This is a genomic window from Nostoc sp. (assembly GCF_054880495.1).
The window spans coordinates 1-56,181 of the sequence record NZ_JBTYKD010000175.1 but is presented as its reverse complement, the minus strand read 5'-3'; the positions used below and the strand labels follow the sequence as shown (position 1 = coordinate 56,181).

Here is a 56,181-nt window from a genome sequence, read left to right as displayed (position 1 = left end):
GGAGCCTTCCAGCAGGCGGATAGCGCCCTTACCCAAGCTGGAACAGAGGTGATGACTGCGATCAATGGCATCTCTACGAATGCTGCTGGGCAAATTCAAACGTTCCTGGGACAGGCGCAAGGGCAGGTGACTCAGCAAGTCAGTACTATCTCTGGTCAGCTTGGCACGACGGTTAGTCAAGCGAATACTGCAAGCAGCGGTATGGTTAGCCAGGTAACTAGTAGCCTGGATGGGCAACTGGGACAGATTGATAGTGCTTTCGGACAAGGGCTAGAGCAATATCGAGGTGCTCTGAATGAGCACGTTACGTCTGCAGAGGGGCAAGCTCGTGAGCCAAGAGAAAGCTTGCCAGGGCGAGTTGAGCAAGGACAGCAAAAGGTTGAAGAAAGGGCAAAAAGATCCTGGATTGAAAACCAATGGAACGACCTTGTGGGAATGTTCAGTTGGGAGCTGTTGGCAGGTTTGGTCGTTGGATTATTAGTCGGTGTATTTATAATCGTGACATTTGGAACAGGCGCTGCTGTTTTGATAATAGCAGGAGCAATAGCTGGGGCTGTTGGGGCATTAGCAGCTACCGTCGTCGGAAATTATCGTGGAGGGAAGCAAGGTTGGGCACTTTTTGATGGTGCTCTTAACAATATCATTTGGGGAGCATTCGGTGGAGCCGTTGGTGCCGCTGCTCTTGTGTTTCTAGGAGGAGTTGCTGTAGGCATGGGACTTGGTGCAGGTGCAACGCTGGCTCTGCTTACAGTTGGTGCTTCTGTTGTGGCAGGAATTGTCACTGTCATAGATAACGTTGCTCACGATCGCCCTTGGGATAAGAACCTTGTTGCCAATATGCTCCTTGCCGGAGTTCTAACCTGGATTGGTGGCAAAATTGCAGGTCATGCTGGAGAGAAGCCACCGGGAACAGAACCACCGGGAACAGAACCACCGGGAACAGAACCGCCTGGAGAGGAACCCCCTGGTTGCTTCGTAGCAAGAACAAAAGTCCTTACGCCAAAAGGAGAAAAGAATATTGAATCCATTGTGGTAGGAGATGAAGTTTGGTCTTTAACGCCTTCATTAGAAGAGGAAAGGACTCAATTTGTTGAGTTTACCTTTATTCGTAGCGTAACTACTGTTGTAGATATTCAAATTGGTGAGACAACTATTACCTGTAGCCCAGAACATCCATTTTGGGTGCCTCAGCAAGGCTGGCTCAAAGCAAAAGAATTGCAAGTTGGCTCAACTTTGTTCTCATTGCGTCAGGGGAATGTAACAGTAGAGCATATTCAGATACGCACAGGTACATTCACTGTTTACAACATTGAAGTCAATGGTTTGCACAACTACTGCGTCTCGCCCCTTGGCATTCTTGTACATAACAAAGCAATGCGCTGGAATCTACAAGATCGTGCAGCGGCTCTCAGAGGAAAGGTAAACGAATTAATTGAGCAAGCGAGTAGCCTACCAGATGAGGCACCAGGCAAAGCAGACTTATTGCGTCAGGCACAAGAGCTTGAACCAGAAGCTAGTAGATTATCGCGTCTTGCAGAAGAATCAGGATCCCCAGAAGCTCTAGAGCCTTCTCGGAGCGCAATTGAAAATCTTGAAGAACGCATTGGCAACTTAGAGAATCAACTTGACATTCAAGGAATTCCTAATGAGGTTCCAGGACTGCAAGCTGAGGCTGACGCACTCCTAAGACGTGCTAAGAGCGAGATACCAATAGAAGTGCCTGAGCGATGGCTAATCATCCAGAAAATTGGTCAGCTACAACAGGATATCGCCGATCTACGGACACTCATTGATGAAGGACTTGCGGATAAATCTGTCGCTGATGAATATTGGCGCTTAAGGGGGGATCTGGCAGATCTGGAACGGAAAGTTGCTACACGGATTCCGGTTACACCTGCTGCCGATCTATGGCAGCAACGGTTAGATAATGCTGAATGGAGTCCTGCAGGTTACAAGCATATGGAAGCCCGCTCAGAAGCTCAAGCTCGTGAGATGACTACACCTACAGATAGAAAGTCAAATCCGGCTAGTCAATACTTGCCCAATGTTAACAATCAGGCTTTGGAGCTTGAAGCTCTTCGGAATGGAGAAGTGATTAAAGGTGACAAAACACAGCCGGAAGGTACAGTTCATGTGAGATACGATGCTGGGAGGGTTATTGGATATGATGGAGGAGAACCAGTTACTACAATGCGTGCAGAGATCTCAGGCAAAACATACCATGGTCATCCAAGAAATTTTTAATTATGACAAAGCCGCTACCTCCCCTTTACCCCCTGTGCATTCCTCCTGAGTGGGCTGTGCAAACTCACGAGCTAAGGACAATCTATCCGCAAACGTTAGCTACCAGCGACTCAGATTGGGAATTGCTTGGAGAGGATCTCTTACAGGTCAAGCACAAAGACACTGGGGTTATCCTGGATGTTGGTTGGTATCCTGAAGCATCGCCGACAGGTCATTTCAAGTTAGTGGTTATTAATGGAACAGATTGGGCTAATCCTCTAGTTCAATTTCGGTCTCGTTCACTTGATGAGATTGCAGCATGCATTGAGGAGAACCTTACAAACCCATCTCTGTTGGAGCATTTGCCAAGTATAGCTGAGCCAACCCTTGTTGACTTAGTTGCCGTTTTGGAACAAGATCCCGATGAAAACAGGGTAATACAGGCTATCAGATTACTTTTGGAGCAGGATCATAAAATTGTTGTTCCATTACTGATGGCACGACTTACGGATCCGCAAGCAAAAGTCCGCTATGCCCTGGTGGATGCATTGAGACGAATTGGTGATCCAGCTACTGGCGCAGAACTTTTTGAACGATTTCTCCTTCCTGAACCTGATCTAGATACTCGTCGGCTTCTTCTTCGCACTCTTGGTGCTGTTAAGCATAGGCCTGCAATTCCTATATTGATAGACTGGCTGAAAAACCCTGACCCTCAGCAGCGAGCTGCTGCCGCTTCATCTCTTAATATGTTGAATGCTATAGAGGCTCTACCTGCTGTCACTGATGCCTATGCCATTGAACGGAATCGTCAGGTACGGGATGAAATGCGTACAGTACTTTACAAGCTTGCACAATTAGTAACTATAACTAACGAGCGTAGTGATCGTAGAAATAATCCTGAAATAAATTCCTCATACTAAAGTATTAGCCACTATAGCAATATCTATTATCAAGCTAGATCTGTACTATAAATTTAGGACTATGAAAACTTCAGATCGATCTTCTCTTTGGCGTAATTCCGATCAAAGAAAATATTTCCTTATTCCTGACGATCAGGAGTTGGAAAATGGCAATTGTACGATTTGCCAACTGAAGGGAATTGAAAAACATGTTGATCCAGCAGCGATCGCCCCCTACGAAATTTCAGCCAAAGATGCTGAACCCTACATGCAGCAGGAAGTGACTCAGGCAATGGAGCAAATTTCTAGCCTGTTTTCCAACGTTGTGGCAATTGCACTGCAAAGCAGCAAAGGGAATACTGCGGATGCTGCAAAAACTGCTGATCCGAATCAACCTGCTGCCAGCTTATTGTCTAACCTGTTGGGTGTTTCATTAGAGGAGTTTTGTGGAAATCCTGAAGTTGCCCAAGAGGGTTTGCAAAGCTTCGTGACCGAAGTGGCAACAGCAATGCAGAGTGGTGTTAGTCAGAACCCCGATCGCACCCAAGTCATTCAAACGAGTATGGATGCAGTACTAGAAACGCTTCAGTCTCGTGGATTGAATATCCCTGACCTCAATACTAACGAACTGATCACAGAGTTTTCCAAACTTATTTCAGACCTCCCTAACGAACTCCGAAATGCATTCTCCAAAAACTCTGCTAATTTTGAAACTGCCACAACCCAATTGAAAGAAGCCGCTCTCCAGATTGATCAATCCTTCTCAACGCTTTCTCAAACCTTGGCCCAAAGCCTGACCAAATTACAAAATTTGGCAAGTAAGTCTGAGTAAGCCAAGTACGATCGCCCCCAATACTGTTCGGATAAGTTCTCATTAGCTTTGGGTGGCAAACTGAATAACGCATTCTTTCGTTAGATCGCGTGGGTTGGGTTGAGGTATAAAACCCAACGTCCACGGGCTTTGATAATGCGATCGCCAATTTTGTAGTGCGATCACTCATGTTGCTCAATGGTAGGGGTGGAGGGGCGATCGCTCTTTAACCTTTCAGGATCGCGACATTCAGAGGGCGATCGGTTACTTAATCCCTTCAATCAGAGCGATATCCTTTTTGAGCAAATCATTAATCATCTCAGTCAGGTCAACCCCTTTCATCTCTGCCTGTTTAGCAAAGTACTCCAATACTTCTTCGTCTAGATAGATTGGAATATTAAACTTTGCATTGGGATGATAAAACTTGCCGCGCTCTGCCTTAGAAAAATCGTATTCTGACTGCATCATCATTCCCCTTCATATTGACGAATCTCGTTTTTAGTGGCTTTTCGCGCCGAAATAATTCGTATGTCAACGCGATCGCCCTGCTGCACAAATGTGTGAATCACTACCAAATATTGACCATTCGGTAGCTGTCCCAAAGTTGTCCAACGCTCCTCATCTAAACTGTGTTCTTCATCAAAAAGAGTAAGTGCCATCGAATCTTTAAAGACTTGACTGGCTTGTTGAAAGCTCACACCATGCTTGGACTGATTACTCCGCGCTTTACTTGAGTCCCATTCAAAATTATACTTCACCTCTAAACACCCCAATTCAAGTAGCCATAGGCAAAGACCGACTACTGGCAATATCTATGCTATCTTCCCATGAACCCAGTGCGATCGCTCATGTTGCTCAACGGTAGGGATGGAAGGGGGTTAGCGCAGCTCTTTGAAGGAATCGCTGTGGTTCTAAATCCAACGGTTTCAGGTTTAAAGGGCAAGCTTCTTGAAAGGGCGATCGTTCTCTCATTTTGCTCGAATGATTGAGTTCAAAGCTCGCCGTAGGTTGGGTTGAGGCAACGAAACCCAACGAGCAACAACCCTCGCTAACTGCATGGGTTACGCTACCGCTAACCCATCCTATCCCTGCTATCTCAGCTCGCCCGTAGTGCGATCGCATTATGGTTTTGGAAGTGCGATCACTCAACATCTTGCAGTGCGATCGCCGATCTTGTAGGGTGCGTTCCTTTAGCCAAACGTCTTGATGGGAACGCACCATCCCAAGTGAACAACAGTGCGATCGCTCGTGGGGAGGGCAAATGCTGAGAAGGGGCAACTCTCCGATGGAGATGATATGCCAACACTTTATCATGAGTAATGGTCTAGCGATCGCGTAAACAGTGCGATCGCTCTAATCGAAACGCCTCATCCTCTAACCGACGCCAGTTAGATCAGCTTCACGTCCCATAGAATTCCTTAAATAAACAAGCTAGGTGATACTTTGAACATATCTCCCAACACCTTAGCCTGAGCCTTGCTAATCGATCGTTTACCATTCACAATTTCTGAAACCACTCCACTCGAACCGAGTTTGCCGACCAAATCGACCTGGCGCATCCCGCTAGATTCCATAATATGTTGTAAAACCTCATGGGGAGTAGAGATCGGCATGGCATAGTGTTGAGCTTCATAAGCTTCAATCAATATCACCAATAACTGATAGAGCGTGCGTTCTTCGGGAGTTTTGCTTTGATTGAACGTCAATCGCTCAACAATTGCTAATAGCCGATCATATTCTGCTTCCGTCTCGATCGCTTTAGGTGCGATTTCAGCCAGCAAGTTACTGTAAGTTACAGGGTTAAAATCAAAAGTAAGGGTCATTTTTCCACCTATCCTTGTCGTATTCTGTGTGAGTTAACAAGTACTTGAAGTAAACCGTTTGATCTTCATAGTCAATTCCCACAATTAGCCGATAATCATTGCCTTTGATGTTAAAAACAATAAAATTACCAACAGCATCAGCATCTCGATAAATCTGGCGGATATCCTGCTATATAAATCCTAGACAAGTCTAGACATTTACTTCTTACTTCACGGGGAGCATGGGAGCGGTTATCCCTCAGTAAGCTTTCACGATGAAGCCAACCGTGATAAATTAATTGCCGCGTTCAAATCCCTGTTTATCGAATGACCACAACTTCCACGCTTAACAGTTGGAACGCGAGCTTGTTCGTAAGCTCAACGTCATATTGGGTGAGATTGCTGACGCACAGCTTTAATTTCAGCCATGATGTTATCGTCTGTAATGTCATCAACAGGAGGTTGGGCATAAAGTTCTTGAATTACAGCCGTCAAATCTGAGCGTAAATCGACTTGAATCAAGGCTCTAGCAACCTGCGCCCGCTCGTCTGGTTGCAACTGTTGCACACCCATAATCAGTTGTTCCAGGGTGATAGGAATCGATACCATGTCAGTAGCCATCATTCAGTTTCTTAAATTGTAGTGCGCCAATCTTGTAGCGCGATGCCCAAGGCTTTGTCTAAAGCCTTATCGCTGGGGAGTTGTGGGAATGCTGCTGCGAAGTCTGTCTTTGACATTGTGGTTGAAAAGGGAGGAGGGCGATCGTATCCGATTCATAAGGTGCGATCGCACAGCTTAAGGGAGTTATGGCTTTTTGGGAAGTTGCGGGAGTGCGAAGCTTGCGCGAGGTAAGTCGTTCGCTTTTTACAGTTTAGGAAAGAAGTGCGATCGCACAGCTTAAGGCGAATTATTACCAATTCACAACTGTCAAACTTGTTACTTTTGTTAATTCCCAGTCAGATGTTACTAAACTAGCTCCAGCTTGAAGTGCAGTGGAAGCTTTACCCGATATTGCAAACGAATTTGAATAATCTGTTCGATTAATAAATTATTAGTGGCTAGCAAATTAATTACTTCCACACGTTTGAGGAATTCCTCAAATAGCTGGCGATCGTCTTCGTTCAAGCCAGAAAATGCCAAAAATTCAATTTGGCTAATGATGGAAATTCCTACCCAGTCGGCATTTTGTAATAATGTAACTAACTTTGTAGAACCTTTTAATAAGGCGACAATGGCATTTGTGTCAAGTAGATACCGTTTACCACTCATCCCGCAACATCCTCTGGGTAGCGACTGCATCACCCTCCCAGCTTAAACGTCCTGCCAAATCGGAAAAATCGTAGGATTTTGTCTGAGGTGTATCTGGGATGCTTGGGTTTAAGACAATAACTACATCAACAGCACCAGATGATAATTCTGTTGGTATATCAAGGTGTAAATTTCCTGACGCATCAATAATTGTTGCTAGCTTTAAAACTTTCATATTCTGAAATTTTGTTTATATTTATCCTAGATCATAAATTTTAAAATTTTTGCGATCGCTATTTTGTAATTTTGGGGTAGAGTGCGATCGACTGATATATTGATGCTGCTCGAAAATTAAGCATTCCCTCAGATTCATGTGGAATTCTGTAGATTGAAGCACAAAGTTATCATCGTGTTTTTGGGTTTTAAGAAGTAGCCAAAAATCAATCCACTTGAGTCATAATATAAGCAATCGTCATCATTCAAAGTTCTATGGATGTCACTAAAACGATTGCTACTCAAGTAGCACTGCCAATAGATTTGTATCAGGCGATCGTCCAACAGGCACAGGCACATGGGCATTCTGTAAGTACTGAGATTGTAGCACTGCTGGCTCCAATACTTGGGCACAATTCCACAGAACTAGCTCAAGATTTTGCTGATTGGGAAGCAGCAAGTGATGAAGATTGGCTAAATATGGAATTAACATTGGCATCTGGAGAGAATTAGATGGCAAGAGGGGATTAGTTTGCCCGATTCAGATAAGCGAGAAGAGAAGGGCAACCGTCCAGCGATCGCAGTGCAAACAGACATAGCAACTTCTCCTATGTTGATGATTATTCCGGTTACATCTTCCTTGGGGGCATTGCGGTTCCCTTTTGTAGTAAGGATTGAGCCATCAGAACACAATGGCTTGACCTTACCATCGGTAGCAATGATATTCCAAATGCGGGCAATTGACCCAAAGCGCGTTATTCAGAAAATTGGTGAGTTAGAACCGCTATATTTGACGCAAGTTGATGCAGAAATTTGGCGAATGTTGAAGCCACCAGAAGCCGAAGAGTAAGCCAATTTTGTAGCGACTGTCTTGGAAGTCAAGCGATGTTCTATAGGAGCCTCTACGCGATCGCTTTTTGGCATTTGGAGAGTGCGATCGTATCCGATTCATAAGGTGCGATCGCGCTCATTGACAAGTTGCGATAGGATTCAAAAATTATAGATATACAGCCTATGAGCGCGATCGCCTGATATTATGCAACAAGTAGATATTACCAACACATCCGTTACCATAAATCAACTGCTTAACCAAGTTAAAAATGGCGAAGAAATAGTGATTATTAGTCATGGTAAACCCGTCGCTCGGTTGTCATCAATCTCACATACCCCTCAACCTTTAGCATCTCGCCATAAACTGAGAGCTACCCAACCTCAAACATTAACTACTAATCTAGAAATCATCCAAAGTTTACGCCAAGAGGCAAGATATTGATCTACCTAGATACAAGCTTTCTCGCAGCCGAATTTATCCAGCAATGGGAAACTGGATTGAGAGCAGGAGATGCGCTACATTTAGCCATTGCTAGCAATCGTAGCGTAGAAAATCTTCTCTCACTTGATCGTGGACTTATTGATGCTGCTCGAAAATTAAGTATTACCTCAGATTCTGGTGGACTTCTGTAGATTGAAGCACAAAGTTATCATCGCGTTTTTGGGTTTTAAGAAGTCCGATTTTTAGGGATTTGGAGAGTGCGCTAGCCTAGCTGAACGGAGTTATCGCTTGTTGTGGTTGTGAGGATTATGTTAGCGCAGCTTACCGTAGGCATCGCCTTTGCTGTTATAAATAGCGATCGCTCATCGTTTGAGTTGAGGTACGATGCTGGGTGTTGTTGAAAGATGCGATCGCTAAAGCAACCTTTTCAATATAGAGTGCGATCGCCTTTGCTGTTCTAAATGGCGATCGCTCATCGTTTGAGTTCAGGTGGGTAGTTTACCGCCGCAGGCATCGCTGCCATTGTTGAGAGGGGCGATCACGGTGGGAAAGGGAGAAGGGCGATCGCTTTTTGGTGTTTTGGAGGAGTGGGATCGCGCTCATGCATCAATAATTGTTGCTAACTTTAAAACTTTCATATTCTGAAATTTTGTTTATATTTATCCTAGAACTCAAATTCAGGAGATGTTGGAACACTACGAAACACGAGGTGGTATAGAAGCAATAGAACATCACAACAAACTGCTTCAGAAGTATGGGTTACAGCGCACTGAAGAAATGCTGTGGAACTACAATATTTACCTTAAAGTCCATCACTTTTTATAGTTTTGCTGTTCGCGCAGCTTAGGAATAAGAATTAAATAACATGCAATTTATGTCTCTGGTTTACCTCACCCTCAATCCCTCTCCTTATAAAGGAGAGGGAAGCTAGAGACAGGATTAAGTTTTGCATCTTATTTAATCCACGTTCCTTAACGAAGTTATCGCTGTTTTTGGCGGTTTAGGGAAAAAGTGCGTTAGCGCAGCTTACCGTAGGTATCGCCTTTGCTGTTCGTAAATGGCGATCGCTCATCCTTGGAATTCAGGTGCGATTAGAGAGATTAGCGCAGGTGATCGCTTTTGAAAGGAAATATAGGACGATCGCTGATTGCATTTTGGCGTTTGGCGAGGAGTGCGATCATAATTTTTGGTAAATTTGTTTTATAACGCACTGGGCGATCGCGCTACGGTGTATCAGACGAAGTAAGTAGAGCGGCGTGAATAATTCAAGGTTTGTAGCAAGGACTTTAGTCCTAATTTGAGGGCTGTTGGCGTTGGCGTTGGCGTTGGCGTTGGCGTTGGCGTTGGCGTTGGCGAAGCCTCTCGTAGAGAAGCCTCTCGTAGAGAAGCCTCTCGTAGAGAAGCCTCTCGTAGAGAAGCGTTCCCGCAGGGTAGCCCTCTCTGCGAGACGCTACGCGAACACTACAAACACATCTCAATATTTTTTACATTACTTAATCTACTTTGATTTATTCTCACCTACTTACTTAGATTCTGATTCATGATTAGCTGATGACAGAAATTCCTATCTAGTCAGCGTTTTGGTGTTTTGAAATGGGGTAGGATTAGCTCCATTGGTAAGGCGATCGCGTATTTTCTCACCACTGTCCAGAAATATCTTCCTGTTGTAAACCAATAAACTGTCTCCGCTTCCAAGCATATTGCAAAATATTAATCCCTAACTCCTGTCCTGTGCGAATAGTTGTTCGGGGTAAACTGAAGCTGCTATCAAGTCCCCAAATAGATGCAATATCGCCAATTACTAAAATTATTCCACTACCTGTTAAAATTTGAATTGGTTGTTGATTAACCATTGGTAAGGCAGCAAATAAAAACGGTTTTGTTCTTAAAGGATGATCACGTCGCTGTTCTTCTAAGGGTCGTAAAGGTGATTCTAAATGCTGCGCTAAAGCGTTGATACTTTCAATGAGCGCATTTCCATCTAAAGGCGCATCAACTAATAAGACACCACCTAAATTTAAATAAGTTTTAATATTTTCAAATTCAGTGCTATTAAGAGTTAATGATTGCTTCCCTGTTAAATAAAGTAAGTCATATTCTTGGAGATTTTCGCTCAAGTTAACTTGGCCAACTTCTTCACCTCCCCGTAATGATGGATGTAAGGATTCTACAGATTGTAATAAGTAAGCAAGATTAAAAAAACTTCGAGCACATTCTTTATCGTCATTATTCACCTGTGCCATCCGAACAAGCGCTTGAGGTCGAGATTGTGCTTGAACTCGATAGCGTAAATCTATATTGTTATAACCAGGAAAAAAAACATCAACGGGTGGAGTAATTGTTACCTCTCCTGATTGTAATAGAATTCGACATAATTCAATTTCTGAACTGGTTGGTAAAGTGCTTTTTTCATCAATGCGGAATGTTTCTTGGACAACATCTTTTGGGGCAGAACGCCGCAATTCATCGGGGTCTACATAACTGGCAACTAAATACACCAGTACAGCATCTGAACCATGTAATTCTGTGGCAATATGAAAAGGAAAAGCTTCAGGAACAACAATTAAGTTCCCAAATAAATCTATCGCTATTCCTGGTTGAATTTGCACCCAACGATTATCCTGAAATTGAGCTTCTACTTTTTTGGGTGCCGATATGACTCGTATCCCTAAACCGCAAACAATCCCTGGTTGATTTAAAGATTGATAATGGGCATTTTGTCGCAAGCGATGATAGTCATGTGCTTTACGCCAGCGAATAGCATTTATTAATAGCCCGTCCGCAGCTTGCAGACGTTCAAAAGGTGTAATTGGTGGTGTGGGGAAAGGGTGAGACATAGGGATTTTAGATTTTATATTTCGGATTTTGGATTATTTTTTAATCCCCTATTTTCGATTTATTTAAGAAGCTGGTGAAGTAGATATCTAGTAATTATGAATTATTAATCAAGAGTTCATAAGTGCAGAATGCTGGTTTTTCCTGGTCAATAATACGTCTCACTAATTGCTCGTTAATAGTATTTATCTGGTCGGGACGCAAGCGAACTACAAAATGAAAAGCTTGTCCTCCTCCTAATACTACTTCTCCTATTTTTGCATCTCCAATCACAAAACTGTCACCAAAAGGTTCTGTAATACCAATATGTTTATCTGCTTCATTTGGTATATGTTCATCTAGAGGTAAACCTGTATATAAATGCAAATAAAGACGTAAACCTTTACGAGTACCTCGCCAACGATATATTTCTACGGCACGACGAATTAAACGCCGTTGTTGGCGTAAATTCCACACAGATTCTACAGGCCATGCTACCCAATGAGCTAAAAATGGTAGCAAAGCCCGTGGCGCTGTTAAAGGGTCGAGATTTGCCCACATCACACCATAGCTATCTATGACTGGTTGATAAGCCTGTTCAAATATCTTCATAAAGCGACCGATAAAGTCTACTTCCCGATACAAAACTGGCAGAAAATCCATGTATGCAGACCAGGGACGTATATATAAATTAAAATCTGCTTCTTTAATTTGTTCTTGTTCGCTATTTCTATCTGTATATGCAACTACTCGACAGTTAGTAAAATTGAGTCGCAACTGTTCTTGTTTTTCAGGGATGATTGCTGCTTGATTTTCAAAATATGTACTGGGAACTTGAAAGTAAAGTACGGCATCCATTTGCCCGCCTGGTCGAATTTCTCTACCTTCTGTACCACCTACCCAACACCATTCGCTAGGGAAATCCCCCTCAACCATCAATTCAAGTTGCAAGTTACGTTGGCTCAAGTTTTTGATTTGAACCATCAACTCGCTGGGTTCGCCAGGTTGTAAAAGTAAGCTAGTACCAGTAATTTCATCAATGTTTTCTTGGTTAGCGAATGAGAAACCTGCTGATGGAACTGCTTCAGGGATTCGCATCGGGGTTAATTGCAGGCTAATTGTAGGTGTAGTGCGAATTTGAACCATGATGGGAGTTAGTTTGAGGGGTATCCTGACCTGATAGAGAAGTTAGATAATATTAATTACATGGCTGGAACGGAGGCGATTATCGGACCAAGAGCAGATTAAACCCAAAGATCCAGGGTCTATAACTGGTTCTGGTGATGGTTGACGAGTCCACCTCCCGTCTTGCTTACGTAATGCAAATAACAAAACTGTTCCGAGATAATACACACCAGAGATTTTTTGCAGCAGGGCGATGATATCTGATGTGTAGACAGGTCTGCCAAAAGGCCAGCCTTTACCATCAATCCCACCAGTTAAGGGATTGAGATATCTATACAATGCGACTCGCAGATTCATTAAAATTTCTTGCCGAGCGAGGGGATTATTATATGCTGGCTCTAAAGCAACTTCTGCTTGGACGGAAACACCAACAAATTCTGCTTCTTGAAGTTGTAATTGCACTCCTAATATTCGCCTTTCGTCTAGGTAACTTAAAACGCGATCGCGTAGTGCTGGTTGTAGGGTAAATAAATCTGGGGAGATCCCATCACCTTGAGCGATCGCATCTGTATTCGCTTGGGGAACAAGGATTAAACGCACTGTTCCCGCACCACTCATGGAATTTGCGGGTAAGCAACGAACTCTAGCAATTGCACCTTCACCAGCTTTTTGTGCCAAAACCTCAAAGTCTTCGCTAGTAATGGCGCGATCGCGGGTGCGTAAAATCTGCGGTGCTTTCAACACAGCTTGTTCTAGGGATTGAGCATCTGCGCCATTTGTTGCAGCTTGATGATTAGTTACACGCTCAATGTATGGTACAGCTGCTTTGAGAAACCTCAGAGTATCTTTTTGGACATTGCCTTGGCGACCACCACCTGTACGATAAGCCAGCATCTTGATTTCAGCACCCCGTGGTGGAAGGCCTCCATATTGGTATTCTAGTCCTTGTAGCTCGGTGTCACGGATTTGCACCTGGGTATCTTCTGGCGTAGGTTGTTGAATTTTGCCACGGACGCGGGTTTTTGTGCGTAGTTGATCAGGCTCACGAATCAGGGGGCCAAATTGAACTATTCCAGTCAGGGAATCAATGGTGTAATGCAGGTCTTCTGGTTGGGAATCGGCAAAATCTGAAACTTCTTGCCAAGTTTGTGGTAAACCACCAGGGGGAGTCACAACAATATACTCATTTTCTCGTCTAGCTAGAATTGGAGTTCCTTGAATTTCAAAGGTTTGACCAGGTTTTCCATCACTAATTCCCAAGCGTTCGTTTTCCACAAGAGAACTTTGGCTGGCTCTGACTGTACCACCAAGCGATCGCACTCCTAACCCTGTAATGCGTGGAGAACTACCGAATGGTGATTGATTTCCTTCTGGAACAGTAAAAAAACAGCGCAACCAGCGACCGCTATACCTGGTGAAACTCTGGACGGGAAATCTTTCTGGTAAATGCAGAATCACCTCTGATCCTTGGGTTGGATTACCTCCTTGTTGAGCAATTTCATAAAAGCTAAAACCCCGCGTTGCATCATCTGTTGGTTGTAATAATACAGATTGCCATTGTTCTCCATCCCAAGCTTCCCAACGTCGCGGGGGATTATTTGGGTTAATTCCCGTTGGTGTTGCTGACGCACCTTGGAAAGAAATAGCTAAAACATTTCCATCTATTGGGTCTTCTGGTTCTAAAACAAGGTAGAAACAGTTCCTTGGTTGGGGAGTATCTTCAAAAAGTGCTTGTTCCCTACCTGACCACACACCTGTAGGACTACAAGTCCATTGGTTAGTAAAGCGATCGCGTAAAGCATTTGGTGAATCTTCTGCGGTCTGTGCGGTTAAAAAGTGACGCAGTTGAGGCTTACCAATAATTAAGGGGCGATCGGTACTAAAAACGATGGCTTCTGTAGTTTCGGTTCGTAAAGTCGCAACTTCCACCCCAGCTGCTATTCTGTAGGTTTCCGGTAAATCGGTGCTGAGATAAAAAGTTAAATCAGTTTGTGCTGGTGCTGGGGGTTGCAGACGAATACCCAACAACTCTAAGAATGCCACATAATTTTTGCGAGGAACTTGGTTAAACCGTAGTAGCATCTGGTCAGTTAACCAAGCAAATACCTCAATAAAAGTAATTCCAGGGTCGCTGAGATTGTGATCAGTCCACTCTGGACAGTAGCGGGGAATGCGTTGGATGCATTCTTCGACCAAATCATCAAAAGCGCGATCGTCCAGATTTGAATTAGGTAATTTTGTTAAAAAGTCAAATTCCACAGCAGTACCGATTTTAGATTTTAGATTGGGGCGTAGGGAATAGGGAAAATCAATAAATTCTTAACTCAATACTCAACACTCGTAACTTATTCCGGCGTTGCTGAAGCTAAATAATATGGATAAACAAAGCTGTGAATATCAGGTTGGTCTTTGAGACAATAATAAATAATGATATCCAGTCTGCCTTCTTCACCCTTCATGGAATATGAATTACTGACGCTTTTATCAATACCTTGTACGGGGTAGGGTTCAATTATGATCTTTTCGATAGTAATTCGCGGTTCCCAAACTTCTAATGCCTCTAAAACATAAAGACGAGTCAGCATAAGGGTTTCGCTATTCATTGGGGCAAAAGCTAGTTCTGCCAAACGCGAACCAAAATTTGGACGATACACCCGTTCACCAATTCCTGTACGTAGAATAATCCACATAGATTGCTCTACTTTTTGTACATCTGAAGATAGCTGTAAACCTCCTTGCAAACTCGATCGCATCGGGAAAGCCCAACCAGTTCCTAAATAGTCTCGTTCTTGACTATCAATTGCATCTGGCATTGTTACAGCCCTCATTTAAATTCAAAATTACAGTCTAGTGTAGGTACTTCACCTTATTTAAGATATCGAGACTGGAGATATAAAAATATTCGCCAAAGGTCTAATAATTTTAGATTAGTTCAGGCAATTGAGTTAGACGGGATGAAGAAGAGTGAAGCGGAGGATAGTTTTTCAAATCAGTCGAAATACAATCAACCTTTGGCTTCAAGGGCAATGCTGACGCGCAGCGCAATGCGATCGCATTTAGCAGTCATACCGATCGCTCTTTTCCCTTTCCAACCGCGATCGCCCTCCTTCCAAAAACCCAAAAGCGATCACACTCAGCAGTCATAATGCGCTCGCACCTCAAGCAGTTTTTCGTTGTGGAGAAGAGACAAAATCGCTTGAGAATTCCAGGTCATAAATAGCGATCGCCTCTTCAAGAGTGGAATAAAGGGAGGATCGTTGATCGGGAGATTCTTCGATGAAGAGTTCTAAAAATTGTTTGTCTAGTGCTTTGATCTGGTTTTCGTTCAGGGGAAGGTGGTAATAATCAGCACTTTGTACACAAAACTGTCCATTATTAAGGCGTTGGAAACAGCGATAACGGATAGCGGCTGCGTCATCTAGTCTTTTCCAAATGTCGATCGCTTTAAACATAGCTTGCTAGGAGATAGGTTTCCATCGACCTGACTCAATGCGCTTTTGGGTATTGGCTCTTGAGTTTTTGAACTGAGTAATTTGCTGGTTGGTTGCTGGATCAACGATGACCACTCGATCACTCTTTAGATATACATAATAACCAGTTTCAGCATCTTGGAATAGCCGACCTTCTCTGACAACTCGATTGACAGACATCGCCCACTTGCCGAGTCACCGTACCGTCTTGGGCTTCTTGCGACCTCTGCTCTGCATGGGGTGTTTTACCTTCAATTTCCTTGCGCTCCGTTGGACTCACACATTACGATCGCGCTCTAAATTTCTGCTCATTCTAGCAAGCGATCGCCCCTTCCACCCTAACCGAATCGCGATCGCATCGGCAACCTGTAACGCAATCGCCTCTCCCATCTATCCCACCCTACAAAATTGGCGATGGCGACGCCCGCCGTAGGCATCGCACTTTGGTAGAATAGAAGAGTTAAACACTCGCTAAATGGGGTTATGCCAGAGGTTGCACGGTTTTATGGAATTGTCATCAAGGTGTTCTTTGGTGATCGTCCGCCACCTCATTTTCATGCAATTTATGGTGAGTATAATGCGTTAATCAGCATTGAGTCACTTGAGATCATTGAGGGGGATTTACCAAGTCGGGCACAAAAATTAGTTCTGGAGTGGGCAACGTTATACCAGCAAGATTTGCTACAAATGTGGAATACCCAGGAGTTCCGTAAGCTACCTCCTTTGAAGTAAATTTAGGTTAGGAGCAGTATGAAGTATCCCCGAATTCATCAAGCTAAAGCGATCGACGATACGATTCTAGTGATTGAATTTACCAATCAAGAAATTAAAAAATACGACGTTCGTCATCTTCTAGAGACTCCTATGTTTGCTCCACTTCGACAGCCTACTTTTTTCAAGAATTTTAAGATTGAGCCAGGGGGCTACGGGATTGTCTGGAATTCAGATATCGATATTAGCGAGTATGAGCTATGGAAAAATGGTGTGTCGTTGACGGAGAGTGAAGCATTGGCAGGCGATCGCATCCCGCACTCATAGCGTGATCGCCCTCCAATGCTTCTCCATTGGAATCGCCCATCTTTCTGTTCACCCGCGATCGCCCAATACTTCCCATCAAAAGCGATCGCACTACAAGATCGACGATCGCCCTATCAAAGCCTAACCCAACTTACGCGATCAGCGATCGCACTCACACATGACGATCGCGCTCTAAATTTCTGCTCATTCTAGCAAGCGATCGCCCCTTCCCATCTGTCCCACAGTTTATCGCGTCAGCAATCCGTATACGATCGCTCCAGACCTAACAGTGATCGCTCCGAAGTGCGATCGCATTTTGGGCAAGATATAGAGATTGAGATCGCCCTCTTCCCCTTTTTAACCGAGATCGCGCTTCCAAAACCATAATGCGATGCACTGTGATTGCTTATTATGCCTGTAGATGTTGGGTTTCGTACCTCAACACAATCTACGCGATCAGCGATAGCACTGCCGATCGCCCCTTCTCAGCATTTGCCCCCCAAGCGATCGCACTACAAGAGCTTGCTCGGCAAGTATCAGTGAGCAATATCGTTTAAGAAGTAGAATCTTTCCAACCGACTCTAAGGGCCTCAATAAATCCAGATTCGGGGTAACGGCGAAAAATTTCAAACGCTATTTCACGATATTCAGGTTGTACTTTAAGAAACTGCTTCCACTCTGGATAACACCACTGCGTGCCAATTAGAATAGAGCCAACTAATTTTGATCGCTCTAGGCTGTCTCCTACTTCTCGGCCAAGGATTTCAGCTATGATTTCCCTGCACAGGAAAAAGCTCCTGGCATCTGTAAAATCAACCTGATTAAAAGTTGAACCAACAGTATTAGCCCATAGAAGATATGCTCTTTGGAAACTGGCTGTATTGATATTGGAGTATACTAACATTGCTTCAGAAAGATTGGCATCATTGAAGCAGGATGACTCTAAAGTTGAACCACGAAATACAGCCTTAGCTAAGTTAGTATGAGAGAAATTAGCACCCGTCAAGTTAACTTGCTCCCAACGGCTTTCAGAAGCTTGAATTCCTATGAATGAAGCTGATCCTGCATCTACTAACTCAAAGCGAGCTTGACTGAGGTTAGCATTCTTAAATGAGGCGTTTGTTAAATTAACCTGACGAAACTGGCAGCCCGTAAGATTAGCGTTATCAAGATTGGCGGCAGTTAAAGAGACCATTGAGAGGGAAAGCCCTGACAGATCTGCCCCTTGTAGATTGACTCCAAAAAAATCGCCATCGCAAGGAGATAATCGACGAGTTTCACGAAGTTTTTCAACTAATTCGGCTTGTGCAGTTTTGGTGGATTGTGTCACGGTTAACTAACTCTCCTAAATTGCTTATTTCCCTTCTATTGCCTGGTGATTTCTTCTTTGAGCTTCTGCTTCAACTGTCTCCCTTGCAACCGAAGCATATTGTTCAACATTTAGACCCAATTCTTTACAGCGCTTTTTAATTTCCTTCCCATAATTACTTTCGGCACCGTAAAAAACTCCGATTCTGCTAGCATTACCAACTAATTTATATCCGTACTGCTCTAACCATTCTTTCCAAAAACCTTTCTCAAACGTTTTGGAGGTTTCTGCCTGATCAACTGGGTTTAACTCTGCTGCTTTTTTACCCTCAACTACAACTGCTCCATTCATGGCTACAACCGGATCAAAATCCATCGCAAAATTTGGATCGTTGGTATTGGCGCTCTCTTGCCATTTCTCTAAAGTTTTTGTTGCAACTAAAAGTTCACTCTTTATCCTTAATGCGACTTGATTTTGCCATTGCAGTGGATCGGTTGGAAAAGCTGCCAAACCTGGGCTAGCTTGACCTGCAACACCTATTGCTTTTAATCCAGCCATAGCGGGCGATCGTCCCCCATATTTAGCCAGATCTTTGACTCCATCAATGATGAAGTCACTGCTAGCACATCGTTTAAGAGCTGCACCAATCTCACCACCAACACCACCTGGAAAGAAGGCTAGTGCAGCGCCGAGAATCAATTCTTGCTGTAATTTTTCGTCTTGAGCCTGTTTATCTAATCTATCCGTGTGGTTTTTCCAGGCATCACCATAGGCCAGAGCAACACTCAGTAACCAAGCTGTTGCCCCTCGATCAGCGGCATCAATAATTGTGTTGACTTGGCCACAGCGATTTAAGAAGTCTTGCTTTTTTGACAAAGCTCCTGGCCCGAATACAGTCTGTTGTTGCTGTGCAGAAGTGACCGTTGGATTCGTAGGCTCACGTTGAATAGTTCCTGTGTAAACAGCGGGTTTGGTCTGAACGGCAGTTGTCTGCTGCACCACATGGGTTAGCTCATGGGCAGTCAATACATCTTTACCAGGAGCCTTCCCCGCCCCAAAATAAACATCCTGCTTGTGGGTAAATGCCTGAGCATTCAAATCCCGGTTCATCTGAACAGATTCGCTGCCTGTATGCACCCGCACCTGGCTGAAATCAGCACCAAAGCGGGGTTCCATGAACGATCGCACCTCATCCGGTAGCGGGCTACCCCCACCTTTACTGCTATTGAGCCGACTTTCAATATTATTCCCTGCCTGTAAGCCACCATCAGTAGCCGTTTGTATGGATGGTTTAGTTTGTACTTTGTCTTCTTCCTCCTCACAAGCAGCACATTTGCGCTGCAAGGAATTTTGTACAAACTGTACGCTTTGAGCGTTAAGTTGATCTGGCACAACCATCCGCATCACCTGATTTGCCATCCAATCCGCTTCCTGCTCATACTTGTCCCCTGGTTCTCCCACCGTCAATTTCGCCTGGGGAGGACGCACCGCTATGCGACTAAGGTCGTGTCCAAAAGACGGTTGCTGAATCGCTGGTGATAACAAAGATTGCTCGTCAGTAGACTGCGCTGCTTGCTCAGATTCCGAACATTTTTGCTGGAGAAATCCATCATTTACGGAGGAGATAGCGATCGCCTTCCTCTGTACCGCTTCATCATCTTTAGATAACGCCTCTGGCTGCACAGGTGGAGCGGGATCAGGCATCCGCATCACCTGATTTGCCATCCAATCCGCTTCATCCGCTTCCTGCTCATACTTGTCCCCTGGTTCTCCCACCGTCAATTTCGCCTGGGGAGGACGCACCACTATGCGACTAAGGTCGTGTCCAAAAGACGGTTGCTCAAGAGCTTGTAATAACTTGGATTTCTCATCAGCCGCTTGCGCTGCTTGCTGGTTGGCTGATTCTACGGTTTGTGCTTGAACTATATTATTCGTTGGTAAACCAAAGCCGCGCTCTGGGTTTGCCAGGGTCGGCGTATGTGGTGAAACAAGGGACGGATTGGAAAAAGTTGATGTAGCTGCTTTCTTACGCTCAAACGTGCGATCGCTCATCTCACCCTTCCTTCATTAATGGGTACAGTCGTGATTATTGGTGCTAGGCATTTTTCTACGAAATAAATTTTACAATTTATCAAAATGCTTATGATATAGACTTAAATCTAATTTATCAGTGAGAGGTTAAGATAATTTTACTTTTGTCAATAAGCAATAGTATCCCTGCTTCAAAATACTTACCTAAACTTACTCAAACTTCAGAATAGAGATTTCTTCCCGCGTCAGCCAAGGTAGTCGGCTACTTCTTGTCAACGGGCGTAAATTCCGGTCAAGCCAACCGTATTTTATCAAAAGGTGCATTCATTAAATTTACAGATGCGTTCTCATCGCGGTCTTGAATATTGCCGCAATTGCCACAATTATAGACACGCTCACTCAATGTAATCGGCTGAATATGATGGCATTTACAGCACATCTTTGATGAAGGATACCATCTATCAACTAACTCAACTTTAGTCCCATAGTGAGCTTGCTTGTAAGTAAATTGGCGACGAATTTCGTAAAAACAATTATTACTTACAGCAGTTGCTAATTTCTGATTACTAATCATGCCTTGGATGTTTAAATCTTCAATCCGAATCACATAAGCTTTACGACTTATGTCAGTCGTCATTTTCTGAGTCGTATCTTGCCTGATATTAGCAATTCTTGAGTGATGTCTAGCAAGACAAGTGTAATATTTAAGCGCATTATTTGAAGCTTTAATTTTTAGCTTTCTGTTTCCAAAGACTTTATTACGATTATGCCACTGTAATTTACTCAGCTTGGTTTTCGCTGTTTTTGTAGTCATAGGCATATCGTACTTTGAGCCATCAGAACAAGTTGCTAAAACTTTGACACCTAGATCCACACCAATTTTTTCGATAGGGTGAATTATTGGTGGTATTTTCTCAGCATCTAAAATGAATGACACAAACCATTTATCAGCAGTTCTAGACACAGTAAACGTCTGCGAACTACAGATAAAGTCAATTCGCTCTTTTAACCTAAGTTCCTTTAACCCTGGTAACTTTATGAGAGAACGAGCATTGATTACAACTCGATTAGTAAAGGGCAGTGGTGGCTTGCCTTTTTCTGGGTAAATCCCAGCAGTTTTATATACAGTAAAAGAGTCTCCTTTTTTCTTGGATTTCTTTTTCGGGAATTGGGCTAAACCTTTGCGCCATCGCTCAAAAGCATTTTTTAAATCAATGAATACTGACTGATATACAGTGGAGGGATATTTTTTCATCCATGCATACTCAGGCTTCTGCATTGTGATTTGGGTAAATACTTTCTTAATGGCATTAATTCTTTTAAAGTCAGACGCTTTCACATTTTCAAGACTCCAAGAAGCAGTGAGCAAGTCCAACCCAAAGTTGTAGACAAATCGCTTAAACCCAGCATTTCCACGCATCAAGGAGGTTTCCACTTTATTCAGTTTTAATTCTCGCTTTATGGCCAACATAGACTTATGTTTTATACTTATACAAGTATACCAGTATTGATACTTTTAAGTAATGTCATTCAAAAAAAATCATGAGTTTTGGTTTATCCGAATAATTGTCAGCCGCTAGATACTAAACCATTAACTCTAAAACTGCGTGTGGGTATCCGGGATAAAATCAGGTCAATCCCTAATTGGCAGTCAGAGCTAAGAAATGCAATTGAAGCATGGTTGCAGGAGAAACTTGACCAAACTGATCAGGATTGAAGTATTTTAGACAAGAAAATGCTAATTAAATTTTGCTCTTCGGTCACTTTCCGAGTATTCTTAATAAAAGGATTAAAAGAAAAAACTCTGGAAGGTAAGCAGGACAATGGATGTAGAATTACAAATCCTGAAAAATTTGGCTAGAGAGGCCCACCCAACAGTTGCGATAGCGAAGCTAGGATTTTAAACTGGAATTTGGTTTGGGGAAAAGGTTAAAGGTTTTTTCTTTCCCTTTCCCCTTCCCCTTCCCCTTTTCCCCTTAACCGACAAGTATTAATTATCCGCCAATCATCACAGTAAATTCACCTGCGGCTATTTTGTTGATGCTTGTGGTTTCCTGAATAGTATCGCCCATGCGACAAGCTGGAAGACCATTAATCAAGACAGTTTGACTACCATCAATGACTACACCGACACCATCAGGAACCACAACTTTAACGATGGGACAAGTATGAATGTCTGTAGCGAAACTAGCCATCAATTTTGCCATGTTTTCCACTGCATCAGCAATTGTTTTGGCGAGATTTTTAGCAGCAGCGGGTGCAGCAGGTGTTCCACTAGCCGCAGTCATTTTTACTTGAGCTTTGCCAATATCTTCCATTCCTTTGGTGAAGGTTTGCGCTAACATTGCGGCTTGTGCTGCGGAAATACCTCGCCAAGCTAGTTTTTTACCAATTATTACGTTCATGCTACCCGGTCCAATCGACAACGGACTACCGTGAGCAGTTATATCTCCCACACGCGCAGCAGGTTTACCAGGCATTTTTTGCTCCTTTATTAATCATGAACTCCCTAGTACCGCTTCGCGTAATTCGTAATTCGTAATTCGTAATTCGTAATTCGTAATTACGTTTTAGCAAGGGTTTCAGAGATTACAAATGGGTGGCTTATTTACGCCGTGCTGTACTAGTACAACAAGGCAAAAGTAAAAAGTAAAAAGTAAAAAGAAAGAATACTTATACCGCAAGCTTTTTACCCATTCCAAATGGTAGGTTTATTTCCGCCGTGACGTACTAGTTTAGGTAAATCATGGCACCATTAACAGTAATGGTTCCGTTTGCTTTAATTTCGATATTGCCTTTTGCTTTTATTGATAAATTCCCTGTGGAATCTAGTGATATTGCTTTACCTTGGTCATCCATTTTAATTTTATGACCACCTTGGGTTTCAATATCAATGCAGGCTTCACTATCATTTAAATAAATTTTGTGACCTTTATTTGTTTGCAAGCGAACACCTGTTTTACTACCACCTTTATCTTCTTCGACGAATTGCAGTGTATGTCCAGTGCGGGTTTTAATAGTACGCAACCGCACTTTTCCACCTTGAATTGAATCTTCTACTTTTTCCGGTGGTGCGTCTTTACCATTCCATACACCACCAATAATGTAGGGACGGTGAATATCGCCATGTTCAAAACCTACTAATACCTCATCGTTGACTTCTGGTAAACAATCAAAACCCCTATTGTTAGCAGCACCTAATGCTACAACTCTAGCCCAATGGCTGGCGTGTTCTTCTGTGAGGGTGGGAAATTTCACTTTGACTCTACCCCAACCTTTGGGATCTTTATTATCTGTGACAATTCCTACCAGGAAAGTCTGACCTGGCTGTAAGTGGATTTGGGGTGAAATGGTTGTTAACAGGCTTCCTGATCGCAATCCCCGCACGCTGAACTCAGTAGAATAAACTCGTTGGTTATAAAAGTGGCGAGTTTCAGTTACGTAATATTCTCCACTAAAGCGATCGCCTATTTCTTTAAGCTTGATTAATTTTCCCGGTCGAATTTGAGGATTTCCCTCGGCTTTGGCATCAGCATATATATACTCACCTCCGAGTTCGTCACACAAAGCCTGTGCCATCGCTTCTGCCTGTTTAGCGCTGGATACAGGCTGGTCTACAACAGTCATTTTGGGGGGTTTATTATTGAGATTGTATTCGGTGCTGACGCTGCTTCCTCGATTATTTCCTGTTTTAGTGATAACTTTTTCTGAACTAGCAGTTGAGGTAATTAATTTTTTCTGGGTATAATCCCAACTACGTACTTCTACAGCACTAACCTGCTCCGCACTAGTAATGCGCGTACTAAAATGACTAATATTAACTAGCCATTTTAATTCTAAAGGTTTTTGACTTTGAGGTTTACAAAAATTTAGTTTATCTTCTGTAATAAAAAACTCAAAACCAATACGGGCAGCCCGCTCACGCAAAAACTCCATATTAGTTTGATTTTCTTGAAATACATATTCATGAGGTTCTCCACTTGGGTCTATTTTACCTGCTTTTATTCCTACCTCTTCTGCTATTTTCTTGACGATATCAGTATCAGTTTCATTTAAAAATGAACGATTATGACGACCTCTATGTAAGCGATGAGAAATATCATAACCGCGAACTATAATAGGAGCTTCAGATTTTTCATTAAAGTGCATTTCAATGCCTGTAATTTCACCTTCAATCATAAAATCTTTGTCGTCTTTTCCAAAATTACTATCTTGAGTTGTACTCGCAACAAAACCCAAGCGTATCTTCTTACCAATTGCAAAAATACTCTCATGACGTTGTGGTTTACGGTCTGTTTTATCGCTAGCAGGAAGATAACTATTATGCACGACTAAAGTAAACATTGCTGGTAAATGCAAGCTTTCTTCGATGGTTATTTGTAGCAAATCTTTGATTAATTCGCTATCAGCTTTTTCCCAAGCATTACCTTTAGAAAATTCTAGGAGCGGTTCAGATAAATAAAGACTTTCTTTTACTTCTGTAGGCATATTTATATACTGAAAATTATTACTATATTTTAGAATCCTAACTTCTTCCAGAAATCGGGTTTATTGGTTTTTATTTCTTACCTGTAGGATTATGAGAACTATTATCTCGATCTTTACCTTTACTAGCTGATTCCTTGGTTCCTGGAAGATTATTTTTATCAACTTCTTGCAAGCTAATATCTACCATAGCTCTTACAGGCGTACCATCAGTCAAGAACATATTAAGCGTGTAGGTTAAGCTAGTAATTACACAATAAAAATATTCATCTTTCCACATTAAAATGTAAACTGATGGACGTTTATCTTTTTTTGTCGGTTCAACTCCTTTTTTTATATTATTAATATATTCTTCCATTACAGATTTTTTCGTTTCATAGGTATCAAAAAGTAATTGCTTGAGAGTAAATTTGTAAGGCTCAACACCAGAAAAATTTACTTTTGGCAATAGTTCGCTTCCTCTGTTACCTTGCTTACTTTCCCATTTGACTGCTCTTGTGAAGCTAATTTCTGTAGGATTAAACATAAATACAATATCATCAGATTCTGTATCCAAAGCTTTTAACTTTGCTTTTGTGAGGTTTGGTTGACGTTTTTGTGGTTCTATAAATGTAGGCTTATTTGTATCGGTAGCCATTTTTTTGACTTCTCCTCATTTAATTAAGTATTACCAAGGTAAACGGCCTGAATACATTCCATAACGTTCTCTTTCTATTTCTAAACGTTGGCATAACTTGCTATAAATCTCACTGGCTAATGTTTCTAAGTCGGCAGAGTTATCTTGGTTATTTTCTTGTTTAGAAGCATCATAATTATTAGCAGAGTTAGCAGTATTTTGTACAGTTTCTGTCACAGGTTTAATATCTGTCGCAATATCAGATTTTGCAACTTCTCCACCATCGGCAAAACCTTGAATAGTGGGTAAGCGTTTAGTTGATATTTGTGGTGTTTGTAAATTTGTCGAATTATCTAAGTTTGATTGGTGATGATTAACTTGGTTAAAATCAAATGCTGTAAAATCCTCTGCATTACCATTTAGTAATTCTTCTACACTTCCCCATTCAGAGGGAAAACTAGTATTAAAATTATTAGCTGTAGTTGTATTATTTGTATTTGCTTGCCTAAAAATTAAAGGTGGTGATGAATAATGATGAGAGTGTTTGGGAATTTCAGTGGTTAAGCTTTCATTTGCTCCATTAAATAAATTGAATTGCAAAGAATGACGTGCAATCATCCCAGGATGGCTAATTCCAGATTTTTGCCGGGATGAAACCGAAATATTGGGAATTTTAGGAGAAATAATATCGGCGCTATTTGGGAAATTATCGACTTGAGTCGAAGGTTGAATATAACTAGTGTCTTTTGCTTGTATTGATTGAATATTGGGAGCGTTTGAGGTACTAATATCCTCTGATAATGTTCCACCACTATTAATGTGACGCAATACGTGAATATTTTTTTGTGCATCGCTAGCATTAATGACAAACTCTCCCGGAGTCAGCATTGCAGGTACAGTATCAGAAGGTGCGATCGCGGCAGCAGAATTATCTGATATATTTTTTGGTGTAACTAATCCACCAATAGCATAACCTGTGGGTGCAGGTAGGTTATCAGATAATTGATTTAACAAATTAACAAAGTTATTTTGTGGTGATACTTCGGTTGCATCTGGGAGATTTTCTAGCGTTGGCGTTTCTAAAGAATTATCTTCCAGCTTGGAAGCTAAAAGTTCTGTTTGTGTTGCTTTTTGCGATGTTTCTGCTGGCAGAGTTAAAGAATGTTCCCTCTCTGCTAAATCTTTTGATGCAATAGCATTATTAGCTAGATTATTTGCTTTTAGTGTAATATTATTTTGCTGCGATTTTTTTTGAATAGCAAGAGTATCTAAATTATCGCCTGCTGATACTTCTGGATATAAGTTATTTTGTTGTATTTCATCCAATTCGATTTGTTGATAATTAATTAAATTGCTTACTATACTATTAGTATCTGTATTTTCAGCGTTGGAATTTGCTGATTCTAGAGAATGATTTAATTCCGAATCTGTGTCTAAAATATCCTGCGTTATTTTGGCAGTTACAGAATCAAAATTTGCTACAGTAGCAACATCTTTAGTTGTTGTTTCTAAATTACCCTCTTGAGCATTTATGTGATTGTTATCTTTAATTATTATTGGTTGATTTTCTGCAATTGTATTTTTGCTTGCTGTTTGAATAAGAGGAGATGACTGTTCTGAGCTAATATTCTCTTCTACTAGAATCTGATTGATCAAATTTTCGGAAGTGTCAGATGTATTTATAATTTCATCAGAGTCAGCAGAATATGCTTTTGTGGTTAAAGTAGGTTGATTTTCTGTAATTGTATTTTTGCTTACTGTTTGAATAAGAGGAGATAATTTAGCCTCAGTTTCTCTATGTTCTGAGTTAATATTGTTTTCTATTGGAATCTGATTGATGAATTTTTCGGAGGTGTCAGATGGATTTATAATTTCATCAGAGTCAGTAGAATATGCTTCTGTGGTTAAAGTAGGTTGATTTTCTAGTGTATTTTGTTCAATATTGTGCTGTTTATATTCTGCTTGAATAGATGAATTATGTGTAAGTGATATTTGAGATATATTTTTTTGCGAATCGTTTAAACTCTCAGAAGCATTTTTATTTTCTGCAATCTTATTACTCGCTAAAGTATCAGGTGTCATTTGTAAAAGTAATTCAGGAATTATTTGAGAATTAGTTTCATTGCTGGCTAAGGTTTCCTGATTTATAAAAGACTCAATAACAGAAGAATTATCTTGCTGAAATGCTAGATTATTTATTTGAGAATTCTCTAATAAACCTCCAACATTAGTAATATTATTGGGTTCTTCTATTATGTCCCGAAAAATCGTGGTTTCTTCTGAGTAAGATATCAATTCTTGATTTAGTATTTCTTTTACTGGATCGTGTATTTCTTGCTGCGCTGCAATATATTGATTTTCTGGCTCTGATAAATTTTGCTTAACAGAAAAATCTAGAGCGATTTCATTATGACTATAATGAATATTATTTTTATTTTTTGCAGTATCTAGAAAGCTTGTTTTTTGTAAGTCTATAACCTGGGAATTTTCCGGCAATTCTTGTATTATTGGAGTTTGCTGGGTTAGGTTTGGGGTAAGCTTGTCCAGATGAGGTGAAAATTCTGGAATATTATTAGCTTCCAGTCTTATATTTGTAGTGGCTACGTTCTGAGATTTTTTGGCTTTATTAGAATTTTTAGTGCTAGATTTTGTTGTAGCTGAGTTCTTTGATTTTGACTTTAATTTTTTTTGTGGTTGATCTTGTACCGGAATATCTTGAGTGATATTGTGGTTTTCAAGATTAACGATGCTAACATTATGATGTTTATCTTCAATACTATCGAAATTACGAGGCTCTGTAACTGGTAATAAATCTGTAATTATAGTTGTCAGGTTATTTTCTACGTCACTTGTATGAATATCTGTCTCATTTTCGTGATATTTTTCTCGTTCATTCTCTAATTCATATGTAGGAAAAGTTGTAAACTCATTAATATCCCAATTTTCACTATTCCATACCTTTTCGTCAATTATAGGTTTGTTTTGACGAGGTAGTAATAATGTAGAATCATTTATTAATGGTTTGATAAATGGCGATTTTGTTTGTAATCCTAGTCCTAATCTTCCGCCTAAAGGCTGAATAGCATTTTTAAAACCCAAATCATAATTAGACTCTTTTTTTAGTAAGAGTCTGTTCGATATATCAAAATATTTTACGATTCCTAGTGGAACTATAGACAAACCTAGCAAAGGTTGAATTACTTGCATCTTTGGGTTTTGATAAAAATCAATTAATTGGATTAATTAGAAGAGAAAAATCTTGATGTTGCTTCTCTCTTGACTGGATTACCACCACCTTTGTCTTTAGAGACTTTCAAACCTTCATAAGCTAAAGTCAGTTCTTCAATCGCAACAGCATTACCATCCGCTTGCAAAGCTGGTGTTTTCCAAGCAATGGGAATTGCTCCAATGAGAGTCCAACTCATCATTGTTTCTCCTGCTTGATTGAATAAAATAATATTGACATTACGTCGAAGATTCTCTTCTCCATTCTTTTCATCAAAAATTTTTGTCATCCAGTTTAAAAAACCAAAGTGGTCTGTAATTCCCCGTTTCAGTGTTACATCTGCAAATTCTGCTTGACCTAAATAGATACGCTGTTGGTCATTTACACCACCTTCAAAAAAAACATTTTTCTTAATCTGAACACTCAATGCCGTACATTCAGTAAAAGAAGCTGCGATCGCATTATCTATTTCTACGTAGAAACGATTTGTTGTCACATAATTCAATTCATGCGTCACAGTACCGTTATTAGACATAGTTACCATCTCCTCGAACCATAGTTTCTGACTCTTTCACGTTGCGATCGCATATCTTCTTGTAACAATTCGTAAACGCGATCGCACAATTTATCTAGTAACATAGAATCGCTAAGATATTTACCAACCGACGCTTGAGAAACCGTTGGCATCACAGCATATCCAGCTGTACCACCAATATCTCCAACAGGTGCGATCGCAGGTTGTATGCTTTGGGAGTCCATAATTGAAAAAGACTTAATTAAAAAATACTTTCTCAATTACAGGCTAAGGGAATTGCTCCCAAATAAGAATTAGCCAAAGGTCTAACTCTCTAGATGAAGGTATGAAGTCAGGATGTGCGACTGTGGAGGTTTGCAGATGAAGCACAGTTATTCGACTTTTGGCTAATTCTTTATTCTTGATCTTGGTCTGGATATTTTACAGCGATTTTCAGGTAAATGAACCACAAATAGACCTCTCTCCAAACCTCTCTCCTTTTAGGAGAGAGGCTTTGATTTTCTCCCCTTCCCTTGTAGGGAAGGGGCTGGGGGTTAGGTCTTTTCATTGTGGTCTAAATACATGAAAACTGCTGTAACTGAAGAAGCATAATTGTTACCCCTCCAGTTCAAGAGTATAAAACCAGTACTCAACTTACTACAATCTTAAACTGCACTAACCCCTCCTGACCCAGTTGTAGGGAATCACCATTATTCAAGCGATAATTAACACCCTGAGAAAGCTGATTCCCATTGAGATAACTACCATTCCTACTCGTGTCCAAAATCATATAAGTATTTTGATTCCAGTCCCAAAAAATGCGTGCATGGGAACGGGAAACAACACTTTCATGGGGAATACCCACTAAATCAATTTCTGGAATTGTACCGTGAATTTGCGATCGCCTACCAATATAGCCCTCTTCCGCAGAAAAGCGGAATTCTCTCCCTGTCGTTGTATGTATTAGTCTCATCACAGGTAAAACCGGACGAGGCGGTTGTCCTTGTATTGGTTCGATGTAGCGAGAACCAGGTTGATAATCTGTATATTCCGAAGGTACTTGTTGTTGGAAAGGCGGTTGAGGCGGTTGAGGCGGTTGAGGTGGTTGAACTTGTCGATGAGAAACAAAATTGGAATTTGTGGGAGAAGGATTAGTAATTGGTGGTGTAGAAGCAATAACATTGCCAAGTGGTCTACCACACCCAGGACAACAATCCATGTTGTTAGGTAAAGGACGGTTGAAAAATTCACAACCTGGGTTAGAACACTTATTGGCAGGCATTTTCAGCTTTACTCACTAAAGGAACTAGACCTGCTTTTTGCAGGAGAGATTGACCCTCACGGGTGATTAACAATTGACAAAATCCCGAACCCGCAGCAGGTAGACTATTATCTTTAGGGTACACTACAAAAAGTTGATTACTTAAAGGATAGCGCTCAAAATTACTTTCATCGATATAATATCCTTTTTTACATAAATCTACATCTGAATTTATGGGTTTACCCTCCTTAAATAAAGGTTGAATTGCATTTGCGTCATGATCATCTTTACTAATAGCTAAGGGGTAATCATTACATTGATCCCAAACTTTACTGACAATAGCAAAAGCAATAATACCAGCTTGATTAGCATCAAATTGGTTGACTATCACTTTTGTAGTTTCTTCAGTTGCTTGAGTATATTGAGCAGTTACTCTTTTATAGTCTTCTATTGCTTGTGGATCATCGTTTAATACTCGTTTTTGAAATAATAAAACAGCTTCAGGTTCTTTGGGAGCGTAGGCTTTGATTTCTAAATTTGGTAGATGATTATTTATATCTTTCCAGTTTTTTATTTTACCAGTATAAATTTGTCGCAATGTAGATAAGCTGATTCTACCTTTAAGCAACCGAGGCAGATTAGAGTCTTTTTTGCTATGAGCTACATATACAAGTAAACCATCATTAGCAAACGCTTGGCTTTTTAATCCTTCATCTTCTGCTGGAAAAGATGTAATTGTAAAGTATGCTCTACACGATTGTATTGTGCATTCCCTAACCGTTTCTAATGGTAAGCTACGAATTCTGACCTCTGCTGATTGTACCGGTTGGTAATTAAATGTTGTGTTTGAGATTTTATTTAGAGTTTCTGCAATCGATTTTGTTGTTTGTGGCCTTCGTGTTAATATAAAACTCCATGTACTGTTTTTTTCTGCTGTGTAAGTATACTCTCCCGTTGGCAGATTAGGAACCTGAGAAAAAGTGGGCACTAAGCTAGACCAAAGAGGATTTTCGCGCTTCTGGGGACAAACTGGCTTCAAAACATACCAAATACCTACTCCCAGCAATATTAAAGCTAAAATTACCCAAAATACAAACCAATATTTTTTCCAACCTTTTTTTTGTGCTTCTTGCTCCTGTGAAGCATTTAAATTATAGTTTTGTTCGAGTTTGGGAAGTTGTAATAATGCTTTACGTGCTATTTCTGCACTTTCAAAAGTAGCATCTATGCCCATTAATTGCCGAATAAATTGCTTGAGAGAGGAATCAATATGCGGCCATAGTTTATCATCATTATAGTTAAAAATTTGTCTTGAATTACTATCAGTATCTTGTCCTATCCATAAATGAAATGCAACTACTCCTAATGAGATTAAATCTGCTTCTGGTTTAGCTTGGGAAGCTGGCACTTTAGGATGTTCAAACAAAGATTCCCAAATTGCTAAATCACAAAAGTATATATAAAACTGTTGATTATTTGGTTTTTTTTCTAATTTAATTAAAATACTATCTAAGCTAATATTGCCATGAGCTATTCCTTGCTGGATTTGATTCGCAGGTAAACGCAACTTTTGAGTGTGGAGAAATTGCAGGGTTTGTAATGCTTGTTGGAGAAATTCGCGTACTTGTAGCGCTTCCATTGCACCATTTTCTTGCAAATATTGTCTTAAACTTTGGGATATATCCGCTTCCTGTATGATCAAATAACAACGTTCTCCTCGTTCGTCTGCAATTGCTTCTACAGGATTAATGAAACGAAAATTCTGATTCCTGCCATCCGCAAGACTTACCCCTGCTACAAGTTTAAAAGTTTCTTGACGCTGACGACTCTCTTCATCATCAAAAGTCCGATTAGGTAGTAAATATTCTCTGATCGCCATAGGTTGGTTATTATCAATACGTACTCCTGAATACATACGTCCCAATCCCCGCGTACCCAGGAAACTGGTAACTTTATAGATCCGATTACCTTTAATCTCTGTATTCTCGGCAATAATTGCCGGAAAACCACAACCAGTACAGTACTTTACCCGAAGATGTTTCACTTCTGGTGTATCGATAAAAGTTTGCAAGGGGCGATCGCAATTTAAAGGTGCATTACAATAACACCTATATTCTTGATATAAATTTTTTTTGATAACCAATGATTTTACCCCTTGTTTATAATAATTGTAGGTTGTGGAGCTAGTGCGTTGCTCGAGGAACCCGCGTTGTAGCAAGTGGTATTTTAGCGTATCCAAACCTCAGATTATGACTTAAATTTTGTCTTCCCCTTTGCTTCAAGGGCAGTGCGCTAAAATTATAACCTGTGCGTTCGGAAGTGCCTATCCAACCTACATCTAACTAAGCTTGAATTAGTCCTAATTTTAAGGCTGTAACAATAGCTTGAGTACGGCTTGTCACCTCCAATTTGGCAAAAATACTAGTTAAATGAGCCTTGACAGTTGCAACAGTGACATATAAGTATTGAGCAATTTCCTCATTAGAAGCTCCTTGAGTTAACCACTTTAAAACTTCTTGCTCCCGTTCTGTCAAGTGTAGCTGGCGACGAATTTGCCAGCTTGAATCGAAACTAGCTTGAAACCGACGGAAAAAACCACTAGCAACTTCCGTAGGTAAATAAACTTCAGACTTAAAAACAGTATTAATAGCCTCGTATAATTGGGTTGCTAAACGAGTTTTAAATACATACCCAGCAGCACCTACTTGCATAGCTCTAAATATCCAATCATCTTCTTGATGTCCTGACAAGACTAAAACCTTTCCTGCATAAGATATTTCTTTGAGTTTGAATAATGTTGTAATTCCATCTCCACCAGCAAGTTCTAAATCTAATAAAATTAGAGATGGAGACAATTGAGTTGCTAATCTTAATGCTTCTTCCTGGCTTCTGGCTTCACCCACGACCTCTAAGGATAGAGACTCATTAATAGTATAAAAATTTATCAGAGTTCTCAATCCTTGACGAAAGCGGTCTTCATCATCAACTAAGAGAATAGAAATAGTTTCAATGGCATTCATGAAATTAAGCTCAACAAATAATTGGCCGAGATGAAGTGAGAAAGCAAAAATAGTTCTCTAACCCTAGAAATAAAAAAAATATTTTACCAAACTAATAGCTCGGAATTTATGATTTTTTATTTTTGCCTATACAATAAATAGTGAAAAATATTCAAACAACTTTTGGTCGAGGTAAAACTACAAAAAATTGGGCACCTCCTTCTGGTGAATTCTGTGCCCAAATACTACCCTTGTGGTCAAGAATAATTTTTTTTGCAATAGTTAAACCCAGCCCATTACCACCTGGACGACGTGAGTAAAAGGGTGTAAATATATTTTGTACATCTTCCTGAGATAATCCTGAACCTTGGTCAGATATTTTGATAATTACTTCGCTATGAAACACTTGCCAACTCATTTTAATATTTCCACCTTCTGGGCTAAAATGAACAGCATTGCTAAATAAATTATCGAATACTTGCTTGATTTGCAAACGGTCTACATACAAAAAAGTAGATGTATTTGGTAATAAAATTCGGATTTTCTTTTGCTGAGTAAAAGGAAGTAATTTTCTTACGCTTTCTTCTACCAAAATGCGTAAATCTTGCAAACTTGCTCTTAAATTCTCTTGATGACTGCAATAAATCAACTCAGTTAAATTAGCGTCTAATTCTTGAATACTTTCGCTGATTATATTTGCTTGTTCTCTACCAGGATTTTCCTGTACCTCAAAACATAAGTTTTTTGCATAAAGACCAATCAACCCTAAGGAGTTACGTATTTGATGCGTTGCACGTTGAATTATATGTTCAAGTAACTGAATTTCTGCTCTTTGTTGTTTCCATTCTGAGTAAATATCAAAATATTTACTTAACAGTAAAACAGATTGAATAACATATTTTTGTATACTTGGAGAAAGATGTTCTCTCGCAAGCACCTGAACATATTCAGGCTTTTGATTTCTATATCCGAAGGGACATACATAACATACTAATCCCAAGTTATCGATGCTAATTCTATTTAAAGTAAAAGCCTCATAATATTCAGTCAACCATTCTTCTTTGCGAAAATAACTTATGAAATTTTGAGGTAAAGGAGCCTGTTCTTGAGCATAATTAATTAATTCCTGATGTGATTTAGTAAATGTATCATGATATACAATACGAGCAAAGCAAATAGGATACTGAATGGTTAACTGTTCAAGATGTTCCTGACAGAAACTTTGTAAATCTATTAGTTGAGAAGTTTTACTTTTAGCGTTAACATGCTGGACAGATAAGTCTATCGCCATAGCTTTACTCACTAGCTTGACTCGTTTCCTGAAATATTTGTATCAAATGATACAAAGTACCAAATGAGAAAATTAGACACAAAAACAAGCTTAGGAAGAGTACGCACCATAAAATTTAGCCACTTTAGCCACTATTGATACTTCTATCATCTACCCTGACACTTAATATAGTGGCGTGTATTTAGGGAACAAAAGAAATTAGATAATTTTATTAAACTTAAACTCGTCATAAAAATCATGATTCGCAATAAAATTTAATAATAAAATTCAGGTATTAATCAATAAACTGCGTCTACTTTGAAACCTATAGTCTTTTCTCTATCGGGGTTTAGTCCCAAATTCCGTCAGTCAAGAGAGTTAATTTAGCAAAATATAAGTTAATAATTCAAAACCTCAAATCCTAATCTTTTCCTTGGTTGTGTTGACTTAAGGAAACCGAACATTTACCAAAATAAAGGGTTTCACAAATATTTCAATGTTAAGCTTATCTTAATCTTCTCCCCGGCTATGGCTACTGAATTTTTACTGATTAACAATCTCGACAAAAGTCTAATTAACATTTTGTGCAAATGCTTTTAATCTAGATCCATCTCAACTTGATCGCCAGCATCATGCTTATCTGCCTTCTTCAAAGCCTAGCGGAAATCCTAGCTGGAGGAACTTCCCTGACAAGTACAGAACAAATTGACTTTAGCCCTCCGGGAAGTCACAGAGACAAGGTTACAGGGGCTACATTAAACTTGTATTTTTACGATATTCGTGAAAGCAAGCAAGTACAGCACTCTGGTAGACAGGTTGAACGCAATCTGGATCGAGGTAGGTTTCAACCAGCCACTGTTACCTGGCCCCCCAGTTGGTTTGATGTGTCGCTATTATTAACTATTTGGGATACCACCGCCTTGGGGGAACATCGCTTGTTAACGGAAGCATTAACATTATTGTTGCGTCATCGTTCCTTAAGAGAAGAATTTTTGTCTCCCGAACTACGAGGTTATGGAAATTTGTCGATGTCTGTATCCCAAGAACCCCCTATAGAAGTAGGTTCTTTGTGGAGTTCTTTAACTGTCCCCCTGCGTCCAGCCTTGTACCTAACAATCACAATACCCTTTGAACCCGAACCAACTTCCATTCCGTTGGTATTAGAGCGAATTCTTAGCGTCCAAAACCAATTACACAAAAACGGTAACAGCAATAATAAAGTTATCACCAAAAAAGTAGCGATCGCGGGTTTAGTCAAAAGTGCAAGAAACAATCTTCCACTCCAAAATGCAGAGATTAGCATTATGGGAACAGACAAATCTACGATTAGCGATCGAGAAGGAGTATTTTTCTTTGAAGATTTAAGACCACGCAACTATGTTTTAACTCTTTCATGTTCTGGCTATACAAACCAAAACTGTAATTTCTTGGTAGACAGTCAAAACTACACTTTTAAAGAAGTTTTGCTCACACCTGTCGTGGGAGTTTAGATTTCCGACTTCTTAAATTACAGCAATGTTCAGGTAAATGAACCACATTGTTTTTATCTCACGCAGAGGAGGACACTTGCGTGGGCGGGTTTCCCGACTTGAGCAAAGTGTCCGTCGCGCAGACACACTCTAGAGGAATCAAGAGTGTCATCTAATCTAAATACATGAGAACTGCTGTAAGTCGAGAATCTGTAACCAAAACTCATAAAAATCTAAAATTTAAAATCGAGAGGTTTACATGGCAAGACTTGACTATTTTGCTCCAGGTGTTTACGTTGAAGAAATAGACCGAGGTAGCCGACCAATAGAGGGTGTTAGTACGGCAGTAGCAGGATTTGTCGGCTTTACAGAAGATGTCCGGGAAGGGGCTGAACTATACAAGCCCATGCTGGTTACAAACTGGACGCAATATCTTAACTACTTCGCACGCAAAGGTTCTAACGGCTTCACAGACTTTGATGCATATTTACCATTTTCTGTTTACGGCTACTTTATGAATGGTGGTGGTCGTTGCTGGATAACAAGTATTGGTACTTCATTACCAGGGACACCAAAACCTGCTAATGCAGAACCTGCTATCTTACAAATTAATGGTCGAGGAAATCGTCCATGCCTCAGCTTTACCTTACGAGCAGAACAAGCAACTGGTGGAGCAATAAGTATTTTAATTTCTGACAGTACCCCCCGTCCCTTGCCTGAAGGTACAGAAGGAGAAACCCCACCAAACACTGGTGAATATTTCACAATCCAACTTCGTCGAGGTGAAGAGACTCTCGAACAATACGAGAATCTAACCATGAACCGTGAATCAGCAGCACAAATAGCCACTTATGCTGTTGCAGCTTTGCGAAATTCGATGTATGTCACAATTAGCGACGTATCCCAAAATGGACAACCCCTAGCACGACGACCAGCTAACGGTGAGTACGAACTTGCACCACCTATTGTTCCCTCCCCACCTGATAGATTTTCACAGGATGTCGAAGGGGTACGTGACGATCGCACGGGGGTACGCGGTATCTTTGAAATTGACGAAATCACCATGTTAGCTTGCCCTGACTTGATGCGAGCATATCAAGCTGGTGTCATGAACCTAGAACAAGTTCACGGCATCATGGAGCTCATGGTGGTAATGTGTGAAGGTTCAGCTAGTGGAGATATCCCCAACCCACCCAATCGGATGGTTGTACTCGACCCTCCAGCAGAATGCGTCAAACCCCAAGAGGTCATGGATTGGTTGCAAAGATTCAATCGTCGTTCCATGTTCGCAGCTCTCTACTACCCTTGGATTAAAGTTCCAAATCCGCGTAACGGTGGCAGACCGATTCTTGTACCCCCCTGCGGTCATATCATGGGTGTTTGGGCACGTACCGACGAAACTAGAGGAGTTTACAAAGCACCTGCCAACGAAGTACCCAGAGGTGTAATTGGTCTAGCTTACGAAACCAATTTCCGCGAGCAAGAACTTTTAAACCCCATTGGGATAAACTGTATCCGCAGTTTTCCCAACCGAGGTATTCGTATTTGGGGAGCAAGAACTCTCGTAGAACCTGACAAAACAGAATGGCGTTACATCAGCGTGCGGCGTTTGATTAGCTACATTGAAAAATCTATAGAACTAGGTACACAATGGGCAGTCTTTGAACCCAACGATGAAGACCTCTGGGCAAGAGTACGACGTACAGTTAGCAACTTCTTAGAGCGTATTTGGCGCGAAGGTGCATTGTTTGGATCTACACCACAACAAGCATTTTATGTCAAATGCGACGAAGAATTGAATCCTCCAGAAACAATGATTCTGGGTCGTTTATACATTGAAGTCGGAGTTTGTCCAGTACGTCCGGCTGAATTCGTCGTCTTCCGTATTAGCCAATGGAATGGTGTGGAAGATGGAGAATAGTTGATGTTGATGGTGTGTTACTAGCAGCTAAACTGAGCCTACTTACCGCGTTCTCTTTTCAAAACAGTCTTTTCCAACTAATCCCAAACATATGGAGCTAATTTATGCCTAGTCCTGGTGAATATTTAACCGCGTGTAAATTTTACTTTGAAGCCGATGGACTTACTGATAAATTCATCAAAGAAGTTAGTGGCCTAGGTGTTGAAAATACTCCTGCTCAGGAAATTCATGGTTCTTCAAAAGGTGGTGTAATCACTCGTCAAGCTACACCTACGGTAGTTAAATTTACAAATATCACGCTGAAACTGATTGCCACAGTAGATGTAGACCTTTATAAATGGTATCAAGATTGTAACGAAGACATGGGAGATGCTCGTCAATGGGCACAAAAGCGTAAAACAGGGCAAATAGTGGCTTACGACCAACAAGGCTCGCCAAAAGCACGTTGGGAAATAAGAAATTGTTATCCCTGTAAATATACTGGTCCCACACTCACAGCTTCCGGTGGTGATATGGCAAATGAAACTATCGAATTAGTTCATGAAGGGATAAAACGAGTGATGTAATTAAAAATATTGACTCTCGTTCCCATATTTAGTCTGGGAACGAGTCACATATCCTTGATGAGGTTTAAAATCTAAAATCCAAAATTGATTAATAACAGGAGTAACTCAACGGTGGTACAAGCAAAGTCTACAAGTCAAGTTCCGGAAATTCTCACTGCTTGCCGCTTCTACCTGGGATTAACACTGGATGGGGATGGATCTAAAAAAGATATTGATTGTCATTTTTTAGAATGTCGGGGATTTCAACAAACTCAAGCACCCATTGAAATTTGTGAAGTTACCGCCAATCAATGGGGACAAGCAAAAAAAGGTCAAACAGTCAGAACCAAGCTTCCCGGTAATGTCAAATACGGCAACCTAACTTTACGTCGAGGTATGACAAGTTCACAAGAACTCTGGGATTGGTTTTCATCTGTCAAGGAAGGAAACTGGAAAAAGCAGCGCCGACTTGCTGCATTATCTATTTACAACCAAGCCAGCCAAGAAATTTCCAGATTTGAATTAGCTGGTGCTTGGCCTAGCAGTTACAAAATTACTGATGTTAATGCTCGCAGTACAGAGATAGAAATTGAAGAATTAGAGATTACTTTTGAAGAATTCAAACGGGTAAAATAGTTCAGAGGTAACAATGTTTAAAACAGAATTTGAATTTACACTTCCTAAAGGCTATTTAGACTCTGATGGCAACCTTCATCGTCAAGGAATTATGCGTCTATCCACAGCTATCGATGAAATCTCTCCTTTGCGTGACCCTCGCGTTAAGTCTAATCCAGCTTATGCAACAATCATTATTCTTTCTCGTGTAATTACTCGACTGGGAGCATTAACCGAAATCACCCCATTAGAAGTAGAAAACTTTTTTGCTCAAGATTTAAGTTTTCTCCAAGATTTTTATCGGCAGATCAACGGTTTAGAATCTGAAAATACTCCCTTAGAAAACATCGTCAACCCTACCAAAAATTATTCAGAAAATCTAGTTTGCAGCTAAATACTAATTTTCTACTATTTCATTCTTCACAATTTATTAATCTATGCCCCGCAAGGATATACTTTACACTGAATTTAGCTTTACCCTTCCCCGTGGTTTGATTGATACCCAAAACCGAGTACATCGTCATGGTACTATGCGTTTAGCCACTGCAAAAGATGAAATTTCCACACAGAAAGAACCATTAGTTCGGGAAAATTCAGCTTATGGAATTTTAGTGATGTTGTCGCGAGTTATTACTCGTTTGGGCAGTCTGTCTTCAGTTAGTCCTAATTTACTAGAAGGACTTACAGTTACTGATTTAGCTTATCTGAGGGAATTTTATAACCGAGTTAACCAACAAGGAGATGCACATATTCCCGCTCAATGTCCTCATTGCCACAATCAATTCTCAGTGGAGTTTCAACTCGCGGGGGAGTAATGTGCTACCCCTCCAATAAACTCTACGAGGAGGTAGCTTTTGTTGCTTATCACTTTCATTGGGCACAAGACGATATATTAAATTTAGACCATTCAACACGCCAACGTTGGGTTGCAGAGATTAATAAAATTAATCAAAAATTATACTAAACATGGAAATTTAGCAATTGGTCTTGGTGAATGGATGAATGAATTGATTTATCTAGATACAACTTGATACTTCAAGTAATAAATACTCTATATCTTATAATCAACATTACAAAAACTGAAATTTTATTATGAAAATAAAAGTTTTCGACTCCAACACTCTAAAAAATATCATTGAAATAAACCTTGCTTTAGTAACCAAAATACAAAATGAATGTATTATAGGACGCTCTCCCGAATCCGGTATCGTTCTTGATAGTCCTGATGTCAGTCGGATGCATGGTAAATTGGTGCTGGAGAATGGAAATTACTATTTTTGCGACCTTGGCAGCAGAAACGGTTCATTAATTAACGGCATAATAGCCGAAACAACTCACAAATATTTATTGAATCCAGGAGATACAATTCGACTGGGAGAATTTGTTCTCATTCTAGAAGAAGTAAATCTCGAACCAGAGAATATAGCTGAGACTGTTTATAGAAATTTTGACGCTACAGTAGTTGCTAGCTTGAGAGACAGTGCTAATTCCAACCAACTAAATCAGACAACACATATAGAGCAAGTACCTGAATTTGTTAACAATATCCCAGAAGAAGTCACAAATTATCAGGAAGTTACTAAAGTTCAAATTGAGGAAATATCTGGTTCTGAAAATGTAATTGAAACTCCAGCAGAAACATCATCAGTTTTAGAATCACTAAGCCAACCGATTGAAATCATAGAAGTAGCTGATAATTCAGATAATATTAGCCGAATTAACGAACCTGAATCGATTATTTCAAATACCGAACCATCTTTAGAACTTAATGTTTCTGAACAAATTAATGAAGTTGCAAATGCTCTAGAAATACCAGAAGTTTCACTTACCACTTCTGAAAATATAGTTGCAACAAATGAAGATATAGTAGAATCTAACATTGAATCTAACATTACTGACATACATGAAGCAGAGATTTTCGAGGAAGAAATAACTACAGTTGCAACAACACCAATAGTTGTAGAAGTTGATCGAACTGTAGAAGGAACAACTATTCAACCGAGAGAAGAAATTCCCAGATCCGAAACTTCAGATGCATTATTCTCTCTAGAAGCAAACGGAATTTATGAACCAGAAATTACTCCACTAAAAGTGCCTGAAGTATTAGTTAGCAATATTCAACCTTTAGAAACAACTAATTATACTAATATTGTAGAAGAATTTCAGCCTGCAATTCCCATGACATCTGACATTAGTAAATCTGAAGAAGATAGTAGTAGTGATGCTAGTGTCATTGATTATACTGAAATAACAGATAGTTCTTTAATTACTGTGTCGGCTCAAATTTCTGAAGAAGTTGAAATCAAATCAACAGATGACACAAATATTACAGATGTTACCAATCTTGAGTCTTCTGAACTCAAAGAAGAAAAAACAACTGATAGCGAGAAAGCAGAATTAATTTCAACAAAATACATTGCACTATTAGCTCATGACAGTAAGAGATTTGAAATTGCACAGTTTGTAACTCAACATCAAGACTTTTTCTCTAAATGCCTAACAATCGCTCCACCTTCAGTCAGCGAAATATTATCTAGCCAAGCAGGTATTAAGATTACAGAACAAACTTCTGCTGCTACATCTGGAGGATATCAGGCGATTGCAGCCAAGGTAGCTTCTGGAGAAATTTTAGCAGTGCTGTTTTTGAGAGATTTTCTTCAAGTACAATCAAGCACAGCAAATGAAGAAGCTATGTTAAGGGTATGTAATATCAATCAGGTTATGGTTGCCACTAATTTATCTACAGCAGAAGCCATAGTTGGTTATATTCAAGTTAGAATTCCCGGTTCGCCCATTTTTTAATGAGTATTAGACATCTCCGAAAACTGTCAAACCCAGATCTTTCTATGGGCTGCTCGTAGCTATCTACGATTAACTCAAACTCCGTTAAAATTTCTTTAACAATTTCGTGGTCACTGGGTTTTTTAGCCTTAGTCTTGTGAATTGATAATCGAAACTGGCAATGATTACATTGGTGCCCTTAAAAGCAACCAACCAGGTCTGTTGAAAGATGTTAAAACAAATTTTATACCAGACTCTACTGTTTCACTAATTAATAAAGGTCATGGTCGAATCGAAAAACGTAGAGTTAGTATTTGTCAGTCACCATCTTGATGTCAAAACCCACATTATCCCCAACCAGTATGGAACTCCCGACAAACTCGAAGAACTCACAAAAAACATCATCAGCAGGTCTACCATGTTTTGCTAAGAAGCGATCGCTATGTCCATGTATCTGCTCTGAGTCACCAACACTGACACTATTAGCAATATAAGCATGAAACTCAGCTTGTGGTTTCCCTTCAAATAGACGGATTGCGGCAATTTCTACAACCTTTTAACCAAAGAAACTTTACCTTCTAGCTTAAGTAGGTGATGCTATATTGCTTGTTACATATTAGTCAGGTTAAAGCTGTAGTTCCCCCGTACATACACTGAAATGTATTTTTATAGTAAAATTTATTGCTTGAATTAAGGGAATTTTTTAAGTGATGTTAAACTTAAATTCTTAGAGGAAAAATCGGGAAACAGCGATCGCTCTTAAAGCCCAGCATAGGCGATCGCGTTCTTAGAGGAAATGTAGTAGACAGGCGTAGCTTGCCGCCGTAGGTCTTACCCTGAGCCTGCGCCGTACCACTTCGTGGAAGCAAGCTACGCGGAGCGTCTCCAAGAGTTGGGCATCGCCCCATCCCACCCCTACAGTTGCACCCATGTGCATTCAACCTAATTATTTCTGCTCGGTCTTTGACTTTCTGTGACACTTCTTCTGTTCTCAGATTTAATAAGATTTTGTTTTGCTCACGAGTCAAAAATACTCTTAGACGAGCGTCCATACTTTAAGTTACCTCGGTAGATGCGTTCTCCGTATTTATTTATCTTTACATAGCTTGTTTTTTTGCCTACCTACTTAGCTGGGAATTCTCGATAATTACAATTGTCTAATTCTTGAAATTTGGGTAAGGATTTATCGCTAATGCAAGCTTTTAAATACTTAACTTTAATCAGTTTTTCCCCATTCACATAATATTGAGGAAATCCCCTACTGAGAGAACATTTTTGATTCCATTCTCGACAAATCCCGTGTTCTATACCATTTTGAAAATGCTGTTCTCGATAAATAGTTTTATTATCATCATTCGACCATCGTTCATAACCGTGACGTTCTCCATCTTTGAAATATCTTTCTTCGGAAATAACACCTTTTGCTGAGTACCACAAATCAACACCAGTACCATGATACATTTCGTAACTACCGATGAAATTACCATCATAATCATATTGTTTGGTAATTCCATGTTCTTTTCCATCAACATAAAAGCTTTCCTCCCACAAATTTCCATTATCATGCCAAACGCGAAATAAACCGTGCTTTTTTTCGTTTTTTATCTCATATTCCTTATATATTTGATTCCCATTCCAAGAACGATAAATAATTTTTTCACCGTTGAAAAAATAATATGCTGATATGTTATTTTCAGAGTATTTGTTGATTTCCTCAATCGCATTTTTAGGAATTATTTGATGCCTATTTTTGCTAACATTAACAGTGATTGCATTATCTAAACTTCATAGCAATACCTTCGCCAAAATAAGAGTATGAAGAGAGAGGGCGCTCTGTAGTAGAGTTGTTGTCTTCCCAAATGACAACTCAAAAACTACAATTCGCCCATGTCCGACATCCTATCACTCTTACAATGCCTGCTACCGCAGATAAACGCTACAACAATGCGGCAGTTGAACCAAATAATCCTGGCTATGTTAAGCTAATGTACTTTTAATTTGCATAACCAGGGCGGGCAAGATGCCCACCCCACAAGACTTTTACTTCCAGGTAATATGCAAGTTAAATGTCCAACAGCTTAGCAATGAGTGGCCGAGTCACTATGTTAGGAATATATAGTTGAGAACCCATAAAAGTGGTGGAGATGCGATCGCGCAGAATTAATATTTCTTATCATAGAAATATTCAGGGCAATCAAGCGAACTTCCACTAAAAACCCAATGGATTAAAATCAGGCATTAGCTTTTGGGAAGATGAGCAAGTTATTATAAATCCACAACCTGTTATATCTTCTGACGATAAATTATTTGTCACCAATTTAAATCCTTCTATATTGCCTATTCAAGCAATTTCTACAACTTCATATCATAAGTCTTAAAAATTAGATACCCTGACAGTAAAACTTACAGACATGAAGAAAATGAGCGTTATGAGTATCGAAAAAATTGTAGAACAAGCTTTCCAAGATCGTTATCTAACACAAGCAATGAAAGAAGAAATAGGGCAAATTTGTGATAATCCCTCGGAACTCTCAATTGAAAAGTATATGGCGCTGGATCGGCTGATGGGTGCGCTATTAACTGGTGAGGTCTTGGAGGATGATAATACTGGTGGTTCATCCCTAACTCCCAGCCCACGGCGACCAGGCCCAACTCCAGGAAGTTTTGATTCAGCAGAATTACCGATTGTGGCGGCGGTAGTGAGCAGCGCTATTCCTTGACTCTCAGTAGAATCAGTAGCGGCGAGTTGATAGCGCCTTTGAAGATCCGTTTATGGACTCTTTAAGAATCCCCCGGCTTCAGCCGTAGGGAGTATCAAAGATGAGTTAGCTCAAAAGGTTATGCGAGGATTTAAAGCTACAACTGAGTACATTACTGCCAACGTGGGTGAGGCAGCAGAAGAAGGTGGTGGTCTGTCACACTACTAGGCTTGGCAATTGCTGATGCCCTGCAAAAGTGGAAAGCGCAAATTTTGGACTATCAGCAACGGGTGAGGGAAAGCAAGCCAGTGCAGCAGGCGACATTATTCGACATTGCACCCAACCACTACGACCGAGACCAAATTGATCCGCTCTAACAAGCGGTGGAAGGGTATACACACCTGATCGCCAGCTACCAGGATTTACATTATCGCTATGGGATTCAGACTGCGGTCAATGCGGCGTTTTGGTGGGATGCATCGGTTGAGAGAAAACCCCGGCAAGAGTTGGAGTTAAGCTTGATTTTGAAGTGGCGCAGTCCATTCAATAAGGAGAACTGGGAGCGCTGGGGACAACCGTTTGGGTAGGGGAAAGTAAAGTTTAGTGTCAAAGCAAATCCCCTTCAACAGCAGATTTTTTAGTTGATTATTATTGGTATTAATAGTTTTTATTCTGGTTTACCGAACCGCATAATTAGAGTAAACCGTAATCTTTTTTACTGCTTAACTTGGTGCGGTAATCATCAATTATTTGGTGAGAATAACCGAATTTACAAGCTTCTTAGTTCTCAATAATATAGAAATCAAAGCAAGGATTTAAATCCTCAGTTTGTTGAGCAAAAAACTACTACTGGTACGAGGGATAAATTAATATGCTAGTTCGTCGTTACAACCCCTGGCAAGAATTGAACACTTTAGAACGTCACATCAACGGCTTACTTGGAGATACCAGAGTATCATCTGCACGCTTGGAAAAAGGCTTTATTAATGTTCCGGCTGCTGAACTACAAGAAACTGATGATGCGATTCATTTGAAACTAGAACTGCCAGGACTGGAAGCTAAAGACCTAGATATTCAAGTCACCGAAGATGCTGTTCACATTAGCGGTGAGCGCAAGTCTAAAACTAAAACCGAAAACAATGGCACAACATCGAGCGAATTCTACTATGGTAAATTCCAACGTGTAATTCCTCTATCTGCAAGGGTTCAAAATACCAATGTCACCGCAGATTATAAAGATGGCATTTTGAATCTGATACTGCCTAAAACTGAGCTTGAAAAGAATAAAGTTGTCAAGGTTAATCTGGAACAACCTGCTGCATAGTATGAAACTACTCTACCGACAATGATTGATTGAGACAGCTAAGAGCTTGGTTATGAAAGTGACCAAGCTCTTTTGTATGCGATGTCTACTTTAAGGGGCTGTGACGCTCCTGCGGACGCTCGCGGACTCGCTACCGCTACACTAACGCTAACGCTACGCTATCGGTGTCGCTTGGGGTTTCCTCTCTACGAGAGGCTACTCGCGTTCGCTTGATTGGGGGAGCGACCTAAGAGTGTTAATCAAACAACGCTATGGCTATCAAGAATTTCACTCCCAACCCGAACATTGGAAACTGGTGGGTTTTCTAACGTTCCCATGTGCCACTATTACAAAGGTCATAGTATAAATCATGACTTTTAGCTCATTCAGTTTTGATAATAGATTCTTATGATGATGACATACACAAAAAGCAAATTTACCTTTAAAGTATGATGAAAATTAATAAGTTAATGTCTGTTCTTGCAAGTATTGTTGCAGTAAGTGTTGTAGCAGTTCCCTTTCTTGTTAAAGCAGATGCGATTCATAATGGACAGCCATTGCTAGCACAAGCTCAACAAAATTCTCACAAAAAAGAAGGCGATCGCTGGGCAAAATTAAATCTGACTGACGCGCAAAAACAACAGCTGCGTCAAATTGAAAAAGATAGTAGGCAGCAAATCGAAGGTGTTTATACACCACAACAACTTGCACAGCTGAAAGCAGCAAGAACACAGCATCAACAAGGGCAACATACTAATCGTCGTGATGTCATGAAATCTCTAAATCTAACTGACAGTCAAAAGGCTCAAATCAAGCAAATTAGAAAAGCGCAAAAAGCGAAGATGGACTCTGTTTTCACTCCCGAACAGAGGCAGCAACTCGAACAGCAACGCGCACAATGGCAGCAACAGCATCAGTAAGATAAAGGTATTGGGGTCAAATGAATTGAACTTTTCAACACCCTAGAATCGGCCCCATCCACCTGCCTCAACATTTATGCGAGCAGAGACGCCATTTTAACAGAATTAGTGCGGCAATGAGCAGGAGAAAAAGCAGGATGTATTTGAAAATTTGCCCTGTTTAGATCACTTAGATCCATCAAATTGATAAAGCGAATTCGTTAAACGACAGAATCCATTGTATCTCTGTACAATTAACGGTTTTTTCCCTTGATTAAACTACTCAAACTGTGGCGTTCAAAAAAGCTCCAAATTGCCCTACTTGCATTCAAACCAAGCTGAATATTTAACTGATTTAATTTAGTATCACTTGAAGCACCACCAGGCCAGAAGTGCCCACCGTTGACTACAGCTAACTGCAATACCTCTGATCTGTTTCTACAACCTGAGTAACGAAGAGTTTTGACTCGCAAGCGATTACTAGATTTAGTCCCAGTTAACTTTTGAAATTGAGATGAAGAAGTACATTGATCATGCCTTCGCCAAAAATTTGCTGTTTCTGGAATAGAAACAAGTGCTTCTTTTTGACTTATGCGATCCCCATAATAATCTACACTTAAATCCTTTGTACCATTAATCATCATTATTGATACAGTCAGCGAAGGATGACAACTAGGCACAAGTCGAGCAGTTAGAGAGCCAGCTACTGATGCAAAAGCAGCAATTTTATTCGGCAGCTTACAGGCTAAAGCTTGAGTGAGTATTCCACCTTGAGAAAAACCAGTGGCATAGATTTTATGGCTATTAATATTTCTAATTCGTTGCAGGTGTTCAATTAAAGCTGCAACAAATGAAATATCATCTATCTTTTTTCTCAGATGTCCTGTAAAGCTCCATTGATGGTCAAGTCCATTTGGATAAACTGCAATAAACCCGAATGCTTCTGCTAAATTATTAAAGCGAGTAACTTCAGCAATAGAATTACCGCTACCCCGATCTCCATGAAACACTAAAACTAACGACATCGCGTGTTTAGGGTTGTAAGATTTTGGCGTATATATATAGTAAGTACGTAACTGTTCCTGGTTTCTTAGTCTCCCATAATTCTCCGAAAGTAAGATTTTTTCTCTGGGTATACTTTTTGCTTCTACTTGAAGAGAATTAGAAGTCACAGCCAAAGTCGTTGAGAGTAGGCAACTCAAAACATATTTAAAAAAATCAGATTTTTTAGACATCTCTATTATTAATTCTATCTAAAGTCTACAATTGCATGGTGATGTATTTTTATACAGGATTGCCGCGATTTCTTTTACTGCTGCTTGTAACCGTTCTTTTTCTTTAGGGGTCATGGCTATGACTCAAGTGAGTATTGTGTTCTCCCTATACTACACTCAGCAATCGGTATTTCTGCAAAAATGGGATTCTCCGAGCGATGAGTGAAAGTAATTATGTATTCAAGTAATATTTGCCATATTCTGTAAGCAGTGCCAAAATTTATACTACAATCTTTTTTACAAAGAAAGGCAGTTCTTGCTGAAGGCTCAGTTAAAAAACTATCTTTTCTGGGTATAAAGCCCAGTCAAAAAAAGAATTGTATCGATAGTGCAGCGTAAAGCCTTCTCTACTAGATGCAACGCCTTCGGCATAGCAACTCTACCAGACGCTGCACTCCCCGCTTAGAGCGAGTCATCGAGCGTCGCGGCACTTTCCGCGAGATACAAAGCGCCCAGGTGAGTGTCTTTGCCTCTTTTGCTTGCTACAATCCCATGTTTTTAAGCATGGGTTCCTCCTGCCTCCCTCCTTCTGCCTCCTGAAATAAATATTACTAGTAAACTACCCACCACTGAACGGAGTACCGTTTCAGTGGGGGCTTTAAAAGCCCAGAGTTTACCCGACTAAGTACCTTGAGTACTACGATTTTCAGGTCATCTCACCTACGAATACGAAGCTGCTGTTGTAGCTCTGAGGTTAACAGTTAAACAGAATCATTGGGTTGTCTTGCAAAGTTCTCTGCGACGGGAAACCCGTCTACAAGACTTTGCGCTGAGTCAGTGCTGTTAGCGTAAAAAACCTTTAAATCATTGTCCAGGCTAACCTTACCCGCAAGGAGGGACTTATGTCCAAAGTATTCGTTATCGACCAAAACAAACAACCGTTAGATCCCATACATTCAGCACAGGCGAGGCAGTTATTACGAAACAAAAAAGCAGCAGTTTACCGTCAATTCCCATTCACAATTATTTTCAAGAAATCATGTCCTAACACTGAAGTTCAACCACTACGATTAAAAATCGACCCAGGTGCTAAATTTACAGGAATTGCATTAGTCAACGATTCAAGTGGAGAGGTTGTATTTGCGGCTGAATTGAAGCATAGAGGTTTTGCAATTCGAGATGCTTTAACTTCTAGAAGACAATTAAGACGTAGTAGACGTGCTAGGAAAACTCGCTACAGGCAACCAAGATTTTTAAACAGAACTCGTCCCCCAGGATGGTTAGCACCTAGCTTGCAAAGTCGGGTTAATAATATCAAAACGCTCGTTGATAAGTTACGTCGATTTGCACCAATCACAGCAATCAGTCAAGAATTAGTCAGGTTTGATATGCAACTAATGTCTAACCCAAACATTCAGGGTGAGGAGTATCAGCAAGGTACTTTGCAAGGCTACGAAACAAGAGAATATTTACTTGAAAAATGGGGCAGACAATGCGCTTATTGCGGAGTTAAAGACGTTCCTTTTCAGATTGAACATATTCATCCCAGAGCAAAAGGCGGTAGTAATTCTATATCAAATCTCACCCTAAGTTGCGAGAAATGTAACGCCAAGAAAGGAACTAAGGATATCAAGGATTTTCTTAAAAAAGACTCATCCAAATTATCAAAAATTTTGGCACAAGCTAAAAGACCATTGGCAGATGCAGCCGCAGTAAATACAACTAGATGGACATTGCTTCAAACCTTAAAATCAACTGGACTACCAGTAGAAACTGGTTCCGGTGGTTTAACAAAGTTTAATCGTAGTCAACAAAATTTAGAAAAAACTCACTGGCTAGATGCTGCTTGTGTTGGTCAATCAACACCCAAACTAATTATTAAGTGCGTCAAGCCTCTATTAATTACAGCTAACGGACATGGTTCAAGACAATCATGCAGAACGGACAAATTTGGATTTCCTAATCGTCATGTACCAAGAGAAAAAATACACTTTAATTTTCAAACTGGCGACATCGTAAAAGCAGTTGTTACCACTGGTAAAAAGGTTGGTGATTATGTTGGAAAAGTGGCGATTCGTTCATCTGGTAATTTCAATATTTCTGGCTTACACGGATTAGTTCAAGGAATATCTCACAAATTCTGTAAACGCATTCACGCAAAGGATGGTTATTCGTATGCAATGTAATCCCAATAAATTGGGAATTACTCAACTGTCCCCATCATTGTTTGTGAAGAAGCACAAATTCACTCAGGGGACGTTTCGTAATTCCCCCTCCATTCCTCCCGCCACCAAACTGAGTACAGTTTTGGTGGGGGTCTCCTGGAGGTTTAGATGAAACTTAAAAATTTTTTACACCAGTTCCAACAAGTTACCAGATTATCAGAACAAAAAACTCCCGTTGTGTCGCAACAGGAGCCAACCCACATTCCGGACTTCAGCTTGAAGTATAAAGAGATTACAGTCAACATAAAAGCGAAAAGTCAGGATAATTAAGAAAATAATACTGAATTAATATGATGAAGGACGAGAAATAATCAAACATAAAAGATTTAACTCATGCTCATAGGTTATTTAAGCGCTAAAAATTGGAGAAGCAATAACTGTTCCTTAGGATATTAATAAATTTTTATTCCCTCTCTAAAGGTTGTTTAGATTAAGAAAGCAGATAATATTTTTGGCAAGATGATAGCAGATAATTCAAAATAAAATGACGTGATTCTGTTAAATTAACAATTTGATTAACACTATTTAAAGTCAAAACATGAATGCCTTGAAAAAGCGATCGCTCAACTGAGAGCATCCCCTTTTCATGAGCACCAAAAGTGGACAAGACCCTTAATTCTGGTTGAGTCCTCACCCCAATAAATCTTCCCGGTAGTGCTGTCAGAAATATTGGCAACCCGTGGGGTCTGCAAACTGTCAATATTAGCCAACTGGACAACTTATAAATCGCTATTTGGTCTAGCTGTTTCCAGAGCAAGTCTTGTTAGGTTAACTCAATCGGCAATCAGCTTTGAGTACCTATGGCTACCAAAACATTGACCAAACCTAAGCAAAAATAAAATTCTCAAAATCGCTCATGGGAAAACTTGACAGATCGCCGTAAACTCCGCCATATTGAAAACACATTGGATAAAGCGATCGCATCCTCAATTCAGGATGATTCTATCCAGTCCCACAAAGACTTTAGGCGTTGGCGATGCGTTCTCCTTTGGAGTTGTCGTAGACATCGCTCTTTTTTCCTCTTTGAATTGGGAGCGGTCAAGCTACTGAATAGTAGTTTGACTTGGCATTCCAGACGGTGGAGAAGTTAGCACTCTAAGAATAACGAAGTAGTTACTTTCTAATCTTGAGAGCTTTTCCCTGAACAGTTGGGGCAGAGGGAACACCTAGTAAACTGTTGATAGTCGGGGCTATATCGATATTGCGAATTGTGCCGATATTGCCACGGCGCTCGATGTCGGGGCCTGCGGCATAGAAAATGGCACTGAGATTAGGTATTTTCGGATCGTAGCCATGTGCCCCATAGAAGTTAGGCACGGAAAAAACTGAATTATCCGCGTCGCCTAAACGAGTTACAGCCGGAGTTTGTCTTCCGTCAAAGTTATATCCTTCACCCATGATTGCAAAGACATCACCAGTATCTTGACCAACAAATTCACTTGTACCCAGTCCAAAACTTGGGTCGTTTAAATTACTTGGTAGAGGACGAGGGTATATCTGGTCAAAAACTGCCTTTTTTTGTCGGACTTGGACATAGTTAGAATTGGTGTCTACTAATTCTCGCAAAGCTGTGATGATTTGTTGTTGCTCCTTTACATATTCAGCACGAGTGACAACGCCGTTGGGTTCACGCCCTTGAAGATTGATATATATGTTGACGGCTGGCCCTGATGTCACGGCACGGACTCTAGTTAAGTCAAAACCTTTACTTGCGAGGTAGTTATTGAGGTTAACTTCTGTATGGAAGACAGAAAAACCGTGGTCGGAAACAACTATGATGTTACTATTAGGTTTACCTTGGCGATTTGTACCTACTGCGTTCATGATGCGTTCTACAGCATTATCAGCAGCCCGGTAAGCTGTCTCTAGATAGCTTCTATATCGAGTGACTTTGGCTTTATCTTGTCCTACGCCAATAGAGGATGGATTTGTAGGATCACTGGGCTGGCGAGAATCAGTCAAGAGAAACTGGTGTTCCGATCCATCTGGTTGTTCAATATAAACCATAACTAAGTCGGCATTAGGGTTTTGATTGATTGCTCTTAATGCCAGTCGAGTTTGATAGTCTACAAACAGTTGAACTTGGTCTTCATAAATAGCTTCTAGCTCCCTGTCGGGGAAAGTTGTAAATCCAGGGCTAAGGCGTTCTGGAATCCGAAAATCAGACTGAGGAACCCAGAAGCCAACGTTCCTGAGAATATCATTAACACTAGTTTGTGCTGCCGGATTTTGAGGAATCGCATTCGCAGAATAACGGGCAATCCGCACAATGTTCAGATCAGGGGCAAGATTGCTGACATAAAATGCTGCTCCTGCCTGGTTGGAACTACCTTCTAAGTAAAATAGACTAGAACGGCGATCGCACGCTCTGACATAGGCAGGGCCAGTTGCAGGTAAACTAAAAGGCCCGGCTGGAATACCAATTTGAGCATCAAAGAAGACTAGCGTATCATAGTTAGTCTTGCGATCGTTACTTGTATCTAATGCCGCAACTTGGATATCATAGCTAACGCCACCAACAGTAAAGCGATCGTTTAAAGCAGCTTGCTGAATCGGGCTATAGGAAACTCTTCCGGCATTATTGAGTTGACTAACTATTTGGGTAGAAGCCGGACTAAAGTTAGCGGCGGTTAAACTAAAACCAGTCGCACCTACCCCAGCAAAAGCACCAAAGGGAACTGTGTACGATACAGTTCTTCTGTTGGCAGATTGAATAATTGGGCTATTGGCTAAACCCGGTACTCGCACATCAACTCCATCTGCACCGGGAAAGGTAGCGGCCACAACTTTCTTCCCATTTTGCTGGAGTCCAACCCACAGAGGTTCAGCAGTAGGTTGTAAACTTGCAGCAGACCCAAAAGTTGAATAACCACCGATGGGAGCGCCAAAACCACTGATATTAGAAGTAAAGGGACTAGCAACCAAGTGGAATGTGTTACTGTTAATGTCATTGCGAGCTGCGGTTGAACCTGTACCAATTGCTATATGACAAGCCGCAGTTAGGGATGCACTACAAGTAATGTTTCGCTCTGCGTAAACTCCTTCCCTTTTCAGAAGTCCCAATCCCTGTCTTCGACTCAGCACACCTTTTTTAAGATACTGTTCGACAAAATCTGGTGTTGCCCCATCCAGGGAAATCAAAATCACTTTAGGGTGTGGTGTGCTTGATACGGTTTTAGCCACTAGAGAATGTACAGTTAAGGTGAAGAAAAAAGTCACCAGCATTACAATGGATAGGCCCATGAGTAACTTATGTCTCAAAGTCTGCCATAGCCACTCAAGTGCTTTGTTTATTCCATTGAATTTTAAATATCTGCTCACTTGTCCTCCGTAAGTTAAGATGCCGTAACTTTATTGAGATGATTAATCCTCAATTTATTGAAGGTATCTTAACGAAAGACTATGAAAATATTAAGTAAAGGATTGACATCTACCCCATCCCGTCTCGGGAGGGGATTCTAAGAAGTTGCCTTCTTAGGTTTTCTCTTTCCACGACTCGGCTTACCCAGAGGAGTTTCCCCACCTATGCAGAGGTCGATGTCTCCAGAGACGAAAAACGCGTTCCCGTGTGCCCCACGGTACGGAGTCCGATCTCAAGTATGTTTCGCGCTGCGTTATGGTCACGGTGTAACACCGTTCCGCAATGGAGACATGAATGAGTTCTAGTGCTAAGAGATTTTTTGACAACCTGACCACAATTAGAACAATTTTGACTCGTGTTATGGGGTGGAACTGCAACAGTTGCCACGCCAAACACTTTGCCAAAATATTCAACCCATTGCCGGAATTGAGTCCACGCTGCGTCACTAATTGACTTGGCTAAGTGACGGTTACTCACCATATTTCGCACCTTCAAGTCTTCATACGCCACAATGAATGTTGTTAGACATCACTACGCACCTTGCTGTCTTTATTCAAGCCACAGAAGACGCTGTTCACATTAGTGGTGAGCGCAAGTCTGAAACTAAAACCGCAACCAATGGTACTATCAAGAGCGAATTTTACTATGGTAAATTCCAACGTGTAATTCCTCTACCTGCTAGGGTTCAAAATACCAATGTCACCGCAGATTATAAAGACGGTATTTTGAATCTGACACTGCCCAAATCCGAGCAAGAAAAGAACAAAATTGTCAAGGTTAATCTTGAACTTCCTGCTGCATAGTCTGAAATTACTCTACCGACAATGATTGATTGAGAGAGCTAAAAGCCCAGTTATGAGATGACTGGGCTTTTTTGTATGCGATGGCGTACCCGCCCGCCGCAGGCATCGCTCTTTTTTCCTCGCTTGAATTGGGGGGGCGATCGCTTCTGGCTTTATGGGACTTCTCCAACCATTTTTGTACTCTGTAATGTATCAAGAGTCTATCAGTGCTCTTTGTAAGGAGAGCGATCATCGCGATCGCTTTTTACTGTTTATTGCTTTATGCCAGAACTCTCAAATTTTAGTCGAGCTAGATAATCTTTTTCTGACTGAGCTTCCTGATTTCTGTAATCACACCATCAACTCCATGATTGCTATAAATAATTAGCAACCGTTCGGCAGACAAGTAACTTAGCACAGGATTGCGAAATTGTAATATGTATTTTGTATCCGTAGGATTGTAGCCGAACTGGGGAGCGATCGCTCTCAATTGCTCTTGAACAGTAGTAACAGCCGGAATTGATAAAACAAAATCTGCATCTGACAGGTTATGGAAGGCATACTCAGCCAGTAAGTTAGTTTGTGATGAATTTGCTTGTGGTGAGAAGTTGCCAAGTTGACGCACCCTCGGCAGACGCAGATGGTTTTGCTTTGAGATGAATAAATATCCTTGGGCTACGGGGTCAATTCCAGCCACAATCGCAGCCGTATGTAACCAGTTAACTACCTTGTACTCGTTACCGAGAGTCGGAGCTGAGTGGGCGCAAGCTTGAGTAATCACAAACTCAGGGGATAACTTTCGCTTCATCGCTTCAGCCAAACTGATGATGTGATGACCACCAGTTCTAGAATCGCCCGACGCACCGTAATTGTCTGTTTTACCATTCCCACCGAAGTTCAACTCCTGAAACTCAGTGCCTGAAGCATTCCACTGAAAGACGATTGACTTGGCCCAGTCATGCCAAATCGGTGCTGCAATTAATAGGTCGTTACTGATATAAATGTCTGAATCTACTTTACTTTCACTATCTGGATTGACAATTGGTAAACCATTACTGTTTGTTTGACCATATATTAGCCGATAGTTACTCGCAAAGCTCAAATTACTAATATTATTAAATGCTTCATGTATTGGTAGTCCTCCGGGATAAGCATGGTGACTGTTATTTCCACTTCCAGGTGCCGAGAAAAAAGACTGGGGAAGTTGGGGGCAGACACTACCATCATTGCTAACTGGTGGGAAAATTCCAGCTATTAGTCCACCTGGAAATGTCATATCGTCAGCCGCATCTACCAAGCCGACTTTGAGCAATTGCTGTACAATCTCCTGTTTTTTGCTACCAGTTAATCCGGATCTATGCATGATACAGGTTGTGGGATTATCAATGGCATCAAGTGTAGCTTTTCTCAGTTTGGAATCTTTTATTTTCTCTGTCTGGTTTACCAAAAAATTTTTCGCTGACTGCACTAAGGGGGATTTTTCAGCAAGCCTAATCGCTTCAGTATTACCCGCTCCCAACACCTGTTGGTTGGTGTTATTGCTCATGACATCAGAGCCTTTGAGTTTGCCTTGTTCCTCCTCTGCTCGTAAAGGTGTGAGCAGCAATAATAAGCTCAAGCATAAACTTACTAATAATAGAAGATGAGATGATTTCATGCAGATTATCAGCCTTTAGTTACAAAAGATTAATCCTCTATTGCAGTTGCCTCTAGAAAATTTACTTCCTAGAGGCAACTGCAACTTATTTAGGTGTAAATTGG

65 protein-coding genes and 5 pseudogenes (1 of these 70 only partly in view) are annotated in these 56,181 nt (G+C 40.6%); 33 read left to right on the top strand and 37 right to left on the bottom strand.

What is annotated here, in order from left to right:
• The 3 genes from ACYTXL_RS17355 to ACYTXL_RS17345 form a co-directional block, all read left to right on the top strand.
• Positions 1–2,244: the final stretch of an eCIS core domain-containing protein gene (locus ACYTXL_RS17355; RefSeq protein WP_461925817.1), read on the top strand. Its footprint begins 2,874 nt before the window's first position; only the last 2,244 of its 5,118 coding nucleotides appear in the window; the start codon falls outside the window, past its left edge; its stop codon occupies positions 2,242–2,244.
• A 2-nt stretch (positions 2,245–2,246) separates the two neighbouring features.
• A complete protein-coding gene (locus ACYTXL_RS17350; RefSeq protein WP_461925816.1) occupies positions 2,247–3,143 on the top strand; it encodes a HEAT repeat domain-containing protein in 897 nt (298 codons plus the stop codon).
• Between the two features lie 61 nt (positions 3,144–3,204).
• Complete coding sequence (locus ACYTXL_RS17345) at positions 3,205–3,954, top strand: hypothetical protein (protein WP_461925815.1); 750 nt, start codon at positions 3,205–3,207, stop codon at positions 3,952–3,954.
• A 243-nt stretch (positions 3,955–4,197) separates the two neighbouring features.
• Here the strand turns inward: ACYTXL_RS17345 and ACYTXL_RS17340 are convergent, their stop codons facing one another.
• Together ACYTXL_RS17340 and ACYTXL_RS17335 are read right to left on the bottom strand one after the other, a co-directional pair.
• Positions 4,198–4,404 carry a hypothetical protein gene (locus ACYTXL_RS17340; RefSeq protein ID WP_461925814.1) on the bottom strand — a complete coding sequence of 69 codons (207 nt, stop codon included), beginning with the start codon at positions 4,402–4,404 and terminating at the stop codon, positions 4,198–4,200.
• On the bottom strand, positions 4,401–4,631 hold the full coding sequence (locus tag ACYTXL_RS17335; RefSeq protein WP_461925813.1) for a BrnT family toxin: 231 nt from the start codon (positions 4,629–4,631) through the stop codon (positions 4,401–4,403). Before ACYTXL_RS17335 ends, ACYTXL_RS17340 begins: the two co-directional genes overlap by 4 nt.
• Before the next feature lie 32 nt (positions 4,632–4,663).
• Here ACYTXL_RS17335 and ACYTXL_RS17330 point away from each other — a divergent pair, with 32 nt between their 5' ends.
• A complete protein-coding gene (locus ACYTXL_RS17330) occupies positions 4,664–4,798 on the top strand; it encodes a hypothetical protein (protein WP_461925812.1) in 135 nt (44 codons plus the stop codon).
• Here the strand turns inward: ACYTXL_RS17330 and ACYTXL_RS17325 are convergent.
• The 4 genes and pseudogenes from ACYTXL_RS17325 to ACYTXL_RS17310 form a co-directional block, all read right to left on the bottom strand.
• Positions 4,789–5,247, bottom strand: coding sequence for a hypothetical protein (locus ACYTXL_RS17325; RefSeq protein WP_461925811.1), 459 nt, complete (start codon positions 5,245–5,247; stop codon positions 4,789–4,791). The genes ACYTXL_RS17330 and ACYTXL_RS17325 overlap by 10 nt on opposite strands.
• A 104-nt stretch (positions 5,248–5,351) precedes the next feature.
• Positions 5,352–5,756 carry a helix-turn-helix domain-containing protein gene (locus tag ACYTXL_RS17320; protein ID WP_461925810.1) on the bottom strand — a complete coding sequence of 135 codons (405 nt, stop codon included), beginning with the start codon at positions 5,754–5,756 and terminating at the stop codon, positions 5,352–5,354.
• Positions 5,740–5,925 (bottom strand): annotated as a pseudogene (locus ACYTXL_RS17315) (type II toxin-antitoxin system HigB family toxin); the annotation flags it as partial. The pseudogene ACYTXL_RS17315 and the gene ACYTXL_RS17320, both read right to left, overlap by 17 nt.
• A 194-nt stretch (positions 5,926–6,119) precedes the next feature.
• Positions 6,120–6,359 carry a hypothetical protein gene (locus ACYTXL_RS17310; protein WP_461925809.1) on the bottom strand — a complete coding sequence of 80 codons (240 nt, stop codon included), beginning with the start codon at positions 6,357–6,359 and terminating at the stop codon, positions 6,120–6,122.
• A gap of 39 nt (positions 6,360–6,398) precedes the next feature.
• Between ACYTXL_RS17310 and ACYTXL_RS17305 the strand changes: the two genes are divergently transcribed.
• Positions 6,399–6,587 carry a hypothetical protein gene (locus tag ACYTXL_RS17305; RefSeq protein ID WP_461925808.1) on the top strand — a complete coding sequence of 63 codons (189 nt, stop codon included), beginning with the start codon at positions 6,399–6,401 and terminating at the stop codon, positions 6,585–6,587.
• A 114-nt stretch (positions 6,588–6,701) separates the two neighbouring features.
• Here the strand turns inward: ACYTXL_RS17305 and ACYTXL_RS17300 are convergent, their stop codons facing one another.
• Genes ACYTXL_RS17300 through ACYTXL_RS17290 form a run of 3 tightly spaced genes read right to left on the bottom strand, consistent with a single transcriptional unit; the run spans position 6,702 to position 7,380 of the window.
• Positions 6,702–7,004 carry a PIN domain-containing protein gene (locus tag ACYTXL_RS17300; protein WP_461925807.1) on the bottom strand — a complete coding sequence of 101 codons (303 nt, stop codon included), beginning with the start codon at positions 7,002–7,004 and terminating at the stop codon, positions 6,702–6,704.
• Entirely contained in the window at positions 6,994–7,218 is a 225-nt protein-coding gene (locus tag ACYTXL_RS17295) for a hypothetical protein (protein ID WP_461925806.1), read from the bottom strand. Before ACYTXL_RS17295 ends, ACYTXL_RS17300 begins: the two co-directional genes overlap by 11 nt.
• 21 nt (positions 7,219–7,239) lie before the next feature.
• Positions 7,240–7,380: a hypothetical protein gene (locus ACYTXL_RS17290; RefSeq protein WP_461925805.1), complete on the bottom strand. Its 141-nt coding sequence runs from the start codon at positions 7,378–7,380 to the stop codon at positions 7,240–7,242.
• Positions 7,381–7,472: 92 nt separating this feature from the next.
• Here ACYTXL_RS17290 and ACYTXL_RS17285 point away from each other — a divergent pair, with 92 nt between their 5' ends.
• The 6 genes from ACYTXL_RS17285 to ACYTXL_RS17260 all read left to right on the top strand — a co-directional run bounded on the left by ACYTXL_RS17285 (position 7,473) and on the right by ACYTXL_RS17260 (position 9,294).
• The gene (locus ACYTXL_RS17285; protein ID WP_461925804.1) at positions 7,473–7,709 is read left to right on the top strand and encodes a hypothetical protein; all 237 of its coding nucleotides are present in this window, start codon (positions 7,473–7,475) and stop codon (positions 7,707–7,709) included.
• Between the two features lie 19 nt (positions 7,710–7,728).
• Positions 7,729–8,046: a type II toxin-antitoxin system PemK/MazF family toxin gene (locus ACYTXL_RS17280; protein WP_461925803.1), complete on the top strand. Its 318-nt coding sequence runs from the start codon at positions 7,729–7,731 to the stop codon at positions 8,044–8,046.
• Positions 8,047–8,232: 186 nt separating this feature from the next.
• Complete coding sequence (locus ACYTXL_RS17275; protein WP_461925802.1) at positions 8,233–8,469, top strand: type II toxin-antitoxin system Phd/YefM family antitoxin; 237 nt, start codon at positions 8,233–8,235, stop codon at positions 8,467–8,469.
• On the top strand, positions 8,466–8,660 hold the full coding sequence (locus ACYTXL_RS17270) for a PIN domain-containing protein (RefSeq protein WP_461925801.1): 195 nt from the start codon (positions 8,466–8,468) through the stop codon (positions 8,658–8,660). The genes ACYTXL_RS17275 and ACYTXL_RS17270 overlap by 4 nt, the downstream gene beginning before the upstream one ends.
• Before the next feature lie 298 nt (positions 8,661–8,958).
• Positions 8,959–9,114, top strand: coding sequence for a hypothetical protein (locus tag ACYTXL_RS17265; protein WP_461925800.1), 156 nt, complete (start codon positions 8,959–8,961; stop codon positions 9,112–9,114).
• Between the two features lie 39 nt (positions 9,115–9,153).
• Entirely contained in the window at positions 9,154–9,294 is a 141-nt protein-coding gene (locus tag ACYTXL_RS17260; protein ID WP_461925799.1) for a hypothetical protein, read from the top strand.
• Positions 9,295–9,702: 408 nt separating this feature from the next.
• Here the strand turns inward: ACYTXL_RS17260 and ACYTXL_RS17255 are convergent.
• From ACYTXL_RS17255 to ACYTXL_RS17235, 5 genes and pseudogenes are all read right to left on the bottom strand, one after another.
• Positions 9,703–9,861 (bottom strand): annotated as a pseudogene (locus tag ACYTXL_RS17255) (hypothetical protein); the annotation flags it as partial.
• Positions 9,862–10,106: 245 nt separating this feature from the next.
• Positions 10,107–11,306, bottom strand: a complete 1,200-nt coding sequence (locus ACYTXL_RS17250; protein ID WP_461925798.1) for a DUF4159 domain-containing protein — start codon at positions 11,304–11,306, stop codon at positions 10,107–10,109.
• Between the two features lie 94 nt (positions 11,307–11,400).
• Positions 11,401–12,429: a phage tail protein gene (locus tag ACYTXL_RS17245; RefSeq protein WP_461925797.1), complete on the bottom strand. Its 1,029-nt coding sequence runs from the start codon at positions 12,427–12,429 to the stop codon at positions 11,401–11,403.
• 42 nt (positions 12,430–12,471) lie between these two features.
• Positions 12,472–14,667 carry a putative baseplate assembly protein gene (locus tag ACYTXL_RS17240; protein WP_461925796.1) on the bottom strand — a complete coding sequence of 732 codons (2,196 nt, stop codon included), beginning with the start codon at positions 14,665–14,667 and terminating at the stop codon, positions 12,472–12,474.
• Positions 14,668–14,753: 86 nt separating this feature from the next.
• On the bottom strand, positions 14,754–15,221 hold the full coding sequence (locus ACYTXL_RS17235) for a GPW/gp25 family protein (RefSeq protein ID WP_461925795.1): 468 nt from the start codon (positions 15,219–15,221) through the stop codon (positions 14,754–14,756).
• 141 nt (positions 15,222–15,362) lie between these two features.
• Between ACYTXL_RS17235 and ACYTXL_RS17230 the strand changes: the two genes are divergently transcribed.
• Positions 15,363–15,554: a hypothetical protein gene (locus ACYTXL_RS17230; RefSeq protein WP_461925794.1), complete on the top strand. Its 192-nt coding sequence runs from the start codon at positions 15,363–15,365 to the stop codon at positions 15,552–15,554.
• 12 nt (positions 15,555–15,566) lie between these two features.
• On the opposite strand, the gene ACYTXL_RS17225 is transcribed toward ACYTXL_RS17230, so the two are convergent.
• Together ACYTXL_RS17225 and ACYTXL_RS17220 are read right to left on the bottom strand one after the other, a co-directional pair.
• Positions 15,567–15,860: a hypothetical protein gene (locus tag ACYTXL_RS17225; RefSeq protein WP_461925793.1), complete on the bottom strand. Its 294-nt coding sequence runs from the start codon at positions 15,858–15,860 to the stop codon at positions 15,567–15,569.
• A 6-nt stretch (positions 15,861–15,866) separates the two neighbouring features.
• Positions 15,867–16,058 (bottom strand): hypothetical protein, encoded by a 192-nt coding sequence (locus ACYTXL_RS17220; protein ID WP_461925792.1) that lies wholly within the window; start codon positions 16,056–16,058, stop codon positions 15,867–15,869.
• Positions 16,059–16,361: 303 nt separating this feature from the next.
• Here ACYTXL_RS17220 and ACYTXL_RS17215 point away from each other — a divergent pair, with 303 nt between their 5' ends.
• The 4 genes from ACYTXL_RS17215 to ACYTXL_RS17200 all read left to right on the top strand — a co-directional run bounded on the left by ACYTXL_RS17215 (position 16,362) and on the right by ACYTXL_RS17200 (position 17,452).
• Complete coding sequence (locus ACYTXL_RS17215; protein WP_461925791.1) at positions 16,362–16,610, top strand: DUF4160 domain-containing protein; 249 nt, start codon at positions 16,362–16,364, stop codon at positions 16,608–16,610.
• Between the two features lie 18 nt (positions 16,611–16,628).
• A complete protein-coding gene (locus ACYTXL_RS17210) occupies positions 16,629–16,916 on the top strand; it encodes a DUF2442 domain-containing protein (protein WP_461925790.1) in 288 nt (95 codons plus the stop codon).
• A 15-nt stretch (positions 16,917–16,931) separates the two neighbouring features.
• The gene (locus ACYTXL_RS17205; protein WP_461925789.1) at positions 16,932–17,108 is read left to right on the top strand and encodes a hypothetical protein; all 177 of its coding nucleotides are present in this window, start codon (positions 16,932–16,934) and stop codon (positions 17,106–17,108) included.
• 185 nt (positions 17,109–17,293) lie between these two features.
• Positions 17,294–17,452 (top strand): hypothetical protein, encoded by a 159-nt coding sequence (locus tag ACYTXL_RS17200; protein WP_461925788.1) that lies wholly within the window; start codon positions 17,294–17,296, stop codon positions 17,450–17,452.
• Here the strand turns inward: ACYTXL_RS17200 and ACYTXL_RS17195 are convergent.
• The 3 genes from ACYTXL_RS17195 to ACYTXL_RS17185 form a co-directional block, all read right to left on the bottom strand.
• Entirely contained in the window at positions 17,449–18,225 is a 777-nt protein-coding gene (locus ACYTXL_RS17195) for a pentapeptide repeat-containing protein (RefSeq protein ID WP_461925787.1), read from the bottom strand. The two genes, ACYTXL_RS17200 and ACYTXL_RS17195, sit on opposite strands and share 4 nt — an antisense overlap.
• Before the next feature lie 24 nt (positions 18,226–18,249).
• Positions 18,250–20,256 carry an eCIS core domain-containing protein gene (locus ACYTXL_RS17190; RefSeq protein ID WP_461925786.1) on the bottom strand — a complete coding sequence of 669 codons (2,007 nt, stop codon included), beginning with the start codon at positions 20,254–20,256 and terminating at the stop codon, positions 18,250–18,252.
• A gap of 271 nt (positions 20,257–20,527) precedes the next feature.
• The gene (locus ACYTXL_RS17185) at positions 20,528–21,706 is read right to left on the bottom strand and encodes an RNA-guided endonuclease InsQ/TnpB family protein (protein WP_461925785.1); all 1,179 of its coding nucleotides are present in this window, start codon (positions 21,704–21,706) and stop codon (positions 20,528–20,530) included.
• 78 nt (positions 21,707–21,784) lie between these two features.
• On the opposite strand from ACYTXL_RS17185, the gene ACYTXL_RS17180 reads away from it, so the two are divergent.
• Positions 21,785–21,952 (top strand): hypothetical protein, encoded by a 168-nt coding sequence (locus ACYTXL_RS17180; protein ID WP_461925784.1) that lies wholly within the window; start codon positions 21,785–21,787, stop codon positions 21,950–21,952.
• A 277-nt stretch (positions 21,953–22,229) separates the two neighbouring features.
• Here ACYTXL_RS17180 and ACYTXL_RS17175 read toward each other — a convergent pair whose 3' ends face one another.
• From ACYTXL_RS17175 to ACYTXL_RS17130, 10 genes are all read right to left on the bottom strand, one after another.
• On the bottom strand, positions 22,230–22,715 hold the full coding sequence (locus ACYTXL_RS17175) for a PAAR domain-containing protein (protein ID WP_461925783.1): 486 nt from the start codon (positions 22,713–22,715) through the stop codon (positions 22,230–22,232).
• Between the two features lie 250 nt (positions 22,716–22,965).
• The gene (locus ACYTXL_RS17170) at positions 22,966–24,723 is read right to left on the bottom strand and encodes a VgrG-related protein (protein ID WP_461925782.1); all 1,758 of its coding nucleotides are present in this window, start codon (positions 24,721–24,723) and stop codon (positions 22,966–22,968) included.
• A 70-nt stretch (positions 24,724–24,793) separates the two neighbouring features.
• A complete protein-coding gene (locus tag ACYTXL_RS17165; protein WP_461925781.1) occupies positions 24,794–25,357 on the bottom strand; it encodes a CIS tube protein in 564 nt (187 codons plus the stop codon).
• A 30-nt stretch (positions 25,358–25,387) separates the two neighbouring features.
• The gene (locus ACYTXL_RS17160) at positions 25,388–28,543 is read right to left on the bottom strand and encodes a hypothetical protein (RefSeq protein ID WP_461925780.1); all 3,156 of its coding nucleotides are present in this window, start codon (positions 28,541–28,543) and stop codon (positions 25,388–25,390) included.
• A 32-nt stretch (positions 28,544–28,575) separates the two neighbouring features.
• Positions 28,576–29,097, bottom strand: a complete 522-nt coding sequence (locus ACYTXL_RS17155) for a phage tail protein (protein ID WP_461925779.1) — start codon at positions 29,095–29,097, stop codon at positions 28,576–28,578.
• Between the two features lie 2 nt (positions 29,098–29,099).
• On the bottom strand, positions 29,100–29,321 hold the full coding sequence (locus ACYTXL_RS17150) for a hypothetical protein (RefSeq protein WP_461925778.1): 222 nt from the start codon (positions 29,319–29,321) through the stop codon (positions 29,100–29,102).
• A gap of 404 nt (positions 29,322–29,725) precedes the next feature.
• Entirely contained in the window at positions 29,726–30,358 is a 633-nt protein-coding gene (locus ACYTXL_RS17145; RefSeq protein ID WP_461925777.1) for an FHA domain-containing protein, read from the bottom strand.
• A complete protein-coding gene (locus tag ACYTXL_RS17140) occupies positions 30,345–32,252 on the bottom strand; it encodes a substrate-binding domain-containing protein (RefSeq protein ID WP_461925776.1) in 1,908 nt (635 codons plus the stop codon). The genes ACYTXL_RS17145 and ACYTXL_RS17140 overlap by 14 nt, the downstream gene beginning before the upstream one ends.
• 427 nt (positions 32,253–32,679) lie before the next feature.
• A complete protein-coding gene (locus ACYTXL_RS17135) occupies positions 32,680–33,357 on the bottom strand; it encodes a response regulator (protein ID WP_461925775.1) in 678 nt (225 codons plus the stop codon).
• Between the two features lie 151 nt (positions 33,358–33,508).
• Positions 33,509–34,639: a sensor histidine kinase gene (locus ACYTXL_RS17130; RefSeq protein ID WP_461925774.1), complete on the bottom strand. Its 1,131-nt coding sequence runs from the start codon at positions 34,637–34,639 to the stop codon at positions 33,509–33,511.
• A gap of 599 nt (positions 34,640–35,238) precedes the next feature.
• Here ACYTXL_RS17130 and ACYTXL_RS17125 point away from each other — a divergent pair.
• From ACYTXL_RS17125 to ACYTXL_RS17090, 8 genes are all read left to right on the top strand, one after another.
• A complete protein-coding gene (locus ACYTXL_RS17125; protein ID WP_461925773.1) occupies positions 35,239–36,096 on the top strand; it encodes a Pvc16 family protein in 858 nt (285 codons plus the stop codon).
• A gap of 238 nt (positions 36,097–36,334) precedes the next feature.
• A complete protein-coding gene (locus tag ACYTXL_RS17120) occupies positions 36,335–37,996 on the top strand; it encodes a phage tail sheath family protein (RefSeq protein WP_461925772.1) in 1,662 nt (553 codons plus the stop codon).
• 104 nt (positions 37,997–38,100) lie between these two features.
• Positions 38,101–38,562 carry a phage tail protein gene (locus ACYTXL_RS17115; RefSeq protein WP_461925771.1) on the top strand — a complete coding sequence of 154 codons (462 nt, stop codon included), beginning with the start codon at positions 38,101–38,103 and terminating at the stop codon, positions 38,560–38,562.
• 111 nt (positions 38,563–38,673) lie between these two features.
• Entirely contained in the window at positions 38,674–39,177 is a 504-nt protein-coding gene (locus ACYTXL_RS17110) for a phage tail protein (RefSeq protein WP_461925770.1), read from the top strand.
• Between the two features lie 13 nt (positions 39,178–39,190).
• Complete coding sequence (locus ACYTXL_RS17105; RefSeq protein WP_461925769.1) at positions 39,191–39,550, top strand: hypothetical protein; 360 nt, start codon at positions 39,191–39,193, stop codon at positions 39,548–39,550.
• A gap of 43 nt (positions 39,551–39,593) precedes the next feature.
• Positions 39,594–39,971 carry a phage tail assembly protein gene (locus ACYTXL_RS17100; RefSeq protein WP_461925768.1) on the top strand — a complete coding sequence of 126 codons (378 nt, stop codon included), beginning with the start codon at positions 39,594–39,596 and terminating at the stop codon, positions 39,969–39,971.
• Positions 39,917–40,120: a DUF6760 family protein gene (locus tag ACYTXL_RS17095; RefSeq protein WP_461925767.1), complete on the top strand. Its 204-nt coding sequence runs from the start codon at positions 39,917–39,919 to the stop codon at positions 40,118–40,120. Before ACYTXL_RS17100 ends, ACYTXL_RS17095 begins: the two co-directional genes overlap by 55 nt.
• 128 nt (positions 40,121–40,248) lie before the next feature.
• Entirely contained in the window at positions 40,249–41,958 is a 1,710-nt protein-coding gene (locus ACYTXL_RS17090; protein WP_461925766.1) for an FHA domain-containing protein, read from the top strand.
• 286 nt (positions 41,959–42,244) lie between these two features.
• On the opposite strand, the gene ACYTXL_RS17085 is transcribed toward ACYTXL_RS17090, so the two are convergent.
• The 3 genes from ACYTXL_RS17085 to ACYTXL_RS17075 all read right to left on the bottom strand — a co-directional run bounded on the left by ACYTXL_RS17085 (position 42,245) and on the right by ACYTXL_RS17075 (position 43,488).
• On the bottom strand, positions 42,245–42,472 hold the full coding sequence (locus ACYTXL_RS17085) for a hypothetical protein (RefSeq protein WP_461925818.1): 228 nt from the start codon (positions 42,470–42,472) through the stop codon (positions 42,245–42,247).
• 184 nt (positions 42,473–42,656) lie between these two features.
• Positions 42,657–42,989, bottom strand: a complete 333-nt coding sequence (locus tag ACYTXL_RS17080; protein ID WP_461925765.1) for a hypothetical protein — start codon at positions 42,987–42,989, stop codon at positions 42,657–42,659.
• Between the two features lie 70 nt (positions 42,990–43,059).
• Positions 43,060–43,488, bottom strand: a complete 429-nt coding sequence (locus tag ACYTXL_RS17075; RefSeq protein WP_461925764.1) for a toxin-antitoxin system YwqK family antitoxin — start codon at positions 43,486–43,488, stop codon at positions 43,060–43,062.
• A 308-nt stretch (positions 43,489–43,796) separates the two neighbouring features.
• On the opposite strand from ACYTXL_RS17075, the gene ACYTXL_RS17070 reads away from it, so the two are divergent.
• From ACYTXL_RS17070 to ACYTXL_RS17045, 6 genes and pseudogenes are all read left to right on the top strand, one after another.
• Positions 43,797–43,934: a hypothetical protein gene (locus ACYTXL_RS17070; RefSeq protein WP_461922125.1), complete on the top strand. Its 138-nt coding sequence runs from the start codon at positions 43,797–43,799 to the stop codon at positions 43,932–43,934.
• A 423-nt stretch (positions 43,935–44,357) separates the two neighbouring features.
• A pseudogene (locus ACYTXL_RS17065) lies at positions 44,358–44,531 on the top strand (late competence development ComFB family protein); the annotation flags it as partial.
• A gap of 335 nt (positions 44,532–44,866) precedes the next feature.
• Entirely contained in the window at positions 44,867–45,013 is a 147-nt protein-coding gene (locus ACYTXL_RS17060) for a hypothetical protein (protein ID WP_461922118.1), read from the top strand.
• 6 nt (positions 45,014–45,019) lie between these two features.
• The gene (locus tag ACYTXL_RS17055) at positions 45,020–45,223 is read left to right on the top strand and encodes a hypothetical protein (RefSeq protein WP_461922117.1); all 204 of its coding nucleotides are present in this window, start codon (positions 45,020–45,022) and stop codon (positions 45,221–45,223) included.
• A 284-nt stretch (positions 45,224–45,507) separates the two neighbouring features.
• Entirely contained in the window at positions 45,508–45,960 is a 453-nt protein-coding gene (locus tag ACYTXL_RS17050) for an Hsp20/alpha crystallin family protein (RefSeq protein WP_461922116.1), read from the top strand.
• Between the two features lie 449 nt (positions 45,961–46,409).
• Positions 46,410–46,859: a P pilus assembly/Cpx signaling pathway, periplasmic inhibitor/zinc-resistance associated protein gene (locus ACYTXL_RS17045; RefSeq protein WP_461925763.1), complete on the top strand. Its 450-nt coding sequence runs from the start codon at positions 46,410–46,412 to the stop codon at positions 46,857–46,859.
• A 233-nt stretch (positions 46,860–47,092) separates the two neighbouring features.
• On the opposite strand, the gene ACYTXL_RS17040 is transcribed toward ACYTXL_RS17045, so the two are convergent.
• Positions 47,093–48,073: a CE1 family esterase gene (locus ACYTXL_RS17040; protein WP_461925762.1), complete on the bottom strand. Its 981-nt coding sequence runs from the start codon at positions 48,071–48,073 to the stop codon at positions 47,093–47,095.
• Between the two features lie 881 nt (positions 48,074–48,954).
• Here ACYTXL_RS17040 and iscB point away from each other — a divergent pair.
• Positions 48,955–50,238 (top strand): RNA-guided endonuclease IscB, encoded by a 1,284-nt coding sequence (gene iscB / locus ACYTXL_RS17035; protein WP_461925761.1) that lies wholly within the window; start codon positions 48,955–48,957, stop codon positions 50,236–50,238.
• A 469-nt stretch (positions 50,239–50,707) separates the two neighbouring features.
• On the opposite strand, the gene ACYTXL_RS17030 is transcribed toward iscB, so the two are convergent.
• The 3 genes and pseudogenes from ACYTXL_RS17030 to ACYTXL_RS17020 form a co-directional block, all read right to left on the bottom strand.
• Positions 50,708–50,977, bottom strand: coding sequence for a hypothetical protein (locus ACYTXL_RS17030; protein WP_461925819.1), 270 nt, complete (start codon positions 50,975–50,977; stop codon positions 50,708–50,710).
• Between the two features lie 413 nt (positions 50,978–51,390).
• A complete protein-coding gene (locus ACYTXL_RS17025) occupies positions 51,391–53,520 on the bottom strand; it encodes an alkaline phosphatase family protein (protein WP_461925760.1) in 2,130 nt (709 codons plus the stop codon).
• Positions 53,521–53,735: 215 nt separating this feature from the next.
• Positions 53,736–54,191, bottom strand: a pseudogene (locus ACYTXL_RS17020) (RNA-guided endonuclease InsQ/TnpB family protein); the annotation flags it as partial.
• Between ACYTXL_RS17020 and ACYTXL_RS17015 the strand changes: the two are divergent.
• Positions 54,190–54,441, top strand: a pseudogene (locus ACYTXL_RS17015) (Hsp20/alpha crystallin family protein); the annotation flags it as partial. The pseudogenes ACYTXL_RS17020 and ACYTXL_RS17015 sit on opposite strands and share 2 nt — an antisense overlap.
• Positions 54,442–54,730: 289 nt before the next feature.
• Here ACYTXL_RS17015 and ACYTXL_RS17010 read toward each other — a convergent pair.
• Entirely contained in the window at positions 54,731–56,077 is a 1,347-nt protein-coding gene (locus tag ACYTXL_RS17010; RefSeq protein WP_461925759.1) for a hypothetical protein, read from the bottom strand.
• Between the last annotated feature and the right edge of the window lie 104 nt (positions 56,078–56,181).

Coding starts and splice junctions, on each gene's coding strand:
- ACYTXL_RS17140 (WP_461925776.1), bottom strand. CDS start 32,252: ATGTATTCAGGAGTACGTATTGATAATAACCAACCTATGGCGATCAGA.
- ACYTXL_RS17100 (WP_461925768.1), top strand. CDS start 39,594: ATGCCCCGCAAGGATATACTTTACACTGAATTTAGCTTTACCCTTCCC.
- ACYTXL_RS17250 (WP_461925798.1), bottom strand. CDS start 11,306: ATGTCTCACCCTTTCCCCACACCACCAATTACACCTTTTGAACGTCTG.
- ACYTXL_RS17210 (WP_461925790.1), top strand. CDS start 16,629: ATGAAGTATCCCCGAATTCATCAAGCTAAAGCGATCGACGATACGATT.
- ACYTXL_RS17135 (WP_461925775.1), bottom strand. CDS start 33,357: ATGAATGCCATTGAAACTATTTCTATTCTCTTAGTTGATGATGAAGAC.
- ACYTXL_RS17215 (WP_461925791.1), top strand. CDS start 16,362: ATGCCAGAGGTTGCACGGTTTTATGGAATTGTCATCAAGGTGTTCTTT.
- ACYTXL_RS17285 (WP_461925804.1), top strand. CDS start 7,473: ATGGATGTCACTAAAACGATTGCTACTCAAGTAGCACTGCCAATAGAT.
- ACYTXL_RS17165 (WP_461925781.1), bottom strand. CDS start 25,357: ATGGCTACCGATACAAATAAGCCTACATTTATAGAACCACAAAAACGT.
- ACYTXL_RS17245 (WP_461925797.1), bottom strand. CDS start 12,429: ATGGTTCAAATTCGCACTACACCTACAATTAGCCTGCAATTAACCCCG.
- ACYTXL_RS17295 (WP_461925806.1), bottom strand. CDS start 7,218: ATGAAAGTTTTAAAGCTAGCAACAATTATTGATGCGTCAGGAAATTTA.
- ACYTXL_RS17300 (WP_461925807.1), bottom strand. CDS start 7,004: ATGAGTGGTAAACGGTATCTACTTGACACAAATGCCATTGTCGCCTTA.
- ACYTXL_RS17040 (WP_461925762.1), bottom strand. CDS start 48,073: ATGTCTAAAAAATCTGATTTTTTTAAATATGTTTTGAGTTGCCTACTC.
- ACYTXL_RS17230 (WP_461925794.1), top strand. CDS start 15,363: ATGAAGAAGAGTGAAGCGGAGGATAGTTTTTCAAATCAGTCGAAATAC.
- ACYTXL_RS17120 (WP_461925772.1), top strand. CDS start 36,335: ATGGCAAGACTTGACTATTTTGCTCCAGGTGTTTACGTTGAAGAAATA.
- ACYTXL_RS17095 (WP_461925767.1), top strand. CDS start 39,917: ATGTCCTCATTGCCACAATCAATTCTCAGTGGAGTTTCAACTCGCGGG.
- ACYTXL_RS17185 (WP_461925785.1), bottom strand. CDS start 21,706: ATGTTGGCCATAAAGCGAGAATTAAAACTGAATAAAGTGGAAACCTCC.
- ACYTXL_RS17080 (WP_461925765.1), bottom strand. CDS start 42,989: ATGGACGCTCGTCTAAGAGTATTTTTGACTCGTGAGCAAAACAAAATC.
- ACYTXL_RS17170 (WP_461925782.1), bottom strand. CDS start 24,723: ATGCCTACAGAAGTAAAAGAAAGTCTTTATTTATCTGAACCGCTCCTA.
- ACYTXL_RS17160 (WP_461925780.1), bottom strand. CDS start 28,543: ATGCAAGTAATTCAACCTTTGCTAGGTTTGTCTATAGTTCCACTAGGA.
- ACYTXL_RS17045 (WP_461925763.1), top strand. CDS start 46,410: ATGTCTGTTCTTGCAAGTATTGTTGCAGTAAGTGTTGTAGCAGTTCCC.
- ACYTXL_RS17050 (WP_461922116.1), top strand. CDS start 45,508: ATGCTAGTTCGTCGTTACAACCCCTGGCAAGAATTGAACACTTTAGAA.
- ACYTXL_RS17175 (WP_461925783.1), bottom strand. CDS start 22,715: ATGCCTGGTAAACCTGCTGCGCGTGTGGGAGATATAACTGCTCACGGT.
- ACYTXL_RS17340 (WP_461925814.1), bottom strand. CDS start 4,404: ATGATGATGCAGTCAGAATACGATTTTTCTAAGGCAGAGCGCGGCAAG.
- ACYTXL_RS17070 (WP_461922125.1), top strand. CDS start 43,797: ATGACAACTCAAAAACTACAATTCGCCCATGTCCGACATCCTATCACT.
- ACYTXL_RS17305 (WP_461925808.1), top strand. CDS start 6,399: ATGCCCAAGGCTTTGTCTAAAGCCTTATCGCTGGGGAGTTGTGGGAAT.
- ACYTXL_RS17105 (WP_461925769.1), top strand. CDS start 39,191: ATGTTTAAAACAGAATTTGAATTTACACTTCCTAAAGGCTATTTAGAC.
- ACYTXL_RS17350 (WP_461925816.1), top strand. CDS start 2,247: ATGACAAAGCCGCTACCTCCCCTTTACCCCCTGTGCATTCCTCCTGAG.
- ACYTXL_RS17225 (WP_461925793.1), bottom strand. CDS start 15,860: ATGTTTAAAGCGATCGACATTTGGAAAAGACTAGATGACGCAGCCGCT.
- ACYTXL_RS17310 (WP_461925809.1), bottom strand. CDS start 6,359: ATGATGGCTACTGACATGGTATCGATTCCTATCACCCTGGAACAACTG.
- ACYTXL_RS17325 (WP_461925811.1), bottom strand. CDS start 5,247: ATGATAAAGTGTTGGCATATCATCTCCATCGGAGAGTTGCCCCTTCTC.
- ACYTXL_RS17010 (WP_461925759.1), bottom strand. CDS start 56,077: ATGAAATCATCTCATCTTCTATTATTAGTAAGTTTATGCTTGAGCTTA.
- ACYTXL_RS17235 (WP_461925795.1), bottom strand. CDS start 15,221: ATGCCAGATGCAATTGATAGTCAAGAACGAGACTATTTAGGAACTGGT.
- ACYTXL_RS17145 (WP_461925777.1), bottom strand. CDS start 30,358: ATGCCTGCCAATAAGTGTTCTAACCCAGGTTGTGAATTTTTCAACCGT.
- ACYTXL_RS17320 (WP_461925810.1), bottom strand. CDS start 5,756: ATGACCCTTACTTTTGATTTTAACCCTGTAACTTACAGTAACTTGCTG.
- ACYTXL_RS17025 (WP_461925760.1), bottom strand. CDS start 53,520: ATGGGCCTATCCATTGTAATGCTGGTGACTTTTTTCTTCACCTTAACT.
- iscB (WP_461925761.1), top strand. CDS start 48,955: ATGTCCAAAGTATTCGTTATCGACCAAAACAAACAACCGTTAGATCCC.
- ACYTXL_RS17090 (WP_461925766.1), top strand. CDS start 40,249: ATGAAAATAAAAGTTTTCGACTCCAACACTCTAAAAAATATCATTGAA.
- ACYTXL_RS17155 (WP_461925779.1), bottom strand. CDS start 29,097: ATGTCTAATAACGGTACTGTGACGCATGAATTGAATTATGTGACAACA.
- ACYTXL_RS17125 (WP_461925773.1), top strand. CDS start 35,239: ATGCTTATCTGCCTTCTTCAAAGCCTAGCGGAAATCCTAGCTGGAGGA.
- ACYTXL_RS17260 (WP_461925799.1), top strand. CDS start 9,154: ATGTTGGAACACTACGAAACACGAGGTGGTATAGAAGCAATAGAACAT.
- ACYTXL_RS17275 (WP_461925802.1), top strand. CDS start 8,233: ATGCAACAAGTAGATATTACCAACACATCCGTTACCATAAATCAACTG.
- ACYTXL_RS17190 (WP_461925786.1), bottom strand. CDS start 20,256: ATGAGCGATCGCACGTTTGAGCGTAAGAAAGCAGCTACATCAACTTTT.
- ACYTXL_RS17345 (WP_461925815.1), top strand. CDS start 3,205: ATGAAAACTTCAGATCGATCTTCTCTTTGGCGTAATTCCGATCAAAGA.
- ACYTXL_RS17205 (WP_461925789.1), top strand. CDS start 16,932: ATGCTTCTCCATTGGAATCGCCCATCTTTCTGTTCACCCGCGATCGCC.
- ACYTXL_RS17150 (WP_461925778.1), bottom strand. CDS start 29,321: ATGGACTCCCAAAGCATACAACCTGCGATCGCACCTGTTGGAGATATT.
- ACYTXL_RS17220 (WP_461925792.1), bottom strand. CDS start 16,058: ATGTCTGTCAATCGAGTTGTCAGAGAAGGTCGGCTATTCCAAGATGCT.
- ACYTXL_RS17115 (WP_461925771.1), top strand. CDS start 38,101: ATGCCTAGTCCTGGTGAATATTTAACCGCGTGTAAATTTTACTTTGAA.